Origin of the sequence: Enterococcus sp. AZ167, assembly GCF_051714025.1 — a bacterium.
Lineage (GTDB): Bacteria > Bacillota > Bacilli > Lactobacillales > Enterococcaceae > Enterococcus_D > Enterococcus_D casseliflavus.
Window position 1 is genome coordinate 1 of the sequence record NZ_JBIORB010000002.1, and the last position, 57,671, is coordinate 57,671.

A 57,671-nucleotide genomic window follows, 5' to 3' on the forward strand; every position below is an offset into this window, starting at 1 on the left:
TTTTTTTCGATGACCGAAGAATGGTTTCTCACTATCTTTCATATGTTTCTTTCCATTAAGCGAAAAATAGATTATACTTTTGAAAGCGTTTGTTTTATTTATCTTACGATTTTTCCACGAACACTGCAGCAAAAGGAGCATACGATGGCAATTGATTTATGGCGGCATTTTAAAAAAGGATTGACGGTATATGTTGGGATTGGAATTGCGGTCTCATTTTTGAGTGCCGCGAATGTTTTTTATTTTCAAAAACTACTCGATTCATTTGGCAAGACACTTGATTGGCCAGTCGTTTTTATCTATGGGTTAACGCTAGTACTGGTACCGATTTTGTCCTATCTTGAGCAGAAACCAAAAACAACATTGCACAACAGCATGTATTTCTATCTCAAAGAACAAGCTTTAGTAAAAATCAGCAAGATTGCCTATTCCGAGTACTTGCAGATCGGCTCTGGAGCACTCTTACAGAAAACTGAAGCGGGAGCAGCGGCTGGCAGAAATATCCATTTGAATTTTTATGGACGCTTGTTTAAAGAATTGCTTCCCGAAACACTGTTTAACTTAGCTTTTATTGCTATGATCGATAAAAGATTGATTCCAGCGATCCTTGTGGGCTATCTAGTGGTGTTTATTGTGACCAATCTGCTTTTGAAAGTTTTACGCTCTCTCAAAGAACGTGCGCTAGTTTCAGAAGAAGCCATGAACAGCACCTTTATTCGCGGATTAACGGAAATGGTCACGTTTCGGATCAATAAGCGGTTTGAAAAAGAGATCGCACAATATAAAAACATGTCTGCTGACACAACAGAACGTTTGACAAAAATGACGATGATCCATGAGTTTTTCTTTGGTTTTTTTGCAGTTTTAGTCGCATTGATCAAAGTCGCAATTGTGGTACTGGCATTTACAAATCAGATTACGGTCAGTTTGGGCGGTTTAGCAGCACTGATTATCTATGTGGATCGAATCTACACGCCTGTTGCAATATTTAACGTGATTTTTGTTCAATACAACTTAGATAAAGTTGCCTTTGCACGGTTAAACGAATTTTTCTATCTGCCAGAGGACAAAGCATTAACACAAGGCGATGCATTGTCTGAGACCATCAACTGCATCACAGTTAAGGATCTATCCGTCACACTTCAAGAAAAGCAAATCTTAACCAATAGCACACTGGAGCTGAAGCGGGGAGCGATTTATGGGTTAGTAGGAGAAAGCGGCGCAGGAAAATCAACGCTGGTCAAAACGATTTTAGGCTTGTATCAGCCGACGACCGGTGCGATCCTGATCAATCACAAAAATTTAGCTGCTTACAACTTAAATGATTTCTATGAGCATATCTTTTATCTATCGCAAGATGCCCCAATCTTCCAAGGAACGCTGAAAGAGAATATTATTTTTGATAAGGAAATCGCAGACGAGGAAATCATAGCGGTATTAGAAAAATGTCAATTAGGCGCATTCTATCAGGCACTCAAGGGAGGACTGTCTGCTGAAATTGGAGAAAAAGGAGCCAACCTTTCTGGTGGGGAAAAACAGCGGATCGCTTTTGCCCGATTGTTTTTCACAAACGCAGAAGTCATTGTCCTTGATGAAGCCACATCTGCTTTAGACGAAACAACAGAAGAAAAGCTTTTTGCAGCGATCAAAGACCAATTGAAAAATAAACTAGTCATTATGATCACCCATCGCCCGAAAAATTTGATTTATGCGGATGAGATCATTGAGTTGAAAAAAACACAGGTTGTAGCGGCTTCATCATAAAAGCAGTTGCACCCTGTATTTTTTGTCAGCGCATCAGTAAATGCGGCAGTGTACTAAGCCATGCGATGATACCGACGATCAAGGTAAAGACCACGACGATGACTGCTGTTGAAAGGAAATCTTTTTTGACGTCGCGCTTTTTTCTAATGGCATCGAGGTCTTGATTTTCCATGAAGGCAACGATCTCTTTATACGTTTTGATATTTTGGGTTTTCTTGATTTTTTCGATCTTTAATGCGGCATACATGGAGACGAGCCAAAAACATAGAGGCGGGACAATCCACCAGTATCCGGGTAAATAAAGAGCAGGCCCAACAGAGAGTGCGGTCAATAGTATAAAAAGCAGCATCATTTTTGTGTAACGATCCATTTCTGTTTTCTCAATCGTTTCTTTCATTTGTTCAACATCCCCTTTGACTAATTCATCTAAAGAAACATCAAATAGAACACTGAGCAATAATAAATTGTGAACATCAGGATAGCTTTTTTCATTCTCCCAATTGGAGATCGTTTGTCGGGAGACATAGAGTTTTTCTGCCAGCCCTTCCTGAGAGAGACTTAATCGTTCCCGATGTTTTTTTATTTGTTTGCTTAAGTTCATTTTATCCGCTCCTTCTACCATTAGTTTAGGCCAATGTCTGCATTCTAACGATCAAATGTCTTTGACAATGCCTTGAAATCAAGTGTCAAAATGTTTTTACAGTTGGGTTTGGGGTGTTTACATAGCAGTACAGCGTTGATTTTCTTCCGTTAACAAGCGACGGTCAACTTGGTTATTGTTTTTTTATAGACATACCTGCTGGTTTCTAAAAAAAGAAAAAAGATGGCGAGTCTTTGCTGATTTTAAGTGTTTGTCCTTGTCTATTATTCATTAATTTCGCAAAGATGGGAAGAGGAGAAAACAACTAAGCGTGTGAAAGATTCATTTTTCCATTAGTGGATCTTTAAAGGTACCTGTGTGTTGAAATGGAGCCATTCAGAAGACACCTCTATTTGTTGGTTCTGTTTTAGAAGAAAATCGACTGTTGGTAAGCATATCACCCCATAAAAACGTCTGCTTTGTGCTATACTGAGGCTTTGTAAAAATAAGTTTGTACAAGCAAGCAGCAACGGTTTTTTCATTGATTGCTTGCAAGAAGGAGCGTATACGCAGTGAAAAAACTAAAGGTTCAAGATTTAATTGCAGTAGGGATCTATACAGCGATCTATTTTCTTTTAATGAGCGTCTGTCTATTGATTTTGCGTTTTGTGATCCCAGGTTTTCATAATTTATTTATTCCAGCAGTCACCGCTTTGTTTTCTGGCATTATCTATCTGATTTTATTGAATAAAGTACCGAAATTTGGCGCAATCACCATTATGGGTACCGTGGTAGGGCTCTTTTTTTTGATTTCAGGACATTTTCCATTGGCCTTTTTGCCCAATATGATTTGTGCCTTAGCAGCTGATTTGATCCAATACAAAACAAAGCTCAAAGGAAACGTTCGCGTACTGGCGAGTTATATCGTCTTTAGTTTTGGCTTGATGGGTCCGATCTTACCCCTGTGGTTTATGAAAAATGCCTACATCGATTCATTAGTGGCTCGTGGAAAAGATGAAACCTACATTGCCGGCGTGTTTGCTCATACCTCCAATTTGATGTTAGGGCTTTGTGCATTGGCGGTTTTGATTGGTGCGGTGGCTGGTTTAGGTATCGGCAGTCGCTTGATGGAAAAACATTTTCAACCAACGATCCAATCGCATAAAGGGTGAGGAATGTGTCGAAAACAAGGTTTGATCCCCGCAGCAAATTAGCGGTGATTCTCTTTGCTAGTTTTACTATGATGGTGACCATCAGCTGGATCGATGAGTTTGCCTTTGTCACTTTCTTGCTGCTGCTATTTATAGTCAGCGGCTTTTGGAAAAAAGGCTTGCTGCTCTATGGCGTGTTTGTCTTGCTGACAATGGCAGATAGTTTTTTGTTTCGCCAAGGCAACCACGTACTAATCGTGTTGCTGGATTTCTTTTCCGTCGGTTATCGCCGCTTATTGCCAACGATCATGGCGGCGGCTTTTGCCATTAGCGGGACGAAAAACAGTGAGTGGATGGCTGCGCTGCAAAAAATGCACGTGCCCAACGTATTATTAGTCCCGTTGGCAGTCTTATTTCGTTTTTTCCCCACACTGGTACAAGATTTCAAAAGTATTCGCCAAGCGATGCGCTTTCGCGGCATCTCGCTGTCGGCAGGATCGATCTTGCTTCATCCGCTGCAAAGTGCGGAGTATTTTTTGATCCCATTACTGATGTCGGCTGAAAAGACCGCAACCGAACTGTCCGCTACGGCCCTGGTTCGCGGGTTAGCATCAGAAATTCCCCATACCACCGTCCACGAACTGAAGCTGCGCTGGTGGGATGGCTTAGTCTTTTTAGCATTAGGCGGCTTTATCGTGAAGAGGATGTGGCTTGGATGATCACATTAGAACAAGTGTCAGTGAAACGAGAAAATCGGACCGTATTATCTGAGCTCTCTTTGACGGTCGCAGCTGGGGAAGTCATCGTTTTGTGCGGCGCTAGCGGCAGCGGAAAATCGACCTTGCTCAATGTTTTGAATGGCTTGATCCCTGAGCTGTATCCCGCCGAAGTGCAAGGAAAGATCCGTGTCGGAGAAACAGACTTGCCAGTTGCCGATTTCTCCCATTATGCCCAGACGATTGGCGTCGTCTTTCAAAACCCCAAGACGCAATTTTTCACCACGGATGTCTATTCGGAGTTGGCTTTTTCTATGGAAAATGCGGGCGTCGCACCAGAAAACATTCGGCAGCGAATCACCGAAGTAGCACAGCAGTTTTCCCTGACCCCATTGCTTGATGCTAGTGTCTTTGACCTATCTGGTGGGGAGAAGCAGCTGGTTGCTCTCGCTGCAGCCACGATGTTGCCCCATGATGTGTTCTTATTGGATGAGCCTTCCAGTAATTTGGATCAAGAAGCGATCCAAAAGTTGACTCAAGGATTGGCTTCTTTAAAACAACAAGGGAAAACCATTGTGATCGCCGAACACCGCTTGGCGTATTTGGCGCCACTGGCAGATCGCTTCTGTCTATTAGAAGCAGGACGATTGCGGGCGTCTTATCCAGCAGCTCAGCTTTTGTCACTATCAGAGGAGGCAATTCACGAGTTGGGATTGCGAAAAGTAGGCGAGGCGGCATTGGAAACTCAGCACTGCCGAGAATCTTTGCCAGAAAAGTCTGGATTAAGGGCAACGCATCTGCAGATCAAGCAATCGAAACGCTCAGCAAACAGCAGGAATTGGGCGCTCAACTTGCCTGAACTACAATTGCCGACGAAGCAAGCTGTGGGGATCGTTGGACCAAATGGTGCTGGCAAAAGTACGTTGGTGCAAGTCCTGTCAGGATTGAAAAAATGCCCAGAAGCAGTATTTGCCATCAATGGACAAAAGCGGACCCAAAAGCAGCTGCTGCAGGAAAGCTTTCTTGTGATGCAGGATGTGAACTTGCAGCTGTTTTTTGAAACGGTGGAAAAAGAGCTGCTGATCAAAGCCCAAAAACCAGCGCGTTTTGAAGAAATTGTCTCATTGTTGCACTTAACACCACTCCTTGCCCGACATCCGCAAAGCTTATCGGGTGGGGAAAAACAACGAGTTGCCATCGGCAGTGCCCTGCTTTCTGGTAAACGCTTGTTGTTTTTCGATGAACCAACGAGTGGGTTAGATTTGCAGCAAATGGAAGAAGTCGCAAAACTGTTGCGAACAGTTGCCAAAGAAGTTGATTTATTAGCGGTGATCAGTCATGATCGTGAGTTTTTAGCTGAAGCATGTCCTTACGTGCTTCAACTCCAACAAGGGGAACTCGTTGGCGCGTATCAGCTAGCAAAAAATATGGAATAAATGAAAGACGGAGTGGACCTTGGTTCATGCCGTCTTTTTTGTTCGAACATGAAAAAATCTTCATGATTTTTTTCTTTCAATCAGTTAGGAAGTTTCGAAAAAATCCGTTATGATAGAAGCAAAACAGGAGGAGGAGCGCATATGGCCTTGAAGATCTTTCTAGTAGAAGACGAAGAAAGTTTAGCCAGTTTTATTCAGACCGAATTGACTTTTGAGGGATATGACACGGTCTGGGCCAAAGATGGGCAAGAGGCATTGACCTTATTCAATCAGCAAGCAAATGTCTTTGATCTGATTTTATTGGATTGGATGCTGCCAATCTATGACGGCATCACAGTGGCGCGGCGGATACGTAAAGAAAGCGACATCCCGATTTTGATGATGACCGCCAGAAATCAAACCGCCGATGTGGTGACGGGGCTTGATGTCGGATTAGATGATTATTTAACGAAACCTTTTGAAATCGAAGAACTGTTTGCCAGAATTCGGGTAATCGAGCGACGGTTGCAACGAGAAGCCAAACAACAAAAGAACCAGCAAAACCAATTAGTGGCGGGGGAACTGATGATGGACATCGCCAAGCACTTGGTTCAGGTTGCCGGTGAAACCATTGAGTTGACGCCCAAAGAGTTTGGGATTTTATATGAATTGATGAAAGAACCCGAGGTAGTCAAAACGAGAGATGACCTGTTGAATGAGATTTGGGGCTATGAATACGACGGCCAAACGAATGTTGTAGATGTCTATATCCGCACACTGCGGAACAAGCTGGATGTTTGCGGCAAAGGCAAAATGATCGCAACCGTTCGTGGATTAGGCTATGTCTTGAGGACCGATCATGAAGAATAAATCAGCCAACCAACGTAGAAAAACAGCCCAATTTCAATTGACGAGCCGCTTTTCCTTGATTCTCTTTGGTCTGCTGATTCTCTTCAATCTGTTGTTTATTTTATTATCCGTAGGTTATTTGTTTGAACATATCGAAAATCGTGCCAGCAACATCCTTGAAGCCATCGAAAAAGGTGAGGCATCAGGGGATGCCTGGGACTTTCTCGTCAATGCCTATGTCTCGGCAGATGAAGAAGACGCCCTGCAAGTGATCTTAGCCGATGGCAGTGTCGTTTCATCAGAAGATGCGGAAGAGATTTTTGCCGATATCAATCAAGGGCGAGTGATTCCTTTTCTCGAAGACATCGTTTTTACAGAGGAGGGCATCTATTACACGAAAACCCAAGAAGTCGATGGGGATCAGGTGACGATCGCTATCAATGGGGAGGATAGTGTGGAATTAGCCTATGGCCTCTTTATGATCAGCAGTTTCTTGAATCTGATCGCTGTTGTCGTGGGCAGTCTGCTGATTTATTGGAGTGTCGGGAAATGGAGTCAGAAGCTTACGGGTATGGCGCAAGAAATTGCTGCCATTGAACAAAGTCGAACAGGAGAACTGACGGTTTCTGAAGAGCCCATCGAGATTCGTTCGGTGGCATTGGCCTTTAATAAATTATTGAAAGAACAGCGAGAGACGATCGAGCGGGAAAAACGGTTCGTTGCCGATGCTTCCCATGAGCTGCGAACACCTTTAGCTGCGATTCGCGGACATGTCCAATTGATCCAGCGGCGTGGAACCAAACATCCCGAAGTCATTCCTTCCTCAATGGCGTTTATCGACAAAGAGTCGAAGCGTTTGGAAACATTGAGCAATCAATTGTTGGACCTAGAAAAAAATCAATCCCAAGATGAAATGACCTTTGTTGATGTTTCCCAGATCGTCCGAGAAGAGTGTGAAAAACAAGCGACGATCGTTCCGCAATCGATTGAATATTTTGTGGAGAACCAATGTATGAAATGTGGGCATAAACGTGACTTCCAGCAAATCATCCAAAACCTGTTAGAAAATGCCGCGAAGTATTCACCTGCCGATCAGCCGATTCATGTGACCTTGACGCAAGAGCAGAGACAGATGTCTTTGACCGTCGCCGATTTTGGCATTGGGATTCCCGATGATAAGAAAGCCTTGATTTTCGAACGGTTCTATCGAGTAGAAGATTCTCGTTCCAGCCAGATTGCTGGTTCAGGCATCGGGCTTTCACTGGTAAAACAGCTGGCAGACAAGTATCATGCCAAAATTACCGTGACAGACAATCAACCGCAAGGCAGTATCTTTAAACTTGCCTTTCCAAATGAAAGAGAAAGATGAAGATTTTTTTAGATTTTCTTCAAGCATTTTTGATTCTTTTTCATGAGGAACTTGTTATTCTAAATATATAGAAAAAAGGAATACACAAACAATTGGAGGAATGAAACATGAAAAAAACAACTATTTTATTCGGAATTGCCGCATTAGGATTATTGGCAGGATGTACACAAAACAACACTGGAAATTCAGAACCTGCGCAAAACAGCAGCTCAAGCACAGCAGTTGCCTCATCAAGTGAAACAACGTCGTCACAAGCAACAGACAGCTCTTCAAGCAGTGCAGCGATCGCCAATGGCGGCTTACCTACGGTGACCGTAGAAGAAGCGATCCAAATATTCCAAGACAAATACCCAGATGCAGCGATCACTTCGATTGATTTGGATACTTCTTTTGGCAATTACTTCTACCAAGTAGAAGGCGTGGATGACACGAATGAGTTTGAATTAAAGATCGATGCAGAAACCAAAGAAACTTCTGAAGAAAGAACGGAAAAATTGGATGCCGATGAACAAAACGGTGTCAAAAAAGATGCCGATCAATTGGACCTAACCAACTTGCTTTCATTGGAAGAAATTTCTGATATCGCCGTGAAAGAAGCTGGCGGTGGTCAAGCAACAGATTGGTCATTAGACAAAGAAATGAATGTAACTTATTGGGAAGTCAAAGTAGAAGATGGCAACAAACAAACAGATGTGAAAATCAATGCCCAAACAGGTGAAGTACTAGAAACCGAATTGGATGACTAATCCTGTTTCGCAGTAAAAAAGATAAGCCGCTATCGTCTATGCGCAAAAGACGATAACGGCTTATTTTTTTACGTATGCTGTTTGACTTCAGTTAACGGTTTGACGCGACCACCAATTTTATCTGCAAATGCTTCGGACTGCTTCCGATCTTCAAAGACCCATAACTTGTCTGGAATTTTTTCACGAGTGCGACGACCATCTTTGCCAATGTAACCATGCAAAACTTTAATCACGTACATCGCCATCATCCTTCCCTGAAATTACTTTTGATTATACGAAAGCCGTTTCAAAAAGCAAGAATTTTGACTTAAATGAGTGATCAGAATTGATTATTCCCCTGACAGGGCAGCATAATCAGCAAATCGTTGATGGATTTCAGGAAAACTACGCTTCAGCTGCACGATGCGATTGGTCTCTTTTGCTAAAAAACAATGCTTTGAAGTCCCCGTCGTTGCCAACTGACCATCACTAGTTTTGTAGATCTCATAGCGAAAATCCAAACGCGTGCCAGTATATTTGTCGACCAAAACATCGATTCGCACCTCATCTTCGTAACGAATCATCGTTTTGTATTGCGCACTGACTTCCAGCACGGGAACGATCAAGCCCGCTTCTTCGATGGTATGATACGGTAAATCCAAAAACGCGAGTAATTCCACGCGGGCTTCTTCAAACCAGCGGATATAATTGGCGTGATGGATGATCGCCATTTGATCGGTCTCATAGTAGTGTGGTTGACGGATATAGCCTGAATATAAAGACATAAAAACAGCTCCTTTCATAGAAACAAAACCTTCGTTATTCAGCATAACGCAAAAAGGAAGAAAAGCAAACAGAAGGAGAGCTTCTTTGCGTTGGCCACTAGAGAAAATGCTACTAGAGAGCAGCGGAGTGAAAAAGACAGTGAAACACCTTGACTTTTTCATAGCTTTCTTGTAGTTTATAGATAATATCAAAAATCAGTGAAGGATCGAGTACTTTATTCTATTCCTTAAAAGAGAAAACTGCCCCGGCTGAAAGCAGTTTAGGACGTGTAAAGGAAAGACAATCTGGAGATGAACAGAAGAAAAGCTGTTCCGTGACCGAGCGTTAATCGAGCGAAGGAGAAGAACATTTCTCGAATTTAGGTGGTACCGCGTGTAATCAAAACTCGCCCTTGTATAAAAAACAAGGGCGAGTTTTTTGCTGTGAATCACTGCGACTGGTCCGCAAAGCGGAACAGAGCAGATGATGAACAGTACTAGGCGACCACAGGGAGCGTAGTAACCGAACTAGAAATCACAATGATTGGCTTGCGGAGCAAGACAGAATAGATGATGAACAGTACTAGGCGACGGTAGGGAGCGTAGTAACCAAACTAGGAATCACGTTGATTGACGCAGGAAGTGAGAAATGAAAGCTGTACCTGGCATTTTTGCTTTGTTCAATTGCAGTCGAAGCCAACGAAACCATGACCAGCAACCAACGGCAAAGAGCGCAATAACCCAAAAGTCAAACACGAGAACAACCCACCCACATCAATGAGCAACAAGCAATAGGTGAATAAGCAAACAAGCAATGAAAGCAAAGAACATGGGCAACCATGAAACAAATAGGAGGATGCATACGATGAGTTACCAACGTCCAAAAGGAACCAACGATATTTTGCCAGGAGAATCCGAAAAATGGCAATTTGTGGAAGAAACAGCACGCTTAGTGTTTCGCGATTATCAATTCAACGAAATTCGGACACCGATTTTTGAGCACTTTGAAGTGATCGCCCGCAGTGTCGGGGACACAACGGATATCGTTTCAAAAGAAATGTATGATTTCTACGATAAAGGAGAGCGTCATGTGACGTTGCGTCCAGAAGGCACCGCACCGATCGCTCGTTCTTATGTCGAAAACAAACTATTCGGACCAGAACATACGAAGCCTTATAAAGTGTTTTACATGGGACCAATGTTCCGTTATGAACGTCCGCAAAAAGGCCGTTTGCGTCAATTCCACCAAATCGGTGTCGAAGTTTTCGGTTCAGCAAATCCAGCGACCGATGTTGAGACAATGGCGATGGCAATGGATTTTTATCGTCAATTAGGACTGAGTCAATTGCGCTTGGTCATCAATTCATTAGGCGATAAAGAAACACGCCAAAACTATCGGCAAGCGTTGATCGATTATCTAGCGCCCCATGAAGCGGAGCTTAGTGAGGATTCAAAACGCCGCTTGCATGAAAATCCTTTGCGGGTCCTTGACAGCAAGGACAAGCGAGACCAAAAATTCGTGGCGGATGCACCATCGATCCTAGACTACTTAACACCAGATGCCAAGGCACATTTTGAAACCGTAACGAGTATGCTGGATGCGTTGGAGATCCCTTATGAGATCGATTCAAATATGGTGCGCGGTCTGGATTATTATACCCACACGATTTTTGAGATCATGAGTGATGCACCAAAAATGGGGGCGCAAGCCACCATCTGTGCCGGCGGTCGTTACAATCATTTAGTGGAAGAGCTAGGCGGACCAGAAACACCTGGTTTTGGTTTTGCTTTAGGGATCGAACGTTTATTGATCACTATGGAAGCCGAAGAAGTTGTGATTCCTGCTTTGAATGAGTTAGATGCGTATGTGGTTGGTTTGGGACAAGAAACCAATTTAGAAGCGTTGAAAGTCGTGCAAGCGATTCGTAATTTCGGTTTTTCTGCCGATCGTGATTTCATGGATCGTAAAGCCAAAGCCCAGTTTAAATCTGCTGATAAACAAGGAGCACGGTTGGTTCTGACTCTAGGCGAAACAGAATTAGCAGAACAAGTGATCAATATCAAATCCATGGCAAGCCGTGAAGAAAAACAATTTTCGTTAGCGGATCTTTATGCCCGCTTCGATGAGATCTACGATGAAATGACAACCAAAATGTTTGAGTGAGGAGAAAAAGAATGACAAAACGTACAGTATATTGCGGGTTAGTAAATGAGACCCATTTAAACCAGACAGTAACTCTAAAAGGCTGGGTGCAAAAGCGCCGTGACTTAGGGGGCGTGATCTTTATTGACTTGCGCGACCGAGAAGGGATCGTGCAAATCGTCTTCAATCCTGAGGTTTCGAAAGAAGCCTGGGAAATCGCGGACAAATGCCGCAGTGAATATGTGTTAGAAGTAACAGGTCAAGTCATCAATCGTGCACCAGAAGCCATCAATCCGAAAATGGTGACAGGTGCCTATGAAGTGATGATCAGCGAAATCACGATTTTAAACACTGCAAAAACACCAGCCTTCTTGATTGAAGATGATCAAACCGTTGGCGATGAGATTCGCATGAAATACCGTTATTTAGACTTGCGTCGTCCAAAAATGACGAACAACATCGTGATGCGGGCGAAAACGACGCAAGCGATCCGAAATTTCTTAGATACGAACGACTTCTTGGATATCGAAACACCTTATCTAGGAAAATCAACACCAGAGGGTGCGCGGGATTATTTGGTTCCTTCACGGATCTATCCAGGTCATTTCTATGCGTTGCCGCAATCACCACAAATTTTTAAACAGTTATTGATGGGTGCTGGCTTCGATCGCTACTATCAAATCGTACGTTGCTTCCGTGACGAAGATTTGCGGGGCGACCGTCAACCAGAATTTACCCAAGTCGATATCGAAACCTCTTTCTTGACGGCAGAAGAAATCCAAACCTATACGGAAGAGCTGTTGGCAAAAGTGATGCGAGAAGTCAAAGGCATCGAAGTTACCTTGCCATTCCCACGGATGACCTATGATGAGGCAATGGGACGCTACGGCAGTGACAAACCAGATACACGGTTTGACATGGAGCTTATCGACTTATCAGAAGTTGTGAAAGACGTTGATTTTAAAGTCTTCCAAATGGCTCTTGAAAAAGGCGGCGTTGTGAAAGTCTTGAACGCCAAAGGGGCTGCAGACAAATACTCCAGAAAAGACATGGACAATCTAGGCCATTACGCTGGTCAATTTGGTGCCAAAGGATTGGCATGGGTCAAAGTTGAAGAAGATGGATTGAAAGGACCGATCGCTAAATTCTTGACAGAAGCGACCGACGCGATCATTGCAGCAGCCAATGCGGAAGTTGGCGATATTCTGATGTTTGGTGCCGATTCCTTTGAGATCGTTTCAGCAACATTGGGGGCGATCCGTAATAAATTAGGAAAAGAATTAGGCTTGATCGACGAGAGCAAATTCAACTTCCTATGGGTCACTGACTGGCCGCAATTTGAATACGATGAAGAAGCAGGCCGCTACGTTTCTGCTCACCATCCATTCACATTGCCAAAAGAAAGCGATCTGCCGTTGTTAACGACAGACCCTTCAAAAGTCTATGCGCAAGCCTACGATATCGTGCTAAACGGTTACGAGCTAGGTGGCGGATCATTGCGTATCCATACACGGGAAGTGCAAGAGCAAATGTTTGAAGCGCTAGGCTTCTCACGTCGCGAGATGCAAAATCAATTTGGCTTCTTATTGGATGCTTTGGATTATGGGTTCCCACCACATGGCGGCATCGCCCTTGGGTTAGACCGATTAGTGATGCTCTTGGCTGGCGAAGAAAACATTCGCGAAGTCATTGCTTTCCCTAAAAATGGGAAAGCAGCTGATCCAATGTCTCAAGCGCCAAGTACCGTTTCGCCAATGCAATTGTTTGACTTGAACATCGATGTAACAACGGTTGAAGAAAACGAATAAGCGTTAAACCATGATGAAATGAGTGATGAAATAGAAATTGGTGAATGAATGAAAAAAGTTCATGAGAATTCATCCATTTCTTTCATTGCTCGTTTCTTTTTTTATGAGCTGAAGTATAATAAAGGCAAATCAAAAAAGTGAGGCTATGAAATGCAATGACTCCTCTGTTTAAATGGCTCCCTCATCCAGAATACGCCAACAAACTTTCGTTTTCGATCGTCTATGCGCTGCTGGCATCGATTGCGGTCAATTTCTTCTATCAACCAGGTAATATTTATTCCAGCGGCATTACGGGTGTCGCTCAGATCATCACCACGATCTCAAGAGAAGGGCTCGGATTTTATATCCCCTTGTCCCTTGCGCTATTATTGTTGAATGTGCCATTATTTTTTCTAGGTTGGTTTAAGATCGGCCACAAGTTTACGATTTTTACTGGAATTACTGTTTTACTCACCTCCTTATTCGTGCAAATTTTGCCCGAAGAAACCGTTACGACGGACCCGATGATCTGTGCGATTTTCGGTGGTGCCATCAACGGGGTGGGGATCGGCTACGCCTTGAAGAATGGTCTTTCTTCAGGAGGGCTGGATTTTGTCAGCATTGCCATCCGCAAACGGACAGGGAAGACGATCGGCTCGATATCGATTTTCTTTAACATTGTTATTTTGTTCGCCGCAGGGATCTTGTTTGGCTGGCAATATGCGTTGTATAGTGCGATCGCGATTTTTGTCAGTGGAAAAGTGACGGATGCGGTCTTTACGAAGCAAAAGAAAATGCAGGTGACGATCATCACCCGCAACCCAGAAGAAGTCATTCAAACGATCCAAAAACATATGCGGCGAGGGATTACCATCATCAATGAAGCCGAAGGGGCGTACAAGCATGACAAACAAACGGTTTTGCTGACGGTAGTGACACGCTTTGAACTGCCGATGCTGCGCAGTGCCATGAAAGAAGCCGATCCAAAAGCCTTTGTCAGTATTGCAGAAAATGTCCAGATTTTGGGTCGCTTTTATGAAGAAGAACTGTGAAAAAGGAGTTGAAAAAAGTATTTCTTTATAGAAGTACTTTTTTTTCGCCAAAAATTAATTTTTTTGAAATATAGCAGATGTTGCTAGCTTTATATGGGGGATTTCTGGTAAATTATGAGAGTATGGAATCAATAGCGTTCATGCTGAAATTGTTTTTTTATGAAACAATTGGATCAATTAGAGAAAAGTGGTTGAAAAATGAATAAACGTTTAAGCACAAGCCGCTATATTACCGGGTTTGACGGCATTCGAACCTTGGCAGTCATCGGCGTTATTTTATATCATTTACTACCTACTCATATGCGAGGCGGGTATTTAGGAGTTCCAGTATTCTTTGTCGTATCAGGTTATTTAATCACTGACTTGCTGAGGCAAGAGTGGGATCAAAACGGCAAAATCAAAGTCAAAGATTTTTATGTTCGGCGGATGAAACGGCTCTATCCAGGAATGGTGGTGATGCTGCTTATCTCAGCAGCGTATATCACGTTGTTCCAGCGAAACCTGTTGAATAATTTGCGCGGGGTTTTTGTTAGCTCGTTGCTTTATTACAACAACTGGTGGCAGATCAATCATGGGTTATCCTATTTTGATCGGTTCGGTAATGAATCCCCCTTTACCCATCTGTGGTCGCTGGCTGTGGAGGGACAGAACTATCTGATTTGGCCTTTAGTATTTATTTTGCTGATGAAAATCGGCAAGCAGAGGCATCGCGCCTTTAAATTTACTGCCGCAGTCACGATTTTGTCGGCAATTCTGTTAGCAGTCCTTTACACACCAGGCGCTGATCCGACACGGGTCTATTATGGAACGGATACGCGGCTCTTTTCGATCTGGATGGGGAGTGCCTTAGCATTCATTTGGCCAAGTACCCATTTGAAGAAAGAGATACCGCAAAAAGCCAAACGGGTCTTGAATATCTCTGGCTTTGCTTCCTTGGCTGGTCTGATCGCAGCGTTCTTTTTCTTAGATGATCATTTGACTTTTGTCTATTATGGCGGCATGTTCTTGATCAGTATCCTATGTACGATTCTTGTGGCAGTCACCGCTCATCCCGGAGCCAGCTTGAATCGGGTATTGAGTAATCCGATTTTCAGTTATATCGGCAAGCGCAGTTATGGGATCTATTTGTATCAATTTCCAGTGATGATTTTTTACGAAGCAAAAGTGGGGAATATCGGGGAGAACGTGCTGATGCACACGTTAGTGGAACTATTCTTGATCTTGTTTATCAGTGAATTGTCCTATCGGTTTATCGAAAACCCAATGCGTAAATTCCAGTACAAAGACACATTCAGAACGGTCCGCGGTTGGTTCAGTAAACCGATTTTTAGTTGGAAAAAACCGTGGTTAGTGCCCAGCTTACTGATTACCCTCGTTGCTTTGTTTGGCGTCGTGACCGCACCGACGAATTATGTCGATGCCCAGCAGCAGCAGTTGAAAGACAACATTGCGGCCAATAAAAAAGCGGCAGAGCAATCGCAAAAAAATGCGAATGCTGAAGGCAATGAAGCAGACGATGAGGCGAACACAAGTGAAGATGAAAAAAATATCATGGAAAAATATGATTTAACAGCAGCCCAAGTGAAAAAAGCAGAATCTCTTGAAATCACGGCTTTTGGTGATTCCGTGATGCTGGATGCAACGGCTGACTTGAAAGAAGTCTTTACCCAAGCGGTAGTTGATGGGGATGTTGGGCGCCAGCTGTATGCGAGCCCTGAATTGATCAAAGACTTGAAAGAAAAAAATCTTTTGCGGGATACCGTCCTTGTGGGGCTAGGGACGAATGGTTCCTTTACAGAAGCCCAATTTGACAGCTTTATGAATGAGATCGGTGATCGCAAAGTCTACTGGATCAATGTGCGGGTACCGACACAGCGTTGGCAAAATGAAGTCAATCGGATGTTGGAGCGCATGGCGGAAAAATACGACAATATGACCTTGATCGATTGGTATGATTTGAGTAATGACCAAGAGTCATGGTTCTATGAAGATCGGGTCCATCCAAATCCAGATGGCATGGATCAATACGTGAAGCTAGTTGCCCAAACGATTTTACAAGAGGAATAAACAAGAAAAAGACAAACCTTACGCAATCATAAGGTTTGTCTTTTGTCTTAAACGGTGCTTTGTAAGAGCATCGTTTTTTAATTCTTTTCTATCACCGTTAATAGTGAGTCAAACAAAATCGCACTAGAAGCCGATCCGGGATCGATATGACCGATGGCACGTTCACCAACATAAGAGGCACGGCCTTTTTTAGCAACGAGTTCTTTGGTATGTTCTTTCGCTGCTTCGATCGTGTCTTTGGTCAATTCCCCTTTTTTCAAGGCTTCTGCGACAGGTTGCCAGACATCGACCATCGTTTTGTCTTCAAACTCAGCTTTTCCCCGCATTTTGATGCCCGTCAAACCTTCTTCAACGATCGTACCTAATTGTTCAAAGGAGTCGATCGTTTCTAGTTCCTTCGTTGCTTTGGTCATATTCATAAACGCCGAACCATAAAGGGGACCCGAAGCGCCGCCGACTTTTGAGATTATTGCCATCGAGAAGACTTTAAAGGTATCACTGATCGTCGTTGGCTGTTGTTTGGCATAAGCTTCTTGATAAGCAGCTACGCCGCGTGCCATATTGTTGCCATGGTCCCCGTCGCCGATCGGTGTATCTAAATCGCTCAAATAGGCTTTGTTTGCTTCGATTTCTTTTGTGAAGGTATCTAACCATGCTTGCACCATTTCTGTTGTCAATTGCATCTCTATTCGCTCCTTTACCAGGCTATTGTTGTGACGGCTTCATTTAACGCATCGGTGTGATCCGTTTCGCTGAAGTCGATCAAGGTCAGTGAAAGTCCCTGCATATCGATGGAAGTCATGAAATTGCCGACTTTATGGAAGGAGACAGGTATGTCTTTTTCTGCGAGTAATTTCGCGACATCATTGGCAAAAACGAACAGCTCCATTTGCGGCGTACCACCCATACCGTTGATCAAGACACCGACTTTTTCTGGGGTCTTTTCATAATCCGCTAAGATTTTTTCCACCAACTCTTGTGCTAGTTCACGTGAGGGTTTCAGTTTTTCACGACGGTAACCAGGTTCGCCGTGGATACCCACGCCATACTCGATCTCATCATCGGCTAAGTCAAAACCTGGTTTCCCAACTTCAGGAACTGTTGCCGCTTTTAATGCGACCCCAATGGTTTTGATCGATGCAACCAAGGCATCGCCCAGTGTTTTTAATTCGCTTAAGCTGGCACCATTACGAGCAGCTGCGCCTAAAATCTTGTGGACTAAGACCGTACCGGCAACTCCTCGTTTGCCAGCAGTATAGGTGCTATTTTCAACAGCGATATCATCATCCACGACCACGATCTCCGTCGTGATCTCTTCCATTTCTGCCATATCTTTGGCCATCTCAAAGTTCAAGATATCGCCAGTATAGTTTTTGACGATCAACAAGACGCCTTGTCCTTGATCAGAATCTTGGATAGCCGTCAAAATCTGGTCGGGGGTCGGGGAGGTGAAGACATCGCCTAAAACGGCGGCGCTAAGCATCCCATCACCGACAAAGCCAGCATGCGCCGGCTCATGTCCGCTCCCACCGCCAGAAACAAGACCGACTTGTTCTTTTTGATTATTCTTAGCGATCACCCGTGAGTCGGCGACTTGATGGACCAGTTCAGGATAACTGCCTACGATACCAGCCAACATTTCTTCTACGATCATTGAGGGATCATTAATGATTTTTTTCATGCTTCATGCCATCCTTTCTCGGCTGCTTTTTTTGCTTCTGCAACGATTTGTGCCAAATCATCACTGAAACCAGCGGTGATCGCTGCAGCAAAGGCACCTTCCACCAGCGGCGCGTCGATCAGGTGATAGCGTTCTTGTTGCTGAGGTTCCAGCATGTCGTATGCAAGTTCGGCATTCAAAACGGCACTGCCTAGATCGGCAAAGACTAAGATCAGTTCAGCGTCTGCGGATTCGTTGACGGCATCCACGATTTTCGTGGCGTCAGAACCCAGCTCTCCTTCTGCTGTCCCGCCTAAAGAATAGATCGTGACTGACTCGCCGTCAGCCATTTCTTCGATCATCTGTTTTAATCCTTCGGTGAGTTGCTGACTGTGAGAAACGAGTAAAATACTTTTTTTCATCCAATTTCACCAACACTTTCTGATTAAATTTGGCTGTTTGACAAGGGGGTTGCCTTTTCCAAAGAAACACCGTCCTTGTTGAAACCGCCTACAGGTTCAGTATACCAAATTTCTTTCTTCTTGTATGGTTGCACCTATGGAGAGGACAAAAAAACAGCATCGTCTTTCTGGACAAAGCAAGAAAGAGCGATGCGGTAAAATCAATTAGGATTGTTTAACGAGCACTTTGGCTGAAAAGCGCTTCGTTAGGAAAGAAAGCCCCACGTACAGGCAGATGTTCAATGCCATCATGCCAAGGAAGTAAGGCAATGTTACGGCGGTCAAGAAACCGACTTCCAGCAATCCGTGGAAAAGCATTGCTGCGACATAGATCCCCACGGTAGTGGTAATCGCTAAGAACAATCGCAATGGATTTAACGGCAAGCAAGCGCGAATCACAGCGATACAGCTGATCCCGATCAACAAATAGTACAACAAGGTCGTCGTATCAAATTGCGACCAACCGTAGTCGGTTTGTAAAAAGCGGATCGCAAAGTAATTGACTAACACCAACAAGGCATTTGGTAATGCATTGAGTAAGACCGTCGGCAAGTAGCGCCCCTTGATCGGTGCTTTGTTTTCTTCAAAGGAAAGGAAGAATGATGGATAGCCTTCAATTGCTAAGTCGATCAATGTGATTTGGATCGGCAAGAACGGAAAGGCGCTGGATGTCAGGATACAAACCAAAGAGAGCAAGAAGCTGTAAATCGTCTTGATAAAGAAGATCCCCGACGCTTTGGTGACGTTATTGACGACGCGGCGTCCTTCAAATAAAACATCTGGCAACGTAGTAAAGTCAGAATCCAATAAGACAAAGTTAGCGATTTGACGAGCCGCACTGTCGCCAGCAGCCATCGCAATACTAACGTCGGCTTCCCGCAGCGCCAACACGTCATTGACGCCATCGCCCGTCATAGCAACGGTCCGGTGATTGGCTTTTAATTCTTGGACAAGCAGTTTCTTTTGTTCAGGGGTCACACGACCAAAGACCGTATAGCGTGTCGCAGCTTCTCGGACTTCTGCTTCGGTCGTTAAGGTAGAAAGATCGATAGCTTGATCGGCATTCGCAAGACCTGCACGATGGGCGATCGCAGCGACAGCTATTGGATTATCGCCAGAGATTACCTTTAGATCGATGCCTTGATCGGCTAAGTAAGCCAAGGTTTCTTCAGCGTTTTGGCGGATGATATCAGATAAAATCAAGACTGCCACCGCTTGTGCATTGCTTGGGTCAAAGGATGCTGGCGCTTTTGGATCGGTCTCTACGGCTAAAATCAACACTCGCAGACCTGCTTCTTGCGCTTCTTTGACTTGCGGCAAGGCAGCAGAGCCAGCGACTTTTTCAGGTGCGCCAAGATAGACATTTCCTAGATGTTCAAAAGCTACAGCACCCCATTTGCGCTGTGAAGAAAAGGCAGCGACTTCGATCGGCTGATGATCCGTTAGCTCAGGGCAGCCTTGACGCAATGCTTGCATCGTCAAATTGTTATCTGTGCTGGCTGCCAAATAATTCCCTAAGAGCATGTTAGGGTCGCTGTCGGCTTGGAGAGGAACGATCGATTCGAGAACCATATGGCCTTCCGTCAACGTCCCCGTCTTATCCAGACAAAGGGTATCGACATGCGCTAAGGTTTCAACGGCATACATGTCTTGGACCAAAATCCGTTTTTTGGCCAATTTAATGACACCTGTCGTCAAGGCGATACTGATCAGCAGGACAAGTCCTTTTGGTAACATTCCTAATAAGGCAGCGGCAGAAACGACGACGGATTCCTTGATTCCAGCATCTCGCATCATAAAGGCTTGGAAGAACAAGATCACCCCTAAAGGAACGATCACATAGCTAGTGAATTTGGACACACTACGGATCGAAGCAAGCAGCTCAGAGCGGATCGGTTTGTGGACCTTCGCCTCATTGCTTAGTTTCGCTGCGTAGTTTTCAGCACCGACATGAATGACTTTTCCTGTCACTTCACCGCTGACGATGAAACTTCCTGAGAGTAAGGAAGCACCTGCTTCTTTGACAACCAGATCGGCTTCACCAGTCAGCATCGCTTCATTGACTTCGACTAGTCCAGAAAGCACCGTCATGTCAGCGGGGATTTGGTCCCCAGCACCAAGAATGACTGAGTCTTCTAAGACCAATTCTTTGGCTGAAATCTCATGGGTTTGACTATCTCGAATCACTCGTACCGTTTGCGGTGAAACAAGTGAGAGTTTTTTTACTAAATTACGTGCGTGCAATTCTTGGCTGATCCCAATGGTGATATTCACAAAAATAATCGCTAAGTAGAACATGTTGGAATAGGCGCCTACGGCAAATAAAAAAACGCCAATCAATAGGTTGAGAAAATTGAATAACGTCAGTAAATTGTCCTTGATGATCGCAGCAGTTGATTTACTGGTTTTGGTTTCATAATCATTGTGCAGCCCCTCTTGGGTTTTCTTGGCGACTTCTGCTGCAGTCAAGCCGGTGGGTAATTGAGTCATAAGCATCTCCATTTCATTTGTTCATTTCTTTCTGATTCCTTTATCTAGTCTAGCATTCGAAAAAGGCAATGCAATCGTTGCGAGGAAAATAGCGATAAAATTAATTAAAATCTTAAACAATCAACACGTGTTCTTTTAAAGAAAGAAAAAAATGGGGGAACAAACCGCACCATCGACTTTTTTCTGGTGCTTACGTATAATAGGGGAAGAGAAAAAGCCGAGAAGCAGATGCTTAGCGGACAAAAGAGGGTAGCGAGCATGTCTTTAAAAGAAAAAATTATTGCAGAAAGCAAGCGGCTTGGCATCGACAAGATCGGGTTTGCTTCAGCGGAGCCGTTTTTGGCATTGGAGCCTTCCTTGCGGGAACAAAAAGCCAAGGGCCATACCTCTGGTTTTGAGCATCCCGTGATCGAAGAGCGTATCTATCCTGAACGGACATTTGAAAATCCGCAAACGATCATTGCGATCGCTTTAGCTTATCCGACAAAAATCAAAGAGAAAGTCCCGCGGGATGAAAAACGTGGCATGTTTGCCCGTGCCTCGTGGGGCATCGATTACCATGATATTTTGCGAGAACGGTTGGATCGCTTGATCGCCTTTATCAAAGAACAAGCGCAAACGATGGAAGAACAAGTCGAATGGCGTTTCGCACCGCAAGTCGATACAGGGGAATTGGTGGATGTGGCGGCAGCGCAGCGGGCGGGTCTTGGCTTTATCGGTCGTAATGGCTTGCTGATCACAGAAGAGTTTGGTTCGTTTGTTTATCTCGGGGAGATCGTCACTAATATCTCTCTTGAACCAGATGAAGAAGTCCCGTTTGGTTGTGGGGATTGCATGCGTTGTGTGACGGCTTGCCCCACCAAAGCGTTATTGGGCGATGGTCGGATGAATGCCCAGCGCTGTTTGTCCTATCAAACCCAGACGAAGGGCATGATGCCAGAAGAGTACCGCAAAAAGATGCATAACGTGATTTACGGTTGCGATATTTGTCAGCTGGTCTGTCCTTATAATCGGGGGAAGGACTTCCATTTTCATCAAGAGATGGAGCCTGAAGTCGATACCGTTTATCCAAAACTGCAACCGATGCTGTCTTTATCAAACAAAGCCTTCAAAGAACAATTTGGCCATCTATCTGGCTCTTGGCGGGGGAAAAAACCGCTGCAGCGTAATGCCATCATCGCCTTAGCCAATGTGGGAGACCGCAGTGCCTTGCCAGCGATTTGGCGCTGTGCGACAGAAGACGTTCGCCCAGTGATTCGAGGAACGGCTTATTGGGCCATTGGTCAGTTGGGCGTCAAAGAACCAGAGATGTGGTTAGAGCGACTGCAACGATGCGCAGAGTTAGAACCCGAAGAAGAAGCACAGCAAGAATTGCAACCTGCCATCGAACGATTGCAAGCAGTCATTACCAAAAAGCAGGAAAAAGAGCTATAAAAAAAGCAAAACGTGCCCGTGGCCGTTTTGCTTTTTTGTTTAATCTAGTACGTCATCACTTTCAACGATTTCTTCTGAATCGAGTTCAAAATCTGGTGCTGGATGCACACGCTCAGGCAGCTCCATTTCTAACTCGCCTTCTTCGGTGTATTGGTTGTCGGTATCGGCAACGTCAACTAAAATTTCTTCAGGAAGCTCTTGTTCTAACCGATAGCCTTCTGCATGACGTGCATCGAGTAATTCCAAAAGATGTTGCCACTCGTCTTTCGAGATCACTACGACGTCAATGCCATCTTTGTTTTGTACCTCTACAACAGAGGAAAGATCGGTGCCGACCGTTTTAATGATCGATTCCAACGACCATTTACTCGTTTCTAAGTCAATTTTTTGTGCCATAAGAATTACTCCTTTTTTGAGAAAAATTTTGTCCTACCTTAATTGTAACGGGAAAGTTGCAGAAAACAAAATAGCTTGATTGGGAATCGTCCCTAATATGCGCAAGAACATTTGCACAGCGGCTTTAACCAAGGTAAGATAAGAGCAAGAAGGGAAGGAATAAAAATGACAGAAAAACAGACATTTCATGTGAATGGGTATTTAGCACTGGTTGTGCTGATCGGGTTATTAGTTGGCGGCGGTTATTTGTTTTATCATGGGTTCGTAAATGAGAGCGTTCTCGAAATCGTTCTCAGTATTCTTTTATGGATCGTTTCGTTTCTTTTCCTTAGTTCGTTAACGATCGTACAGCCCAACCAAGCCAAAGCGATCCTCTTTTTTGGGCAATATTTAGGGACCATTAAAGACAACGGCTTGTTCGTGACAACCCCCTTAACCCAAAAAATCAATGTTTCATTGAAAGTCCGTAACTTTAACAGTTCGCTGTTGAAGGTCAATGATTCAGACGGAAACCCGATCGAGATCTCGGCGGTGGTGGTTTTTAAAGTCGTAGATACGGCGAAAGCATTGTTTGATGTCGATTATTACCAAGATTTCATTGAGATCCAAAGTGAAACAGCGATTCGTCATATTGCGACGCAATACCCGTATGACACGTTCAATGACGATGATCTGACGTTGCGAGGCAATACCAATGAAGTTTCTGAAGAACTGGCAAAAGAATTGCAAGAACGATTGGCTGTTGCTGGGGTCGAAGTCATAGAGACCCGCTTAAATCACCTCGCGTATGCGACTGAGATCGCTAGTGCGATGTTGCAGCGCCAACAAGCTAAAGCAATTTTATCAGCACGGCAAATCATTGTTGAAGGGGCCGTCTCCATGACACAAATGGCGTTAGAACAAATCGAAGACGGACAGGACATCAATTTCACAGATGACCGCAAAGTCCAACTGATCAATAATTTATTGGTGTCGATCATTACCGATAAAGGCACGCAGCCGGTGATCAATACGGGCGATGTCAAAGAGAAAGGAGTGTAGCATTTGAAGAAACTTTACATCAAACAGAAGGTTTTCAGCATTGGCGAAAAATTTACCGTCACCGATGATTTACAAAACCCTCGCTATTATGTCGAAGGCAGTTTTTTTAAGATCCCGAAAAGTTTTACGATCTTCAATGAGCAGCAGCGACCGATCGCGGAGATCACCAAAAAAGTGTTCAGTTTATTACCGAAATTTTTTGTGGAAGTCCACGGCCAAGAAGCGATCGTTTTAGAAAAACATTTCACATTTTTTAAAGCCCGCTATTCCATCAGTGCAGAAGGCATCGATGTGGACGGCAATTGGTGGGATATGGATTTTGTGGTCAACCGCAACGGCAAACGGATCGCAGAGATCCACAAAAAATGGATCTCTTGGGGCGATACCTATGAAGTTGTGATCTATGAAGAAGATCTAGATGACCTGATCATTGCATTAGTGGTAGCCATCGATCGCGTCAAAGCAGATGATGCCGCAGCGTCAAGTTCAGCAAGTAGTTAGAAAAAAAGGAGCGATGTGCATGTTATACGGTTCGATTGAAGCAGGCGGCACAAAATTTGTGTGCGCCATTGGCGATGAAGAAATGACAATCAAGGAAAGAGTGAGCTTTCCGACAACGACACCTGAGGAAACAATGCCTTTAGTCATTGGTTTCTTCAAACAATACCAAGCAGATTTAGCAGGGATTGGGATTGGCTCATTTGGGCCCATCGATATCCATCGCGATTCTGCCACTTATGGGTACATTACCTCGACCCCGAAATTGGCATGGCAAAATTTTGATTTCATCGGTACCATGAAAAAAGAATTTCCGATCCCGATTTCTTGGACAACAGATGTCAATGCGGCCGCCTATGGTGAGTATGTCTTTGGCAGTGGCAAAGGATTGAGTAGTGTCGTTTATTACACGATCGGTACAGGTGTTGGCGGCGGTGCCTTACAAGAAGGGCGCTTTATCGAAGGCTTTAGTCATCCAGAAATGGGGCATATGCTGGTCGTCCCTCATCCAAAAGATGACTTTGCTGGCAGCTGTCCATTTCATGGCAACTGTTTAGAAGGGATGGCTGCTGGACCCGCCATCGAAAAACGCTTAGGGAAAAAAGGTCAAGAGGTTGCAGAAGATGATCCTTATTGGGAAATCGAAGCCTCCTATATTGCTCAATGTGCCTACAATACAACCTTGATGTTTTCTCCAGATGTGATCATTTTTGGTGGTGGTGTGATGAAACAACGCCATATGCTGCAAAACGTCCACGACGCATTTGCAAAATTGGTCAATGGGTATGTTGAAACACCTGAGTTAAGCAAATATATCGTGACCCCAGCATTAGAAGACAACGCTGGAACCCTCGGTTGTTTGGCATTGGCTCGAGAAGCGGTCTTACATTCATAAACGAAAAAGGGATCATACTCTTCGGGTATGATCTTTTTTACAGCGTATCAGTGGCGCTTTTGGCGACTTTTTGTATACTTAAGCTGAGGTGGAAAAGAATGAAATTAGCTGTTCGAAAAAGAAAAATCGGGAATATTCCGGTCTTAGAAGTCGTACCTGAAGAAATGATTTATGAGCCGCTGCCATTGATTATTTACTATCATGGCTGGCAGACGAGTAAAGAATTAGTGTTGACACAAGGCAGAAAGTTGGCTAGAGAAGGTTTTCGGGTGGTCTTGCCAGATGCAGCCAATCATGGGGAGCGCAAGACCCAGCTATCGGAGATTCCTTCTTTAACTTTTTGGCAAAGTATCCAAACCAATCTATTTGAGTTTTCTTACTTAGTCGATTTTTTTGAAAACCTTGGTTTGGTCAACGGTCAGATCGCAGTTGGTGGAGTCTCTATGGGAGGGATGACCACGTGCGGTTTATTGTGTCAGCATCCAGAAATCACAGCGGCAGCTTGTATCATGGGTTCTCCTTCCATGTTGAAATACCGTGACCGCATCCAAATGCACGCTGGCGCTGCTGGGTTCTTTGTACCCGAGGATTATGGTCAGCTTTTAAGCTGGATGGATGCTTACGACCTGTCTTCTCAACCAGAGAAATTGGGACAGCGTCCTCTTTTGTTTTGGCATGGTACCCAAGACGAGAAAATTCCTTATGGTGATGTGGAAGCCTTTGTGGCAGAAAATCCAGAAGCAAATTTGCAGTTTATCTCGCGAGAAGAACGCCATCTGGTACGTGGAGAAACGATGGATCAAGTCACAGCTTTTTTCGTGGCAGAGCTCAATCAAACCAATCCATGACACGGTTTGCGCAAGGAAAAAGATTGTGTGAAAAGGTACAAGCATAAAACTCGTTTTTTGTCACGTGATAACCTATACTGTAGGGTGCAAAAAAAGGAGGAATTGGTTTGACATACCGCGTTTTATTATTTTATAAATACACAACAATTGAAGATCCGGAAAGCTTCGCCAAGGAGCATTTAGCATTTGGAAAAGAAATTGGCATCAAGGGCCGTATTTTAGTAGCCAATGAAGGGATCAATGGCACACTTTCTGGAACGGTTGAAGCAACGGATCGCTATATGGAAAAAATGGAAGCTGATCCCCGTTTTAAAGGGATTTTTTATAAGATTGACGAAGTAGAAGAACATGCGTTTAAAAAGCTATTCGTTCGTCCGCGTAAAGAATTGGTTTCATTGAACCTTGAAGACGACATCGATCCATTAGAAATGACTGGAAAATATTTAGATCCTAAAGCGTTCAAAGAAGCGTTGTTAGATGAAGATACCGTGGTGATCGATGCCCGTAACGATTATGAATATGATTTAGGCCATTTCCGAGGAGCCGTTCGTCCCGATATCCGCAGCTTCCGTGAGTTGCCGCAATGGATCATCGATAATAAAGAAAAATTCATGGATAAAAAAGTCGTTACTTATTGTACTGGTGGTATCCGTTGTGAAAAATTCTCAGGCTGGCTGCTGCGAGAAGGCTTTGAAGATGTGGCCCAACTCCATGGCGGTATCTTTGCTTATGGGAATGACCCAGAAGTTCAAGGTGAGCTTTGGGATGGGAAAATGTACGTCTTTGATGAACGCATCAGTGTGGAAATCAATCATGTAGATAAAAAAGTCATCGGCCGCGACTGGTTTGATGGGACACCTTGCGAGCGCTATGTAAACTGTGCCAACCCAGAATGCAATCGCCAATTCTTAACTTCTGAGGAAAATCAGGCTGCCCATTTAGGTGCCTGCAGCTATGATTGTGCCATCCACGAACACAACCGTTACGTGGAGCAACATGGAATCACAGAAGCAGAAAAAGCTGAACGGTTAAAAAACTTTGCAACAAAAAATGAAACAGTCACTGCCTAAACCGACAACTGTTTCACAGGAAATGAAGGATTAAAAGAGTCGCACGTGAGTCCGAAAACTGGCTTAGCTCAGTCAGTTTTTCCACCTTCCGTGCGGCTTTTTTGAATGGACAGAATTGGAAACGATTGTTTTTTAATTATCTGAAAAATCTAACTATTCCAATTGTTCTTTTTTCTTTCCTATCGAGAAAAAACGCAAGGCTCTCGCATATTTAACGATTTTAGAGTAAACTATACCTAATTGTGGAAGAGGAAAGAGGAATTCAGATGAAAATTGTTATTGCTGGTGCAGGTGCTATGGGCAGCCGTTTTGCTATTATGCTAAAAAGAGGCGGAAATGACGTCACGTTAATCGACGGCTGGCCTGCGCATATCGAAGCGATCCGTGAACACGGATTACGAGCGAACTTAAACGGTGAAGAGATCGCAGTCCCTTTTTCGATCTATTCGCAAAATGAGATCCCAACGACTGTACAAGCAGACTTGATCCTGGTCTTTACTAAAGCGATGCAACTGGATCAAATGATGCAAACGATCAAACCGATGATCGGAGAGCAAACGAAAGTCTTATGCTTATTAAACGGGATCGGTCATGAGGACACGATTGAAAAATATGTCAGCACGGATAAAATCTTTTTAGGAAATACCATTTGGACGGCGGACTTGATTGGTCCTGGTAATGTTCGCTTGTTTGGGGATGGTTCTGTAGAACTGCAAAACATCGAACCGGGGAAAGAAGAAGATGCCCGTCAATTGGCGGCAGTCTTGGCTGATGCTGGGTTGAATGCGTCTTATTCTGAGAACATCCGTTACTCCATCTATCGCAAAGCCTGTGTCAACGGCACCCTAAATGGCTTGTGTTCGATTTTAAATGTGAATATTGCCCAATTCGGACAAACCTCAACGGCGCGTGCGATGGTCCAAACGATCGTGGAAGAATTTGCGGCAGTTGCTGCCCATGAATCTGTTGAACTGGATGTATCCGAAGTAGTCCACCATATTGAAGAAACCTATGATCCAGAAGGCATCGGAATGCACTATCCATCCATGTATCAAGATTTGATCAATAATCATCGCAAAACCGAGATCGATTATATCAATGGCGCAATCTCGCGAAAAGGCCGCAAGTACCAAGTGCCAACGCCTTATTGTGACTTTTTGACTCAAATGATCCATGCTAAGGAAGATATTTTAGCAGCAGAATAACCTAAGTAAATCTATTCTAAAAATGCAAAAACGGCGTATCCTTTTAGGGTTCGCCGTTTTTTTGTCCATTTATTGAAAATGTGTTGCTGTAGAGTGCATTCAAAGTTGACGCTATTGAGCAGGCAGATCCGCCATAAACCGTTCGCTACCTTGAAATACCGCTAATTGATTGACACCAAAGGAACGCAATAGATCGCTCATCGCTGCAAAATCTAACCGATAGTCACTGGCTTTATGGGCATCAGAGCCGAGGGTGAACAATTTACCACCGACACTTTGATACAGCGGGATAGCATATTGATAAAGGTGGGCATTTTGATAGGGGCCAAAGCTCTTCGCGTTGATTTCCATCGCTAAGTCACGGGCAACGATTTTTTTGAAGATCGTCGTTAACTCTGTTTCAAAATGGGCGGCCAATTCCTCAGCTGTAAATTGGAAACGACGCAAGCCATAATCAAAGTGGGTCACGATGTGCCCGTCAGAAAACGAGTCCAACACGTGGGCCATTTGGTCAAAGTATTGTTTGGCGACTGCAAATTTGTCCTTGTTCAACACGGCATCGTCCATATAATCAAAGGTACCGTTTTGATGGATACTGATCAATTTCAAGTCATAGGGATGGCTTTCAAGATAGCGCAAGATTTCTTGTTCTTGACCAGGCACGACACCAATCTCGATGCCTTTTAAGAGTTTCGTCGCTGTGGTCTCTTGCAGCTTCTGGTGGGTATTTACTAGTAATTCATAGTCAGGAATATCATCACGGAATCCCGAATAGGGGTTCTTCAAATCGAAATGATCTGTCGCAACGAAGTAGGCAGGCTGGTAAGCAAGATAATTCTCAAACTGTTCATCTGAATCAAAAGACAAAAATGTATGCAGATGTTGATCATAATAATTCATAAACAAGACTCCTTTTCTTGAATACGATACCACAAAAAAGCAGAAGAAACTATGATTGGCTGAGAAAAGGTTTTCTCTTGGACAATTTTTCGCTTATAATAAATAAGAATAGAGCGAAGGAGTCGGTCAGCCATGAGTATGTACCTTGAAATTCCTGAATTTGAAAGTGAATTTCGTTTTCGAACGTTTCTAAATGATGGGTTGACCATCGTTTACCCCCATGTCCATAAAGAAATCGAGATCATTTACGCTAAGCGCGGCACGGTCAATATTGGTGTTGACGATATGATCATTGAGTTGGAGGAAGGGGATCTGTATCTTTTTTCCAGCGGGCAACCCCACTATTTTCTAGCATCGCCTGAGAGTGAACGCTATGTCTATCAATTTGATATGAAGCTTTTTGAAGAGCCGTTGCTTCGAGAAAATGAAGTATCCTTGATGACACTCTTTGAAGAAGGGGAGCCCCACAGCAAAAATTGGCCAACGAGTTTTACGGAAAAAATAACAGGTCTCTTGATCGAGTTGTATCAGTTGGAAGAGGAAAATGTCGTTGGGAAGCGTTATTTGACTCTCGGGCTGCTTTACCAGTTGATTGGGGAGTGCTATCAAAGTTTGCCAAAGCGCAAACAAGCCGTCAATCCGCTAAAACGAACGGCCGCACAATACAAAGAAACCTTGCAGCGTCTGAATGATGTCTTTGAGTACATCGAATCTCATTACCAAGAAGTCTTGACGATGGAGGACACCGCAAGACATGTAGGGTTTAGTCCCCATTATTTCACGCGTTTCTTTAAAACCAATACTGGCAAGACCTTCATGCAGTTTTTGACGGAATACCGCATCAATCAAGCCAAATTTATCTTGGCAAATGAAAAGATCCCCATGGCAGAAGTCGCTGAAAAAGCAGGTTTTGCCAGTGTTAAAACATTTCACCATGTCTTTAAGGAAGCCGTTGGTCAATCACCGTTGCAGTACCAGAAACAACTGAATCAAAATTGAGAGAAACAGCCGATGAGCCTTTGCTTGTCGACTGTTTTTTTGTCAATTTGGCACTATTTTTTTCTCGATAGTGTTTTTTTAAGCGCTTTGCATAAATTGTGGAGTGGTTCTTTTTGTTAAAGTTTCATAAGATAATTTTCGGGAATTTTTTCAATGGAAACTGGGAAGAACTGCTTTCGATGTTTCGCTATAATGAGGGGGTAGAAAATAATAAGCGTTTTCAGGAGGAAAGATATGACAGTTAAAGTTGGAATCATTGGGTGCGGTGGGATCGCAAACGGCAAGCACATGCCTGCCTTGTCTCAAGTAGAAGAAGTAGAAATGGTTGCCTTTTGTGATCTGCTGGTTGAACGTGCAGTTGAAGCGAAATCAGCGTTTGGGACCGAAGATGCCCAAGTATTCAGCGATTATCAAGAAATGTTGGCACAAGCTGATCTAGATGTGATCCATGTGTGTACACCAAACGCCTCACATGCTGAGTTGACGATTGCCGCACTAGAAGCGGATTGTCATGTCATGTGTGAAAAACCAATGGCAAAAACAGCGGCAGAAGCCAAAGCAATGATCGAAGCAGCTAACCGAACAGGGAAAAAACTCACGATCGGCTACCAAAACCGTTTTAGAAAAGATTCTCGTTATCTTCATGAAGTGTGCGCCGAAGGACAGTTAGGAAACATTTATTTTGGGAAAGCTCATGCGATTCGTCGTCGGGCTGTGCCAACTTGGGGTGTTTTCCTTGATGAAGAAGCGCAAGGCGGCGGTCCGTTGATCGATATTGGTACCCACGCATTGGATCTGACCTTATGGATGATGAACAATTACAAACCAAAATTTGTTGTCGGAAAAGCGTATCATGAGTTGTCGCAAACCAAAAATGCCGCAAATGCTTGGGGCCCTTGGGATCCAGAGAAATTCTCAGTAGAAGATTCGGCCTTTGGTTTTGTGGTCATGGAAGATGGCGCAACGATTTTCTTAGAAGCTAGCTGGGCGCTCAACAGCTTGGATGTGAAAGAAGCCAAAACGACACTGATGGGCAGCAAAGCGGGTGCGGATATGAACAACGGTTTGACCATCAACGGAGAAGACCACAGCTTGCTGTATGAAAAAAATATCGAACTTGAAACAGGCGGCGTTGATTTTTATGAAGGAAACGGCGAGACGCCAGAAATTTTAGAAGCACAATCGTGGATCCATGCGATCATCAACGATACCGAACCAGTGGTCAAACCTGAAGAAGCAATGGTCGTGACGGAGATTTTAGAAGCGATCTACAAATCATCGCAAACCGGTGAGCCAGTCTACCTATAAGAACTGCTGGAAGAAAAGGAGCGAGCATAAATGACAAAACCGAAAATCGCTTTACAGCTTTGGAGTATTCAAGAGGACTGCAAGACAGACCTTTTTGAAGCGTTGAAAACAGTAAAACAAAACGGCTATGACGGTGTTGAATTTGCCGGTTATCATGGACACAGTGCTGCTCAGATCAAAGAAATGCTTGAGCAGTTGGATTTGGCGGTCGCGGCTTCCCATATCCCGTTTGAAGCATTGCGAGATCGTTTTGAAGAAACCGTCGCTTTTGAAAAAACGATTGGCAATCAACGGATCGTCATTCCGTATGCCAGTTTTGATTCTTTGAAAAAATGGCAAGCCTTTGCTGCGGAGCTGACCCAGATCACCCAAAAGTTGCAAGCAGAAGGGCTGACTTGCTACTACCACAACCATGCCCATGAATTTACTGAAGTTGCTGGAGAATCTATGATCGATGAACTGATCAAAGACAATCCGCAACTGCGTTTGGAAGCCGACCTTTACTGGTTAGCCTTTGCAAACGTGGCTGTTTTACCTTGGCTAAAGGAACGCGAAACGAAGGTCGGTTTGGTTCATATCAAAGATATGCAAGAGCAGCCGCAGGAAAGCACCGAGATCGGCAATGGGATTTTACCAATCAAGTCGTATGTAGAAGCAGCTAAAGCATTAGAACTACCATGGCTGATCGTCGAGCAGGAAGCGTTTCAAAAATTCGCTCCTTTAGAAGCCAGCGGGATTGATTATCTGCAATTAAAAAACATCGTAGAGGAGGTCTACCAATGATCCATGTTACGGTATGGAACGAGTTTCGTCATGAAAAAACGAATGAGACCGTCCAAAAAATGTATCCAGAAGGAATCCATGGTCAAATTGCCAAGTTTTTAGAAGAGGATGATTTCCAAGTGCGAACGGCGACCCTTGATGAACCAGAACACGGGTTGACGGAGCAAGTATTGGCTGATACGGATGTGTTGGTTTGGTGGGGCCATATGGCGCACGAAGAAGTCGATGATGCTATCGTTGCTCGTGTGCAGCAGCGTGTATGGGAAGGAATGGGACTGATCGTCTTGCATTCTGGTCATTTTTCGAAAATCTTTAAAAACTTGATGGGAACGTCGTGCGATTTGAAATGGCGGGTAGACGATCAGCATGCACGGATCTGGAATGTCAATCCAAGCCACCCAATTGTTGAAGGAGTCGGCGAATGGATCGAACTAGAGCAAGAGGAAATGTATGGCGAGCACTTTGATATTCCAGCGCCGGATGAATTGATCTTTGTCAGCTGGTTCCCTGGTGGTGAAGTTTTCCGTAGCGGCTGTACATTCCGCCGTGGGAATGGCAAGATCTTCTATTTCCAGCCTGGTCATGAGACATTCCCAAGCTATTACAATCCCAAAGTGCAAAAAGTGATCCAAAATGCGGCTCGCTGGTGTGCACCAACAGAAAATCGTTACCCAACATATGGGCATTTTCAAGCAATTGAGGAGGAAAGAAAATGAAATTAGGTGTTTTTACCCCGTTATTCAATCAACTTAGCTTCGAAGAAATGATCGATGAAGTAGCGAAAAAAGGGCTGCAAACCGTCGAGATCGGTACCGGTGGTTCTCCAGGCAATGCCCACTTAGACATTGACCGTTTACTAGCAAGTGAAGCAGAGCGAAAAGAATACTTAGCGAAATTAGCTGATAAAGGATTGGAAATCTCAGCTTTGAGCTGTCACAACAACCCAATCTCTCCATTAAAAGCAGAAGCGCAAGAAGCCGATGAACTTTTGCGCAAAACCATCAAATTAGCCAGCTTAATGAATGTACCTGTTGTGAACGGATTTTCAGGCGTTTCAGGCGGAAATGCAACAGATACACAAGTCAACTGGCCAGTATTGCCATGGCCAACGGAATACGATGACAATTATAATTATCAATGGGAACAAAAACTGATTCCTTATTGGAAAGGCATCAACACGGAAGCAGAAGCGGCTGGTGTTAAAATTGGGATCGAACTTCATGGCGGCTTTTTGGCACATACCCCTTATACGATGTTGAAACTGCGGGATGCTGCGGGGAAAGCCATCGGCTGTAACTTGGATCCAAGTCATTTATGGTGGCAAGGGATCGACCCAGTGGCAGCGGTCAAAATCTTAGGGGAAGCCGATGCGATCCATCACTTCCATGCCAAAGATACGTATTTGGATCAAGACAATATCAACATGCATGGCTTGACGGACATGCAGCCATATAGCAATGTCAAAACCCGAGCTTGGACCTTCCGTTCAGTCGGTTGCGGCCACAGCTTACAAGTCTGGTCAGATATTATTTCTGCGCTTAGAATTTATGGGTATGATTATGTCTTGAGTATTGAACATGAAGATCCAATCATGTCCATTGATGAAGGACTGACTCGTGCCATCAGTAACTTGAAGACGATTATGATCCGTGAAGAAGCTTCATCCATGTGGTGGGCATAAGAAGAAAACCGAGGAGTGTCAGACATGAGTGCAATCAATTTTGCAGTAATCGGATATGGCGGCATGGGTGCGTACCATGTCCACAATATCTTACCAAATGAAAACGAACGAATCCACATCGTAGGAACTTACGATATCAATGAAGAACGTCAAGCGATCTCCCAAGAAAAAGGCCATAAGATCTTTAAAAGCTATGATGAAGTCTTAGCCGATGAGACGATCGAAGCAGTATTGATCGCCACACCTAATGACTTGCACAAAGAGTTATCGATCGCTGCGTTGAAAGCAGGCAAACATGTTGTTTGCGAGAAGCCTGTTGCGCTGAATACTGCGGAACTAGATGAGATCGTGGCGGTTGCCCAAGAAACTGGCAATACCTTTATGGTTCACCAAAACCGCCGTTGGGATCCTGATTTTCTACTTGTACGCGAACTGTACCGTAATGGACAGATCGGTGATTTGTTCCAATTAGAGTCACGGGTCCAAGGGGCAAACGGCATCCCAGGAGACTGGCGCCATGTGAAAAAACAAGGTGGGGGAATGCTTTTAGACTGGGGCGTTCACTTGCTGGATCAAATGCTATGGCTGATCGACAGTCCAGTGAAAGATGTTAAAGCGGATCTTAGCTTTGTGTTGGGGGAAGAAGTCGATGATGGGTTCTTCGCTTTGATTACCTTTGAAAATGGGGTCAAAGCAATCGTGGAAGTTGGAACTTCCAATTACACGCAATTGCCTCGCTGGTACATCAAAGGCACAGAAGGAACAGCCACCATCACCGATTGGGATTTAAATGGGGAAATGGTGCAAGCAACAGGTCGCGAAGATGTGGCAGCACCAAAACCAGTCCAAGCAGGCGTCGGCTTGACGAAAACGATGGCACCCCCATCGGAATTGGCAGCCAAAGAAATTCCTTTCCCGAAAGCCGAAGCGGATTTTGAACCTTTCTACAAGAATTTTTACAACGTTGTACGCAACGGTGCCGAACCTATCGTTAAAAACGAAGAAGTCCGAGCAGTGATGCAGTTGATCGAACGCATTTTTGCTACAGCGTAAGAGATAGAGGAAGCAGCTCTTTATCCATGTAACCGAACGAGTGCGAGAAGCAAAAACTGGGAGAGAATGATGTTCATTCTGTCCCAGTTTTTTTATTTCTTGACATCATAAGTGACCCATAATCATGTGAAGGGGAAACAATTTTCAAAAGAAGCTTTGGTTAAGGTACTTGATGTTCAGTTAAAGAATACTGTTTTGAATGGTTTGGGTTAGTAGGATCACTCGAGGTACCTCGATCTATACGCTTATTGGTTAGATAAGCGAGGCGATAGCTAGGCAAGTTGTCGCTAACCCACACGCTTGGAAGTTGCAACAAGCGCACAATAGTCACTCTTACCGCAAATAGGGGTGGCTATTGTGCTACATATGTTTGAACTTCTCACGTTTTGCGTGGTTTTTTATCCTTGAAAATTCCCAACTCCTACCGCCATAGCCTAAAATTCCATGTATAATAAAGAAAACGACCGTTTTATTTGGCGAAGGGAAAAGAAAAAGCAAAAGAGGTGCGAACTATGAGGATGAATCAAGAAAAGCTGACTTCATCAAATGGGAAGGATCAGCTTTTTGTCAAAACGTGGCTGCCAGAAGAACAGCCGAAAGCAGTCGTGCAAATCGTTCACGGAATGATCGAACACATTGAACGTTACCACGAGTTTGCGGAATGTTTGACTGCGCAAGGCTATGCGGTGGTCGGTCATGATCACTTAGGGCATGGGCAATCCGTGAAAGAAACACAGGCCTATGGGCATTTTGGTGAAAAAGAGGGCGCCAACTATTTAGTGGCAGATGTGGGAGTGGTCCATCAGTACGCAGCTGCTTGCTACCCAGACCGACCATGCTTTATCTTAGGGCACAGTATGGGGTCTCTGGTGTTGCGGAATTATTTGTTTAGTCAGCCACATCCATTGTCAGGAGCGATCATCATGGGCACCACGATGGAAAAAGCCGTGCTGATGCAAGGAGGCAAACTTGTCACGAACTTGTTGCGCCCGTTTGCCGCTCAGCAATGGCCTTATCACGTAATGGAACAGCTGGTTTTTGGCCAGCACAACCGGCGTTTTCGTCCCAATCGGACCGCCAAGGATTGGTTGACCAGTGATCCGCAACAAGTGGATCGCTACTTGAAGGACCCTTACACGCAATTTCATTTTTCCTTAGCGGCTTACAAGGATCTCTTTACATTGACGCAAACTGCCAGTGATCCGGATCAACTGCGCAGGATTGATCCAGAATTGCCGCTGCTCTTGATTTCAGGTGCAGATGATCCTGTGGGGCACTATGGCAAAAGCGTCCGCCAATTGGCTCAGCAGCTGAAGCAAAATGCTGACGTGACGATGTATTTGCTTGAGCAGGGCCGGCATGAGATTTTGAATGAGCGCAATCGCGAGATCGTTTACAATGAAATTTCTCGCTGGCTGTTTGAAAAAATGCCGAAATGACGAACGTTAAGAAATTGGTAGTCTTTTCTGAAAATTCAAAATTATTTTCTCTTTTAAGGCTTTTTTCATTTTCGGCTATCTGTTATAATGATTTTCACATCTAACATAAAGGAGAGATTTTTTGTATGACAGTTTATAACTTTTCAGCTGGTCCTGCCGTATTGCCCCGTCCCGTATTGGAGAAAGCACAATCCGAACTTTTGAATTACCGCGGAAGTGGGATGTCCGTTATGGAGCTGAGTCATCGGTCCTCCTTGTTTGAAGCGATCATTAAAGATGCAGAAGCACTTTTACGAAAATTAATGGGAATTCCTGAAAACTATCAGGTACTGTTTTTACAAGGCGGCGCGAGTCTCCAATTCAGTATGATCCCTTTAAATCTTGCACAAAACAAAAAAGCCTTATACGTAAATACCGGTTCTTGGTCGAAAAAAGCTATTGAAGCAGCAAAAGCGCTTGGAAACGTGACGGTGGAAGTTGTTGCCTCTAGTGAGAATCAAAACTTTACCTATATTCCAGAAATTTCAGAAGATGCGATCGATCAAGAAGCGGCTTATTTGCATATCACCACGAACAACACCATTGAAGGGACGGCCTTTCAAACGATTCCGCAGGCTGGCGACGTGCCGATCGTAGCGGATATGTCCTCAAATATTTTAGCCAATGACTATCGCGTAGAAGACTTTGGTGTGATTTATGCTGGGGCCCAAAAGAATATTGGTCCTGCAGGGTTGACGGTAGTGATCATCCGAGAAGATTTACTCAATGATGATGCTGTCTTCGCTCCAATGCTGGATTATCGTCTACAGGCTAAAAATGACTCATTGTACAATACACCACCAACGTATGCTATCTATATTGCTAAATTGGTGTTTGAATGGTTGGAAGAATTAGGCGGCATTCCTGCCATTTTAGAACAAGACCGCCAAAAAGCGGCGCTTTTATACGAAACGATCGAAGCCTCTGCTCTTTACAGTAGTCCTGTGGCTGTTGATAGCCGTTCACTAACGAATATTCCTTTTGTGACAGGGGATAAAGCATTAGATCAGCGCTTCAATGAAGAAGCTGTCAAAGCTGGCTTTGAGAACTTGAAAGGGCATCGTTCCGTTGGAGGAATGCGAGCAAGCTTGTACAATGCCTTTCCATTAGCTGGCGTTCAAGCGTTAGTCGACTTTATGAAATCATTTGAAGCGGAGGTCAAATAAATGTTCCAAATCAAAACATTCAATGCGATCGCACCAGAAGGATTACAGCGTTTAGAAAAAGAAAAGTATGCCATCAACGAAAGCGACCAACCGCAAGGGATTTTGCTGCGCAGCCAGAAATTGCACGATTACGCTTTTCCTGAAAGTGTCTTAGGTATTGCCCGTGCAGGGGCTGGGACCAACAACATTCCCGTCAAAGCATGTACTGAAAAAGGGATCGTCGTCTTTAATACGCCAGGCGCCAATGCCAATGCGGTCAAAGAATTAGTGATCGCTAGTCTGCTCTTAAGTGTCCGTCCGATTTTACGAGGTGCCCAATGGGTCCAAACCTTGAGCGGTGATAATGTGGAAGAACAAGCAGAAGCGCAAAAAAGTCAATTTGCTGGAACAGAGTTAGAAGGCAAAAAGTTAGGAATCATCGGCCTTGGTTCTATTGGAGCGATGGTCGCCAACGATGCTTATCGTCTAGGGATGGAAGTAGTCGGTTATGATCCTTACGTGTCAGTGGATACTGCTTGGACGATCTCTCGTCGGGTCAAGCGTGCCAATGATATTGCGGAAGTCTTTTCAACCTGTGATTTTATTACGGTTCATGTGCCGCTAATGGAAAACACGCATCATCTCGTCGGGGAAGCCGAACTTGCGAAAATGAAACCAACAACGAAGCTATTCAACTTTTCTCGTAAAGAAATCGTCGATACAGATGCCGTTTTACGTGCGTTAAAAGCTGACCGTCTAGCGGGCTATACGACTGATTTTGCGGATGAACAATTGCTGCACAATGAAAAAGTCCTCGTCTTGCCGCATTTAGGTGCATCAACAGAAGAAGCCGAAGTCAACTGTGCCAAAATGGCAGCCCGAACATTGAAAAAATTCTTGGAATTTGGAACCATCAAGCGCTCAGTGAATTTTCCAACTGTTGAGATGGCTTTTCATTCGCCTTATCGTCTGACGATCATCAATCGCAATGTACCGAATATGTTAGGTCAGATTTCATCGATCATTGCGGAATCTGGAATCAATATCGACAATATGCTGAATCGTGGACGGGAAGACTTTGCTTACACCCTAGCCGATGTCGCTTCTGAAGATGAAGCCTTATTGAATCAATTAGCCGATAAACTGCGGGAGAACGAAAATATCGTTCGTGTACGGGTCATCAAGAATCAGGAGGTTGGGTATTAATGGTTCAAGTATTTCCGTTTAAAGCCATTCGTCCAGAAGCCTCATTGGCAGAAAAAGTGGCCGAGCTACCGTATGACGTGGTCAATTCACAAGAAGCCGCAGCGTTTGCGCAAGGCAATCCTTACAGCTATTTCCACATCGACCGTTCGGAGATCGACTTGCCAGGAATCGATCCTTATGATCCACAGGTGTATCAAAAAGCGGCGGAAAATCTTGCATCTTTTCAAGAAGAAGGCTGGTTGATTCAAGAAACGGCGCCCGCATATTATTTGTATGAATTGACGATGGCTGGTAGAAGCCAAACGGGGCTTGTCGCCTGTACCTCGATCGATGATTACGTCGCTGGGAAAATCAAGAAACACGAGTTTACCCGTCCAGAAAAAGAAATCGATCGGATCAATCATATTCTGGCATGTGATGCCAATACAAGTCCGATTTTCTTGAGCTATCGCCAACCAGCAGCAGTCAAAGAAGCGATCGATGCGTGGCAAGCAGAGCATGCGCCAATCTATGATTTTGTCAGCTATCATGAGGTGCAACATCGTGTTTGGCTGATCGATGATCCAGCGCTAGTCGCCTCTTTTGCCCAGCAGTTTCAAGCTGTAGATGCCCTTTATATTGCGGATGGGCATCACCGCACAGAGTCAGCAGTCAAAGTCGGCTTGCAAAAGCGAGCCGATGGCCAAAGCAGTCAAGAAAGCGACCGCTTTTTAGCGATTTTATTCCCAGAAAATGAATTAGCGATTTGGGAATACAATCGGGTTTTGCGGGTACCAGTGCCAGAAAACTTTTTTGAGCAGGCAGCCCAGCATTTTACGATTCGAGAAACTACAAGGAAGAAACCAGCGCAACGTGGTTCGATTCATCTGTACCTAAACCATGCGTGGTGGGAGTTGACCATCAAGCCGGAAGCTGTGCCGCAAGATGCGGTAGGACAGCTGGATGTGTCGCTTTTACAACAATACGTGCTGGCTGATATTTTCGCGATCCAAGATGTGCGGACAGACAAACGCATTGATTTTGTCGGCGGAATTCGTGGTCCAGAAGAATTGGAACGTTTGGTAGATAGCGGAGAATGGACATTGGCCTTTTCCATGTATCCAACGCAAATGGCCGATCTTTTGGCAGTCGCCGATGCGGGAGAAATTATGCCGCCAAAATCAACTTGGTTTGAACCAAAACTGTTGAGCGGTCTGTTTTTACATGATTTAGAAACGAATTAACCAAAAAAAGCTTACGAGGCTAGCTCGTAAGCTTTTTTTCTATTAGAAGTTGCCGAGTGTTTCGATGATCAAGCGGACATTCAAGACCGTCAGTGCAAGGGCACAGATCCAGCCTAAGGTAGAGACCCATAGCGGATTCTTGAAGCGTTCCCCCATGATTTTTTTTGAGCTGGTAAAAAGAACCAACGGAATCATCGAAACGGGTAAGGCGATGCTTAAAAAGACTTGCGAATAGATCAGCAGATCGTCCAAGGCTTGTTCGTTACCGCCAAAGTAAATCGTACAAAGCAAAACGGGGATCACCGATAAGCCACGGGTGATCAGACGTCGCGCCCAAGTAGGGATCTTCATATGGATAAATCCTTCCATCACGACTTGCCCCGTCAGTGTCCCAGTGATCGTTGAATTTTGACCAGATGCCAAGAGCGCCACGGCAAACAGAACGCTCAAGACTGGACTGGCGACAGCACCAGCAATGGAGGAATCTTGCAAAGCATCAAACAGCGCGGAGAAGGTGCCGACTTCTTCACTATGACCAAAGAACAAGGCACTTCCTAAGATCAAAAGCAGGCAATTGACCAAAAAGGCAGCGGATAATTGGATATTGGAATCCCAAGTAGCGAACCGCACGGCCGTTGCCACTTCTTGGGTATCGCTGCGATCGATTTTTCGTGACTGGGAGATCGAAGAATGCAGATAGAGATTATGCGGCATCACAGTCGCACCAACGATCCCCAACGCCATTGTCAGCTGCCCATGGTTCAAGACTTGCTTTTGGGGAATAAAGCCTTGCAAGACAGCAGGCAAATTTGGTTGAGCAATAATGACTTCGTAACAAAAGACCAGCATAATGACCAAAATCAGTGTCATGACGATCGCTTCGATTTTTCGGAAACCCAATTTCATTAAAAAGAGCAGAAGCAGTACATCGAAAATCGTTAAGATGACCCCAACTAATAAAGGTAAGCCGAATAGTAGATTGAGAGCGATCGCTCCTCCGATCACTTCCGCGATATCCGTTGCCATGATAGCCAATTCGGTGACGATCCACAAGACAAAGCCTAAGCCTTTGCTGGTGTGTTTACGAGTTGCTTGCGCAAGGTCCATCTGGGTCACGATCCCTAGCTTGGCTGCCATGTATTGCAGCAGCATAGCGATCAAACTGGAAATCAAGATCACAGAAAGTAAGAGATAGCCATATTCAGCACCGCCACCGATCGAGGTGATCCAGTTTCCTGGGTCCATATAGCCCACGGCTACCAATGCCCCAGGACCAGAAAACGCTAAAAGATTGCGCCAAAAGCTACCGTTTTTTGGAATGGCAACTGTATTATTTATTTCTTCCAAGCTAGGACCGTTGGCCGCTTGGATCAATTTTTTTTCTTCATTCATCGTTTCACGTCCTATCTTTTTAGGTATACCTAAAAACAAATCTATTGTATTCCTCATTTATGAATTTTTCAAGAGAAACCTTTTGGACGTCAGAAGGAAGGACAAAAAAACAGCAGCCAAAGGAATGGCTGCTGTCTGTTAGGTTTTTTATAAAATTAGTCGGCGCGTAAAGCGATCGCTGCATCTTTTTTCGCTGCCATTCGAGCTGGTATGTGGCCGCCGATCATCGTTAGGACGGTGCTGACGGCAATCAAGATCAGGCCGTGGACTGGATTTAATTGAGCAACATTTTCGAGATCAGTCATACTATATAAGATCGCGTTGATCGGGAATGTGGCTAACCAAGCAATCAGGACACCTAAAGCTCCTGAAGCGATCCCTAAAATACAGGTTTCGGCATCAAAGACGCGGGTGATGTCTTTTTTACGAGCACCTAATGCTTTTAAGACCCCAATTTCTTTCGTACGTTCTAGCACAGAGGTGTAGGTGATGATACCGATCATGATCATGCTAGTTACCAAGGAGATTCCTGCAAAAGCGATCAAGACGTAGGTGATGGCATCCATCAAGCCACCAGTCAATTGAGTCATCGTACCCGCTAAATCGGAATAAACGATTTGGTCTTCTTTGTCTTTGCCTTTGTTGAAGTCATCCAAGTAATCAAGGATTTTTTCTTTGGCACTGAAATCATTCGGATAGATCATAATGCTGTTTGGTAAATCACTGCCGCCAAGATAAGCGATCAATGAATCTTTGGCACTTTCGTCAACGGGTTCATTCGTCATCACGTTGGTGTCGCTGTCTTTTTGGGCTTGGACGATCGCTGAGTCTTGGTTTTCTTTGATGACTTCTTGCGCGAGGGCATCACTGTAGGCAATGCCAGTTGACAGCAAGTTCATCGTAGAGTTTTGCTTGATACGTAAGATTCCGCTGATCGTTAGTTCTTTGTTGCCGCTGTTATCGAAAACTTCATTTAAATCTTGATTTGGAATGAAGTTTCCAGTTGGTAATTCGGTGTAAAAGGCATCATTAGACGCCAATGTGATTTTTGTTCCCACGATATCGTCGAAGGACACCTTGTCGCCATCTTCAATGTCAAAACCGAGATTGATCAATGCATTGACATTCGTTACGTTGTTTTCATCGACGATCAAAACGACATCTGTGCTAGCACTTGGGTAGCTGCCTTCTAAAAGGTCGTAGTTGTCTTTTAAGAAATTGCCGTTATCCTCTGATAACTGCTCGGGGAAAGTCGAAACCCCAATCCCGGTGGAGGCACTCATGGCAGACATCATGGCATTGGTCTGTTCATTGTCAGGTGATGCATTGGAGAAGCTGACTTGTTCCACAGTATCATCGATCTTACGGAAAAGGTTCAAGGAAGTGGAACGAGTGTAGCCGATATTGTTGCTTAATTCAGGATCAATGTCGTTGATGTAATCGAGAAACTCTTGATCGATTTTATTGATATGGGTTGCACGATCCGCATCACTTAATTTGGCAGTGACCTCTTTATCTGAAGGGAAATCTTCAGATTTCTCCCGCGTTCCCATGGCTGATGGATCTTGTTCAGTGGCTACTTGCGAGATCGTGATCGGAAAACGAGCTAATGTTTCTGACTGGGTATTGTCGATTTGTTTTTGGAATCCCGTTGACAGTGACAAAACAATGGCGATTCCGATGATCCCGATACTAGAAGCAAAGGCTGTCAAGAAGGTGCGCCCTTTTTTGGTGCGGATATTGTTAAACGACAAACGTAAGGCAGTCATGAAACTCATTTTTGTGTGTTTTAATTCGAATTGGTCTTTCTTTTGTCCTTCGACATGAGGGTTCGAATCTTTAATGATTCGTCCGTCTTTGAACTCAATGATCCGTCCAGCGTATTTGTGCGCCAATTCAGGATTATGAGTAACCATGATGACCAATTTTTCTTTTGATAGTTCTTGGATCAGTTCCATGATTTGGACACTGGTCTCTGAATCCAAGGCACCTGTTGGTTCATCACAAAGAAGGATATCAGGATCATTTGCTAAGGCACGAGCGATCGCTACCCGCTGCATTTGACCACCAGAAAGCTGATTTGGTTTTTTGTGCATATGCTCAGCTAAGCCCACACGCGTCAAAGCATCGGTTGCTTTGGCGCGTTTTTCTTCTTTTGACACACCGCTCAAGGTCATCCCAAGCTCGACGTTGTCGATGATGCCTAAATGACTGATCAAATTGTAGCTTTGGAAGACAAAGCCGATCGAATTGTTCCGATACGCATCCCAGTCACGATCTTTAAAGGATTTCGTTGATTTGCCGTTGATGATCATATCACCAGAATCGTAATTATCTAAGCCGCCGATCACGTTCAACATGGTTGTTTTCCCAGAGCCGCTTGGCCCTAAAATGGCAACAAACTCTTGTTTACGAAAGGCGACGGAGACACCATCGAGGGCTTTTGTAGTACTGGCGCCAACCGTATAATACTTCTTGATATCTTTTAATTCTAACATGCTGTCACTCTTTTCTTGCCGTTTTCACGATTATTTTCATTATGTAACCACGCTATCATAATGGTTAACAAAAATCAACGATTATCATTGTTTAAACAAATAATTTATACTAAACTAAAGACAGAAAAGAGGGAGAGTATGGAAAAAGCGTTAGGAACATTCAATATGGCGGTATTTGCGGAAATCTTTTCGCTGATGGGAAACATATTGTTTGAAGAAATCGGTCTGGAAGATTTAAAATTGACCAAAATGGAAATCTTGGAACTCGTGGTGATCTCTAGTAATGAAGGAATCACGATGTCCGAGTTGGCCCAGCAAATCGGTACGTCAAAAGTCCAAATCAGTCGTTCGATCTCGGGGTTAGAAAAGGCTGGCTTTGTGGTCCGCAAAACCAACGGCGTCAATCGCCGCAACGTCAATGTTTATTTGGAAGAAGCTGGGAAGCAGTTGTTTGTCCAAAAGAAAAAACAAGTGGAAGACCGCTTGAATGCCAAAACCGCTCAAATGGCTGCAGAAGATATCCAGCAGTTGAGTCAGTCGTTGACGGAGGCAGTGGGGATCTTGCGGAAATATGACATTTTACGGACTGGCAATCAATGTGAGAAAAATACGCCGTTTGATTAAAAAAGGGCGAAGCAATCGTTTGCTTTTCAATTGCTGAATTAATTTCATATTAACTTATATTATCGATTTTTTAGATAAAGCAACCGATTGCGTTTTTCTCTTGTTTTGACTTCTGATTTGTGCGACAATGAGTATATCAAACAAGTCAAAGGAGTCTGCTATGAATACTACTGCCATTTATCATCGTCCCGAAAGTGAATTTGCGTATTTGTACGAGAAGGATAAAATGCATATCCGTTTGCGTACCGCCCGTCAAGACGTCCGCCATGTCCAGCTGCTTTGCGGTGATCCTTACACACTGTATAAAGAAGCTTGGTACCAGCAAAGAATTGAAATGAAAAAAATTCTTTCCACGGACTTGCATGATTATTGGCAAGTATCGGTCGGAGCAGAATTCCGCCGTTTGTCTTACGGCTTTTCCATCGAAAGTTACGATGGGTTGCATGTCTTTTATGGAGACCACGGGGTCTATCCTTTTGAGCAGCAATATTTAGAAATGAACAACAATTATTTTCGGATGCCTTACTTCCAAGAAGCCGATCGTTTCAAAATTCCCGAGTGGGCAAAAGAAACCGTTTGGTATCAAATCTTCCCTGAACGCTTTGCAAATGGGGACCCATCAAATGATCCAGAAGGTGTATTGCCCTGGGGCTCAAAAAATCCCGATCGCCAAGACTTTTTCGGCGGGGATCTGCAAGGGGTCATCGATCATTTGGATTACCTCGTCGATCTAGGCATCAATGGAATCTACTTCTGTCCGATTTTTGAGGCCTATTCGAATCACAAGTATGATACCATCGATTATTTAGCCATTGATCCAGCGTTTGGAGATAACGATACCTTTAAACGCTTAGTGGAGGAATGCCACAAACGCGGCATTAAAGTCATGCTAGATGCTGTGTTCAATCATATGGGGGATACTTCGCATCAATGGCTAGATGTCATCAAAAACGGCAAAGATTCGCCCTTTGCTGATTGGTTCCACATCAATGAGTTTCCTGTCAACTACAAAGAAGGGGAAAACTTTGAAGATGCTTATGACATCACCTATGATGTGTTTGCCTTTACGCCGCATATGCCAAAACTCAATACAGAAAATCCCGACGTGCAAGATTATTTGTTGAAGATCGCTCGTTATTGGATCGAAGAGTTTGATATCGATGCTTGGCGCTTGGACGTTGCCAATGAAGTCAGTCACCACTTCTGGAAAAAATTCCGCCAAGTGTGTGATGATGCCAAAGATGATTTTTATATCCTTGGGGAAATTTGGCACTCTTCTCAACGGTGGTTACAAGGCGACGAGTTTCATGCAGTCATGAATTACGCCTTTACGGATGCAATCATTGAATATTTTGTCAAAGACGAGATCTCCATGACGAAAATGGTCTCGGAATTAAATAACCAGCTGATGTTGTATCGGGAGCAAACCAACCAGGTACAGTTCAATATCTTGGATTCTCATGATACCCCACGCTTGTTAACTTTGGCTCGAGGAGACAAAGACTTGATGCGCCAAGTGATGGCCTTTACGTATCTGCAACAAGGCGTTCCTTGCCTGTATTACGGTGATGAGATCGGTTTGACCGGCGATATGGACCCGGATTGCCGCAAATGTATGATTTGGGAAGAAGAAAAGCAAGATCGTGATCTCCTGCATTTCACTCGCTCATTGATCAGCATTCGCAAAGACAACCAGAAAGCCTTATCAGAAGGTTCCTTGAGTTGGAACTGGGTTTCGGAAGAGGATGGACTGATCATTTTCGAACGAGAGTTAGGGGCACAGCGGATCATCGGTATTTTCAATACGGGCGATGACCAAATCACCCTTTCTCGTCCTGATTCGATCCTGATGGAACAGTTTGTCCAACTGGAAGATGAAACGATGATTATTGATAACAAAGGCTTTGCTATCGTGAAAGTAAACAACGAAGAATCGAATGAAGCATAAAAATGAGGCAAGAATTGCATATGCAATTCTTGCCTCATTCAATGTTTTGGGTATTTTTAATTTCCCCATGCACGTTGGAAAGAATCTTCCCCAAAATTCCTTCTGTCGGTATTATATCCTATAACACCTGAATGTGACAAATGATAACCCTTAAATATAGGTAGATTTTTTCTGCAAAGGGTAAAAAGATTAAAAATTTAGACAGTATAGCCTTCTTTTTGCGCTTCTTTCCACGAAAGGTCTTTTCTTTTTTACAAGATATGATAAACTAGTAAAAATGTATTTTTATTCGAGGAGTGATTTGATGAGTACAGGGTATCACGTAGCAGTTGTCGGGGCTACCGGCGCAGTAGGAACAAAAATGATTGAGATGTTGGAGAAGACCACGTTGCCGATCAAAAAAATAACGTTGTTGGCATCCAAACGTTCTGCTGGGAAGACCCTTGTGTTCAAAAATGAACCGCTCGTTATTCAAGAGCTGACCACAGATTCCTTTGCAGGCGTCGATATTGCATTGTTCAGTGCCGGTGGCGGCATTTCAAAACAATTTGCTCCAGAAGCAGTCAAACACGGTGCAGTCGTGATCGACAATACCAGTCATTTTCGGATGGACCCGAATGTTCCTCTAGTCGTTCCTGAGGTGAATCCTCATGCATTAGCGCAACATAAAGGAATCATTGCCAATCCGAATTGTTCAACGATTCAAATGATGGTGGCGTTAGAACCAATTCGTCAAAAAGTCGGTTTATCGAGGGTCTTGGTTTCAACGTATCAAGCAGTTTCAGGTGCTGGCGCCCAAGCCTTGGCTGAATTGACTCGTGAATCTCAAGAATTATTAGCTGGCAAAGCCGCTGATGAACTAAACCCTGAGATTTTACCAGCAGGCAGCGACAAGAAGCACTACCCGATCGCGTTTAACGCCTTGCCGCAAATCGATGTTTTCGCCGAAGAGGATTATACTTACGAAGAGTGGAAAATGATCAATGAAACGAAGAAGATCATGGAAGATACGCAGATCAAAGTAGCAGCTACGTGTGTTCGGATCCCTGTGTTTAGCGGTCATTCAGAGTCGATTTATATCGAGACCAAAGACCATGCTAGTGTTGAGGAAGTCAGACAGTGGATCAGCGAAGCGCCAGGAGCCGTCTTGCAAGATGATCCAAGTCAACAAGTGTACCCGCAAGCTTTGACCAGTGTGGACAAAACAGAAACCTTTGTTGGTCGGATTCGCAAAGATTTGGATGTCGAAAACGGCTTGCATTTATGGGTCGTTTCTGATAATTTGCTGAAAGGTGCGGCATGGAACTCCGTTCAAATCGCCGAAAGCCTGCATCAGCAAGGATTAGTTCATGTGTAAACCATAAGTTTTTCAGAAAAGTGTGGTGAATGCCACGCTTTTCTTTTTTTTGTTGTATAATAATAGGGACGGCTTATGCTTGGGAAATAATACAGTAGAAAAAAATTAAGAGGTGAATAAAAGTGGAAACGATAAAAATCATTCCTCTTGGCGGTGTACGCGAAAACGGAAAGAACATGTACATTGCTGAAGTTGGCGAGGATATATTTGTGCTGGATTGCGGTGTCCGTTATCCAGAAAATGAATTATTAGGGATCGATACAGTGATTCCAGACTTCACATATTTAGAAGAAAATGCCGACCGTGTGGCGGGTGTCTTCTTGACCCATGGGCATGCAGATGCGATTGGTGCATTGCCTTATTTCTTGGAGAATATCCAAGTACCAGTCTTTGGGACCGAGTTAACGATCGAACTAGCAAAATTGACCGTGAATAAAAATGAAGCTACCAAGCGCTTCAAAGATTTTCATGTGATCGATGAACATTCGGAGATCGACTTTGGTCATGCGACCATCAGCTTTTTCCGTACGACCCATTCTATCCCTGATTCTGTTGGGATCAGCGTCAAAACAGAAGCTGGCAATATCGTTTATACAGGAGATTTCAAGTTTGACCAAACAGCGATCCCTATGTATCAAACCGATTTTGGCCGCTTAGCGGAAATTGGAAAAGAAGGCGTCTTAGCATTGCTAAGCACGTCTTCAAATGCCGAAAATCCAACGCCGATCGCTTCTGAATTGACGATCCAAGATGAAGTTTACGACAATATCCGTTATTGGGAAGGTCGAATCATCGTTGCTAGTGTTGCCAGCAATTTGCAACGGGTGCAACAAGTATTAGATGCGGCGTTTCGTTCTGATCGCAAAGTCGTTTTGACCGGGCAAGATTTTGGTCGGATCATCAAAACGGCCATGAAGTTAGGGAAATTAAAATTACCTGCCGAAGACTTGCTGATCACCCAAAAAGAAATGAAAAAATACTCAGACGAACAGTTGCTGATTTTAGAAACAGGTCGTATGGGTGAACCAATCAAAGCGTTGCAAAAAATGGCCAACGGCTCTCACCGGACGCTGCGCATCAAAGAAGGAGATCTTGTTTACATCACAACGACGCCGACAACGGCAATGGAAACTGTGGTTGCGAAAACGGAAGATATCATCTATCGCGCTGGCGGTACCGTAAAACAGATCTCGGATAATTTCCGTGTTTCTGGTCATGCCAACCCGAATGATCTGCAGCTGATGTTGAATATGATGAAACCGAAGTACTTTATCCCTATTCAAGGCGAGTACCGCCAATTAGCCGCCCATGTGGACTTGGCGCAAGAAGTCGGGATTCCGATGAAAAATATCTTCATTACTGCTCGTGGAGATGTGTTAGAGTACAAAAAAGGCGAAATGCTTGCCGCAGGTGCGGTTCCAGCTGAAAACGTCATGATCGATGGGATCGGTGTCGGTGACATTGGGAATATTGTCTTGCGAGACCGCAAAGTCTTATCTGAAGACGGAATCTTCGTTGCGGTAGTGACGATCAATCGTCGTGAAAAGAAAATTATTTCTGCACCACAAATCACTTCTCGTGGATTCGTCTACGTGAAAGCCAGTCGCGATCTGATTCGTGAAAGTGGCGAGATCGTGGAAGAAATCGTAGAAAAACACCTTCATGATGAAGAGTTTGAATGGAGCAAATTGAAACAAGATATCCGTGATCGTTTGAGTCGTTTCTTGTTTGAACAAACCAAACGCCGTCCAGTCATCTTGCCGGTCATCATGGAATCAAGCCAAAGAAATCGCAACCGTAAATAATTCGTTTTGACCTACTGACAAAAGCAGGTGAAAGAATAGCCGTTTGACGGCCGATTTCTTCTCACCGAAGCTTTTGTCTTTTTTTATGTAAGAAAACAGGTGGCGTTTTTTTTACAAAATGACCCTTATTTTGGTCGTGATGAGCAGATAAGGATTGACGGCGAATGGATTTCGATCAATAATACAAAGTTGTCCCCCTAAGACTAGAGGAACAAAACAAGCAAAGAGAGGATGGTCGATTTGTGAATAGTTATCAAGAAAATCCCATAGTACAACAGAGAAAGTGGTGGATTCTCATTGCTGTTTCGATGTTTACCTTTATGTCAACACTGGATGGGAGTATCGTAAATATCGCTTTGCCGACGATCTCGGCAGATATGGGTGTCCCTATGAATCAAGCGGAGTGGGTCGTATCCGTCTACTTGATGATCGTTTGTGCCTGCCTTTTGTTATTCGGTAAGGTAGGGGATAGTTGGGGCAAGATCAAAGTATTCCGCTTGGGGATGCTAATTTTTATTATCGGTTCTCTGTTATGCGGGTTTAATCATTCCTTAGCATTTCTGCTATTTGCCCGAGTCGTGCAAGCGATCGGTGCCAGCATGACGATGGCGACAAATACCGGAATCATTACTGAAGTTTTTCCTATGAGTGAACGAGGACGTGCCTTAGGGATGATTGGTGCCTTTGTTTCGTTAGGCTCCATCGCCGGTCCTGGATTAGGCGGAGTGATTTTGGCGCATTTTTCTTGGCCGTTTATTTTTTGGATCAATGTTCCAGTCGGTATTCTGACGATGATTGCTGGAGAAAAGGTGTTGCCAAAAGATATCACCATGAGTCATGATTCCATCGATAAAACCGGGTTTGTGCTGTTTTCAATTGCAATTATCAGCTTCTTCGGCGGCATTTTTCTTGGACAAGAGCGTGGCTTTCTAACGTGGCTGCCGCTGCTGTTGGTGGGGATCGCCTTAGTGGCATTCATCGTCTTTTTGCGAGTAGAAGCGCGTGTGAGCAAACCGCTGATTACCTTTGGGATCTTTCGTAATAAAATTTTCACCATGAGCCTGATCACGGCGTTGCTGATCTTTTCTGCAAACTTTTTTGTCAATGTCGTGATTCCCTTTTACTTGCAAAGTGCCCGAGGCTTAACGCCGAGCGTGGCAGGAATGCTGATGATGGTCTTTCCTTTGATGATGGTCATCGGTTCACCACTTAGCGGCTATTTGACCGACCGTATAGGACCGGAGATCTTGGTCTTAGCTGGCTTAGCGTTGCTGTCCATCACTCAGCTGATGTATATGTTTATGAATCAGCATACGCCGATTTGGTACTATGTCGTCGCTACTGCCATCATGGGGTTAGGCAATTCGTTGTTCCAATCCCCCAACAATACGATGGTGATGAGCAGCGTCACCAAAGAAAATCTTGGGGTGGCAGGTAGTCTAAATTCCTTTGCCCGTAACTTGGGCATGGTCTTAGGGATATCCTTAGCAACGACGATTCTTTATGCCGCAATGAGTCAAGCCTATGGGAAGCATGTGACGACCTATATCGCAGGTCGGGCAGATATTTTTGCCTATGGCATGAAAATCACCTTCTTTGGGGCGTTCCTTCTTTGTATCACGGCGTTATTCTTAACAGTCTGGCGCATCTATAAACAAGGCGGACGTAAGAAAACGCTATGATCGCTTGAAGTCATCAGGTCGAACTGTTCTATTCCTTATTCAGAAAGGGTAGAACAGTTTTTTTATTTTTCTTGACAAGAACCAGAAAAAGGACGGATGTAATAAAGCTGCCAGAATTTGTGCTTTTGGATTTCTGGCGTTATCTGTTATAATGAAAAATATTAGACTGTATTACTTAGATGGAAAGGGGAATGTTGTATGAAACTTACGTATCACGGACACTCGGTGCTTGCTATCCAATTAGCGGATGGCCAAAAATTGTTGTTTGACCCTTTTATTACTGGAAATGCTCTGACTGATTTGGATGCAGACACAGTGGAAACCGATTGGCTTTTGATCACGCATGGTCATAGCGATCATATTGGGGACATGGTGCCGATCGCCAAAAGAAATGAAGCACCAGTGATCAGTGTCGTTGAAATTTGCCGCTATGCAGCCCGCAAAGGCGTTACTGAGACGCATGGCATGAATATGGGAGGCTCTTTTGAGTTCCCGTTTGGCAAAATCTCAATGGTGGAAGCGAAACACAGCTCTGGTCTTGAAGAAGACGGAACGATGATCTATATGGGCAATCCAGTGGGGATCATTCTAGAAGCAGAAGGCAAAACCATCTACCACGCTGGCGATACTGCCCTCTTTAGCGATATGGCGATGATCGGTGAACGTTTCGACATCGATGTGGCGTTTTTACCGATCGGGGATAATTTTACGATGGGCGTTCAAGATGCTGCAACAGCAGCGGCGCTTTTAAACGCGAGCAAAGTAGTACCAATCCATTACAATACGTTTCCAATGATCAAGCAAGATCCGCAAACCTTCGTGAATTTATTGCCGGCAGGTGTGGGCCAGATCCTTGCAGTCGGTGAGACATTAGAAGTTTAAGCAACAGGAAGATTCGTAGTAGGAATAGGGGATAATTATGGCGACAAAACACGACTTGATTTTAGCGCATATCGAGAATCTGCCTGTAGGCGATCGCATCTCGGTGCGGGGAATCGCAAAAGACTTGAATGTCAGTGAAGGAACAGCCTATCGGGCGATCAAAGATGCGGAAAATATCGGCTTGGTTTCAACGATCCAACGTGTGGGAACCATTCGGATTGAACGGAAACTAAAGAAACACATTGAAAAACTAACTTTCGGCGAAGTCGTCCAAATCATTGAAGGCGATGTTTTGGGCGGCGCAGCCGGTTTAGACAAAGACTTGAACAAATTTGTTATCGGCGCCATGAAGGAATCGGCAATGGAACGCTACATCACGCCTGGTTCCTTAGTGATCGTCGGAAACCGTAACGAAGTCCACAAGTTGGCACTGGAAGATGGCGCAGCCGTCTTGATCACGGGGGGCTTTGAAACCTCAGAGGAAATCTGTCGCTTAGCAGACGAATTGGAGCTGCCGATTTTACAAACGACCTATGACACCTTTACCGTGGCAACGATGATCAACCGTGCCTTGAGCGACCAGCTGATCAAAAAGGACATCATGCTGGTGAGTGACATTTATATGCCATTGGAAAAAACCAAGTATCTACACACCTTTGATACGGTCAAGGATTACAAACTGCTTTCGGAGTCTACCAACCACTCCCGCTATCCAGTCGTCAACAAGAATATGCGGGTCGTTGGGATCATCACAGCCAAAGATGTCCTAGAAAAGCCTGACACGCAGATCATCGAACGAATCATGACCCGGGAACCACGGGTCGTAAAAAAAGAGATGAGTGTGGCCTCTGCCAGCCATCAGATGATTTGGGATGGCTTAGAAGTGATGCCCGTCGTAGCAGATGACCTTTCTTTGATTGGGATCGTTACACGCCAAGACATCATGAAAGCGATGCAGATGGTCCAACGACAAACACAAATTTCAGATACGATTTCAGACCAAATCTCGGGACAGATGCAAGTCATCGAACAAGATTTTGAAGGGAATAAATTGCCGCAGCCACATTTCAGCTTTGCGGTGACGCCTCAAATGGTCAATGAAGTCGGAACGATCTCTTTTGGTGTCTTGAGTGAAGTGATCGCGAATACGGCAAAACGTACCATGCAGTTGAATCAACGGCGCAATAGTTGGATCGAGCAAGTCAATCTGCATTACTTCCGTTTGATCCAATTAGAAAGCGAGATCATCATTCAACCGAAGATTCTAGAACTGGGGCGACGTTCGGCGAAAATCGATATCGAAGTATCGATCGAAAATTCCTTAGTGGCAAAAGCGATCGTGGTATGCCAAGTAATGGAACGCCCATAAATCATCGAAAACGGCACTTATGGAAAAATTTTAGAGAGAAAGTTGAGACCATTCATGAAGGTACAAGAAGAAATACTTGCAACAATCAAAGCATTCGACCGAATCATTATCCATCGGCACCAACGCCCTGATCCAGATGCATTAGGATCACAAGTGGGCTTGGCAGAAATTTTACGAGCTAGTTTTCCCGAAAAAGAAATCTATCAAGTCGGCGGACCCGTTGAAGGATTGGATTACTTGGCGCTGATGCAGACGATCCCTGATGATTTGTATAAAGGAGCGTTGGTGATCGTTACAGATACGGCCAATGCACCACGGGTCAGTGACCAACGCTATGATCAAGGGGCGAAATTGATCAAAATCGATCATCACCCTAATGATGAGCCTTACGGAGAGCTGGTCTGGGTCAATACGAAAGCCAGCAGCTGTAGTGAGATGATCGTTTCGTTTTGGCAAATGTTTCAAAACGAACTGACGATGACACAAGAAGCGGCTCGTCTGCTATATGCAGGCATTGTTGGTGATACTGGACGGTTTTTATATCCGGCAACGACAGCGACAACGCTGCGCTTAGCGGCTGAACTATTGGATTACGGTTTTGATGCACCGAAGATCAATCGGCAATTGGATCAAGTCTCTCGCAGTGTTGCTCGCCTTTCAGGGTATGTCTACGAAAACATCGAGATCGATGAGATTGGTGCTGGCAAAGTGATCCTATCACAAGAATTGCAGCAGCGTTTTGGCGTAGTGGATTCTGAAACCTCAGCAGTCGTTTCCTTACCAGGGAAAATCGACGAAGTGATGGCTTGGGCGATCTTTGTCGAACAACCAGAAGGCTATTATCGGGTGCGGATGCGTTCGAAAGGTCCAGTGATCAATGAGATCGCCAAACGCCATCATGGCGGCGGACATCCCCTTGCCAGTGGAGCAAACGCAAAAGACCTTGAAGAAGTTGCCGTGATCTATCAAGAGATCCAAGCAGCGATTAAAAAATTTCAAGCAGAATAAACACTTTTACAAGAACATTTGCCAATAGAAAAAGGGCGTGCCAAAAGCTTTCGGCACGCCCTTTTTTAGACAAAACGCAGCGCAGGCTCATCACTGAACCCGCACTGCGTTTTTTTGTTTATTTTTGAGAAAAGCGCGGTTTAGCCCCGTAGATCGTCTAAAAATTCGGTTTTGCTTTTCGTTTTCTCGTCTTTCATTTTGATGACTTTGGCTGGTGAGCCAGCAACGACTGCTCCAGCAGGGACATCTTCAGTTACCACAGAACCGGCAGCGACGACTGCACCTTCGCCGACACGGACGCCTTCAAGGATGACAGCATTTGCACCGATCAAAACATTGTCTTCAATGATGACTGGGCTTGCTGAAGGTGGCTCAAGAACGCCAGCCAAGACAGCACCAGCGCCAATATGGGCTTTTTTCCCAACGGTTGCTCGGGCGCCTAAAATCGCACCCATGTCGATCATGGTTTCTTCACCAACGACGGCACCAATGTTGATCACGGCCCCCATCATGATAACGGCATTTTTTTCAATGATGGCTTGGTCACGGATAAAGGCACCTGGTTCGATACGGGCATCGACTTTCGTCAAGTCCAATAAAGGGATCGCTGAGTTGCGGCGATCATTTTCCAGATAGTGATCGGTGATTTTGTCTTGGTGCGCGGTTAAAAACTCAGCCACTTTTTGACTGTCACCAACCACGAAATAGAAGGTGCCGTTACCAAACAATTGGATGCCATCTGCTTGGACGTTACTAAGATCTCCATTGATATAGACTTTTACAGGTGTTTGTTTATTTGCTTCTTTGATGTATTTTGCTAATTGATAAGGATCGGAAAATTGTAATTCTGTCATGAGAGACCACCTTTACTTGTCGATTAGATTTTGCATGGAATAAAAACCAGCTGGTTGGTCGGCTAAAAATTCCGCTGCTTTTAGCGCACCATTGGCGAAGATTTCGCGGGAGAGCGCTGTGTGTTTTAATTCAATGATTTCATCCTGCCCAGCGTAGATGACAATGTGTTCTCCAGGAATCGTTCCGCCGCGAACGGCATGGATGCCCATCTGCTTGCGATCATTTACTAGATCACTGCCTTCACGCCCGTAGAGATACTCTTTTTTCGTTTCGCAGCTGTCATTGATACTATCTGCCAACAGCAAAGCTGTACCACTTGGTGCATCGAGTTTTTGATTATGATGCTTTTCGATGATCTCAATGTCAAAGTCAGCTTCTAATGCGGGGGTGATACTTTGTAGTGCTTTGATCAGTACATTGATCCCCAACGACATATTGGCAGAATAGAAAACTGGGATCACTTTAGCAGCTAACGGCAGCATCATCTGCGTGTCTTCCGTCAAACCAGTTGTAGCAACCACGATAGGCAGCTGCTGTTCGACACAATAGTTCAATAAGGCAGGGACATTGCTATAATGAGAAAAATCAATCACCAAATCGATCGGCTGCGTGATTTTTTCTGGACGATCATAGATCGGAAAGGGACCATCTAATTGCTCGGTACGATCCAAGCCGGCGGCCACTTCTAACTGAGGGTGCTTTGCGATCAGGCTTTGCAATACTTTGCCCATACGACCGTTTGCACCGCTTAATAAAATCTGTTTCACCAAAAACTCCTCCTTACAGCAATCCGTAATTGGTCATTTCTTCTTCTAAATGAACGAGGGTCGCATCTTCTGGGACACCCAAAGGCAAACGATAATGCAATTCGCATTTGCCTAGCAAGGAGACCGCTGCTTTGATCGGCACAGGATTTACTTCACTGAAAATCGCATCGATCAACGGTTTTTGTCGCAATTGCTCTTTGATGGCGGCTTTTACATCACCATTTAAGAAATCAGCAACGAGTTGTGCCGTTTGTTTCGGAGCGATATTGCCGATCGTTGAAATCACGCCAGAGCCACCTAAAGCTAGAATTGGGGTTACTTGATCGTCATTTCCTGAGTAGATCGCAAAGTCATCATCCGCAAGACGAGCGATTTCTGCGATTTGCGAAATGTCGCCGCTAGCTTCTTTGATGCCTTTGATATTAGGGATTTTTTTCAGTTCTGCCACAGCTTCAGGTGTTAAATTTAGGCCGGTTCTTGAGCTGACGGAGTATAAGATCACTGGCAGCTCAACGCTTTGACAGATTGCTTCATAGTGAGCGACTAAACTTTTCTTGGTCGCTTTGTTGTAGTAGGGTGTTACAACCAATAATGCGTCAGCACCAACGCGCTGTGCTTCTTTTGAAAGATGGATCCCATGTTGGGTGTTGTTGGAGCCTGTTCCGCCGATGACTGGGATTCGACCAGCAACTTGTTTTACCACCGCTTCGATCACCGCGATATGTTCTTCATCGTCTAACGTGGATGCTTCACCGGTCGTACCGCATGCAATGATTGCATTCGTTCCTTGCTGCACATGCCACTCCGCTAACTCCTTCAGCTTATCGAAATCCACCGAACCATCTTGAAGCATAGGGGTGATCAACGCAACGCCAGAACCTTTGAATATTGTCAAACTACGACACATCCTTTCAACCAATTTATTTTTCGTAACTCTACGTATAAGTGTACCAAAACGAGGGGTAAATTTTTCAATAAAAATCGAAACATTTCGACAATTTATACTATAGATTATTCGAATTATATACTATAATATTAAACAATATCAATGAAAAACTGAATATTCGTTGGTTTTTATGGATATTTTTAAAAGAAATGAATAGAAAGGTGTTTTAACATGCAAGTATCGCAAGCAGTCAAAGAATTAACCGAAGACGTGGTTCGTTTTCGTCGTGAATTACATACAATCCCTGAATTAGGGTTAACTGAGTTCAAAACAAAGGAATACTTGCTGCGTCAGTTGCAATCCTTTGGAATCAAAGAAATCTATCCAGTGATTGAAACCGGCTTGATTGCTGTCTTTCGCAGCGATCGTCCAGGAAAGACGC

General features: G+C 44.3%; 51 protein-coding genes and 1 other annotated feature (1 of these 52 running past the window's edge). Of the genes, 37 read left to right on the plus strand and 14 right to left on the minus strand.

Going from position 1 to position 57,671, the window contains the following annotated elements; genetic code table 11:
* The first annotated feature begins 144 nt into the window (after positions 1–144).
* Positions 145–1,764 (plus strand): ABC transporter ATP-binding protein, encoded by a 1,620-nt coding sequence (locus IGJ05_RS11590; protein WP_010750014.1) that lies wholly within the window; start codon positions 145–147, stop codon positions 1,762–1,764.
* A gap of 25 nt (positions 1,765–1,789) precedes the next feature.
* Here IGJ05_RS11590 and IGJ05_RS11595 read toward each other — a convergent pair whose 3' ends face one another.
* Entirely contained in the window at positions 1,790–2,365 is a 576-nt protein-coding gene (locus IGJ05_RS11595; RefSeq protein ID WP_010750013.1) for a helix-turn-helix transcriptional regulator, read from the minus strand.
* Positions 2,366–2,916: 551 nt separating this feature from the next.
* On the opposite strand from IGJ05_RS11595, the gene IGJ05_RS11600 reads away from it, so the two are divergent.
* From IGJ05_RS11600 to IGJ05_RS11625, 6 genes are all read left to right on the plus strand, one after another.
* Entirely contained in the window at positions 2,917–3,516 is a 600-nt protein-coding gene (locus IGJ05_RS11600; protein WP_010750012.1) for an MptD family putative ECF transporter S component, read from the plus strand.
* Positions 3,513–4,214 carry an energy-coupling factor transporter transmembrane component T gene (locus IGJ05_RS11605; protein WP_010750011.1) on the plus strand — a complete coding sequence of 234 codons (702 nt, stop codon included), beginning with the start codon at positions 3,513–3,515 and terminating at the stop codon, positions 4,212–4,214. The genes IGJ05_RS11600 and IGJ05_RS11605 overlap by 4 nt, the downstream gene beginning before the upstream one ends.
* Positions 4,211–5,647, plus strand: coding sequence for an ABC transporter ATP-binding protein (locus IGJ05_RS11610; protein ID WP_081116030.1), 1,437 nt, complete (start codon positions 4,211–4,213; stop codon positions 5,645–5,647). The genes IGJ05_RS11605 and IGJ05_RS11610 overlap by 4 nt, the downstream gene beginning before the upstream one ends.
* A gap of 141 nt (positions 5,648–5,788) precedes the next feature.
* The gene (locus IGJ05_RS11615; protein WP_266167167.1) at positions 5,789–6,496 is read left to right on the plus strand and encodes a response regulator transcription factor; all 708 of its coding nucleotides are present in this window, start codon (positions 5,789–5,791) and stop codon (positions 6,494–6,496) included.
* On the plus strand, positions 6,486–7,844 hold the full coding sequence (locus tag IGJ05_RS11620) for a sensor histidine kinase (RefSeq protein ID WP_208773131.1): 1,359 nt from the start codon (positions 6,486–6,488) through the stop codon (positions 7,842–7,844). Before IGJ05_RS11615 ends, IGJ05_RS11620 begins: the two co-directional genes overlap by 11 nt.
* Before the next feature lie 107 nt (positions 7,845–7,951).
* The gene (locus tag IGJ05_RS11625) at positions 7,952–8,590 is read left to right on the plus strand and encodes a PepSY domain-containing protein (RefSeq protein WP_010750007.1); all 639 of its coding nucleotides are present in this window, start codon (positions 7,952–7,954) and stop codon (positions 8,588–8,590) included.
* A 68-nt stretch (positions 8,591–8,658) separates the two neighbouring features.
* Here the strand turns inward: IGJ05_RS11625 and IGJ05_RS11630 are convergent, their stop codons facing one another.
* Together IGJ05_RS11630 and IGJ05_RS11635 are read right to left on the minus strand one after the other, a co-directional pair.
* Positions 8,659–8,829, minus strand: coding sequence for a hypothetical protein (locus IGJ05_RS11630; protein WP_008379536.1), 171 nt, complete (start codon positions 8,827–8,829; stop codon positions 8,659–8,661).
* 90 nt (positions 8,830–8,919) lie between these two features.
* Positions 8,920–9,354 (minus strand): acyl-CoA thioesterase, encoded by a 435-nt coding sequence (locus IGJ05_RS11635; RefSeq protein WP_008379539.1) that lies wholly within the window; start codon positions 9,352–9,354, stop codon positions 8,920–8,922.
* A gap of 189 nt (positions 9,355–9,543) precedes the next feature.
* Positions 9,544–9,751: a binding site (T-box leader), on the plus strand.
* Positions 9,752–10,198: 447 nt separating this feature from the next.
* Between IGJ05_RS11635 and hisS the strand changes: the two genes are divergently transcribed.
* The 4 genes from hisS to IGJ05_RS11655 all read left to right on the plus strand — a co-directional run bounded on the left by hisS (position 10,199) and on the right by IGJ05_RS11655 (position 16,382).
* Entirely contained in the window at positions 10,199–11,497 is a 1,299-nt protein-coding gene (hisS, locus tag IGJ05_RS11640; protein WP_010750006.1) for a histidine--tRNA ligase, read from the plus strand.
* Positions 11,498–11,508: 11 nt separating this feature from the next.
* Positions 11,509–13,284, plus strand: coding sequence for an aspartate--tRNA ligase (gene aspS / locus IGJ05_RS11645; RefSeq protein ID WP_010750005.1), 1,776 nt, complete (start codon positions 11,509–11,511; stop codon positions 13,282–13,284).
* Between the two features lie 155 nt (positions 13,285–13,439).
* Complete coding sequence (locus IGJ05_RS11650; RefSeq protein ID WP_010750004.1) at positions 13,440–14,315, plus strand: YitT family protein; 876 nt, start codon at positions 13,440–13,442, stop codon at positions 14,313–14,315.
* A 198-nt stretch (positions 14,316–14,513) separates the two neighbouring features.
* On the plus strand, positions 14,514–16,382 hold the full coding sequence (locus IGJ05_RS11655) for an acyltransferase family protein (RefSeq protein WP_008379546.1): 1,869 nt from the start codon (positions 14,514–14,516) through the stop codon (positions 16,380–16,382).
* Between the two features lie 77 nt (positions 16,383–16,459).
* Here IGJ05_RS11655 and dhaL read toward each other — a convergent pair whose 3' ends face one another.
* From dhaL to IGJ05_RS11675, 4 genes are all read right to left on the minus strand, one after another.
* Positions 16,460–17,065: a dihydroxyacetone kinase subunit DhaL gene (dhaL, locus tag IGJ05_RS11660; protein WP_010750003.1), complete on the minus strand. Its 606-nt coding sequence runs from the start codon at positions 17,063–17,065 to the stop codon at positions 16,460–16,462.
* A gap of 14 nt (positions 17,066–17,079) precedes the next feature.
* A complete protein-coding gene (gene dhaK / locus IGJ05_RS11665) occupies positions 17,080–18,063 on the minus strand; it encodes a dihydroxyacetone kinase subunit DhaK (protein WP_010750002.1) in 984 nt (327 codons plus the stop codon).
* Positions 18,060–18,464: a dihydroxyacetone kinase phosphoryl donor subunit DhaM gene (gene dhaM, locus IGJ05_RS11670; protein ID WP_005228160.1), complete on the minus strand. Its 405-nt coding sequence runs from the start codon at positions 18,462–18,464 to the stop codon at positions 18,060–18,062. The genes dhaK and dhaM overlap by 4 nt, the downstream gene beginning before the upstream one ends.
* A 204-nt stretch (positions 18,465–18,668) precedes the next feature.
* Entirely contained in the window at positions 18,669–20,993 is a 2,325-nt protein-coding gene (locus IGJ05_RS11675; protein ID WP_010750001.1) for an HAD-IC family P-type ATPase, read from the minus strand.
* A 258-nt stretch (positions 20,994–21,251) separates the two neighbouring features.
* Here IGJ05_RS11675 and queG point away from each other — a divergent pair, with 258 nt between their 5' ends.
* Entirely contained in the window at positions 21,252–22,427 is a 1,176-nt protein-coding gene (gene queG / locus IGJ05_RS11680) for a tRNA epoxyqueuosine(34) reductase QueG (protein ID WP_005228165.1), read from the plus strand.
* Between the two features lie 39 nt (positions 22,428–22,466).
* Here queG and IGJ05_RS11685 read toward each other — a convergent pair whose 3' ends face one another.
* Positions 22,467–22,823 (minus strand): hypothetical protein, encoded by a 357-nt coding sequence (locus tag IGJ05_RS11685; RefSeq protein WP_005228172.1) that lies wholly within the window; start codon positions 22,821–22,823, stop codon positions 22,467–22,469.
* Positions 22,824–22,988: 165 nt separating this feature from the next.
* Here IGJ05_RS11685 and IGJ05_RS11690 point away from each other — a divergent pair, with 165 nt between their 5' ends.
* From IGJ05_RS11690 to IGJ05_RS11715, 6 genes are all read left to right on the plus strand, one after another.
* On the plus strand, positions 22,989–23,864 hold the full coding sequence (locus IGJ05_RS11690; RefSeq protein WP_010750000.1) for an SPFH domain-containing protein: 876 nt from the start codon (positions 22,989–22,991) through the stop codon (positions 23,862–23,864).
* A gap of 3 nt (positions 23,865–23,867) precedes the next feature.
* Positions 23,868–24,365: an LURP-one-related/scramblase family protein gene (locus tag IGJ05_RS11695; protein ID WP_005233908.1), complete on the plus strand. Its 498-nt coding sequence runs from the start codon at positions 23,868–23,870 to the stop codon at positions 24,363–24,365.
* Between the two features lie 19 nt (positions 24,366–24,384).
* On the plus strand, positions 24,385–25,257 hold the full coding sequence (scrK, locus tag IGJ05_RS11700) for a fructokinase ScrK (protein ID WP_010749999.1): 873 nt from the start codon (positions 24,385–24,387) through the stop codon (positions 25,255–25,257).
* Between the two features lie 98 nt (positions 25,258–25,355).
* Positions 25,356–26,105, plus strand: coding sequence for an alpha/beta fold hydrolase (locus tag IGJ05_RS11705; RefSeq protein ID WP_010749998.1), 750 nt, complete (start codon positions 25,356–25,358; stop codon positions 26,103–26,105).
* Positions 26,106–26,212: 107 nt separating this feature from the next.
* Positions 26,213–27,175, plus strand: a complete 963-nt coding sequence (gene trhO / locus IGJ05_RS11710; protein ID WP_010749997.1) for an oxygen-dependent tRNA uridine(34) hydroxylase TrhO — start codon at positions 26,213–26,215, stop codon at positions 27,173–27,175.
* A 266-nt stretch (positions 27,176–27,441) separates the two neighbouring features.
* Positions 27,442–28,380 (plus strand): 2-dehydropantoate 2-reductase, encoded by a 939-nt coding sequence (locus tag IGJ05_RS11715; RefSeq protein WP_005228196.1) that lies wholly within the window; start codon positions 27,442–27,444, stop codon positions 28,378–28,380.
* 111 nt (positions 28,381–28,491) lie between these two features.
* Here the strand turns inward: IGJ05_RS11715 and IGJ05_RS11720 are convergent, their stop codons facing one another.
* Positions 28,492–29,280, minus strand: a complete 789-nt coding sequence (locus tag IGJ05_RS11720) for a PHP domain-containing protein (protein ID WP_060791485.1) — start codon at positions 29,278–29,280, stop codon at positions 28,492–28,494.
* A 132-nt stretch (positions 29,281–29,412) separates the two neighbouring features.
* On the opposite strand from IGJ05_RS11720, the gene IGJ05_RS11725 reads away from it, so the two are divergent.
* The 10 genes from IGJ05_RS11725 to IGJ05_RS11770 all read left to right on the plus strand — a co-directional run bounded on the left by IGJ05_RS11725 (position 29,413) and on the right by IGJ05_RS11770 (position 40,156).
* On the plus strand, positions 29,413–30,279 hold the full coding sequence (locus IGJ05_RS11725; RefSeq protein WP_010749994.1) for an AraC family transcriptional regulator: 867 nt from the start codon (positions 29,413–29,415) through the stop codon (positions 30,277–30,279).
* Between the two features lie 234 nt (positions 30,280–30,513).
* On the plus strand, positions 30,514–31,587 hold the full coding sequence (locus tag IGJ05_RS11730) for a Gfo/Idh/MocA family protein (RefSeq protein WP_005228203.1): 1,074 nt from the start codon (positions 30,514–30,516) through the stop codon (positions 31,585–31,587).
* Between the two features lie 30 nt (positions 31,588–31,617).
* Complete coding sequence (locus IGJ05_RS11735) at positions 31,618–32,370, plus strand: sugar phosphate isomerase/epimerase family protein (protein ID WP_010749993.1); 753 nt, start codon at positions 31,618–31,620, stop codon at positions 32,368–32,370.
* The gene (locus tag IGJ05_RS11740) at positions 32,367–33,086 is read left to right on the plus strand and encodes a ThuA domain-containing protein (protein ID WP_010749992.1); all 720 of its coding nucleotides are present in this window, start codon (positions 32,367–32,369) and stop codon (positions 33,084–33,086) included. The genes IGJ05_RS11735 and IGJ05_RS11740 overlap by 4 nt, the downstream gene beginning before the upstream one ends.
* On the plus strand, positions 33,083–34,051 hold the full coding sequence (locus IGJ05_RS11745) for a sugar phosphate isomerase/epimerase family protein (protein WP_005228209.1): 969 nt from the start codon (positions 33,083–33,085) through the stop codon (positions 34,049–34,051). The genes IGJ05_RS11740 and IGJ05_RS11745 overlap by 4 nt, the downstream gene beginning before the upstream one ends.
* A gap of 24 nt (positions 34,052–34,075) precedes the next feature.
* Complete coding sequence (locus IGJ05_RS11750; protein ID WP_010749991.1) at positions 34,076–35,104, plus strand: Gfo/Idh/MocA family protein; 1,029 nt, start codon at positions 34,076–34,078, stop codon at positions 35,102–35,104.
* A gap of 512 nt (positions 35,105–35,616) precedes the next feature.
* The gene (locus IGJ05_RS11755; RefSeq protein ID WP_010749990.1) at positions 35,617–36,543 is read left to right on the plus strand and encodes an alpha/beta fold hydrolase; all 927 of its coding nucleotides are present in this window, start codon (positions 35,617–35,619) and stop codon (positions 36,541–36,543) included.
* A 125-nt stretch (positions 36,544–36,668) separates the two neighbouring features.
* A complete protein-coding gene (gene serC, locus IGJ05_RS11760) occupies positions 36,669–37,748 on the plus strand; it encodes a 3-phosphoserine/phosphohydroxythreonine transaminase (RefSeq protein WP_438725237.1) in 1,080 nt (359 codons plus the stop codon).
* A complete protein-coding gene (locus IGJ05_RS11765) occupies positions 37,749–38,933 on the plus strand; it encodes a phosphoglycerate dehydrogenase (RefSeq protein ID WP_016609459.1) in 1,185 nt (394 codons plus the stop codon).
* Positions 38,933–40,156 (plus strand): DUF1015 domain-containing protein, encoded by a 1,224-nt coding sequence (locus IGJ05_RS11770; protein WP_010749987.1) that lies wholly within the window; start codon positions 38,933–38,935, stop codon positions 40,154–40,156. The genes IGJ05_RS11765 and IGJ05_RS11770 overlap by 1 nt, the downstream gene beginning before the upstream one ends.
* A 42-nt stretch (positions 40,157–40,198) precedes the next feature.
* Here the strand turns inward: IGJ05_RS11770 and IGJ05_RS11775 are convergent, their stop codons facing one another.
* Together IGJ05_RS11775 and IGJ05_RS11780 are read right to left on the minus strand one after the other, a co-directional pair.
* Positions 40,199–41,548, minus strand: coding sequence for an Nramp family divalent metal transporter (locus IGJ05_RS11775; protein ID WP_010749986.1), 1,350 nt, complete (start codon positions 41,546–41,548; stop codon positions 40,199–40,201).
* A 155-nt stretch (positions 41,549–41,703) separates the two neighbouring features.
* A complete protein-coding gene (locus IGJ05_RS11780; RefSeq protein ID WP_010749985.1) occupies positions 41,704–44,046 on the minus strand; it encodes an ABC transporter ATP-binding protein/permease in 2,343 nt (780 codons plus the stop codon).
* Positions 44,047–44,184: 138 nt separating this feature from the next.
* On the opposite strand from IGJ05_RS11780, the gene IGJ05_RS11785 reads away from it, so the two are divergent.
* The 8 genes from IGJ05_RS11785 to IGJ05_RS11820 all read left to right on the plus strand — a co-directional run bounded on the left by IGJ05_RS11785 (position 44,185) and on the right by IGJ05_RS11820 (position 54,721).
* Positions 44,185–44,670, plus strand: a complete 486-nt coding sequence (locus tag IGJ05_RS11785) for a MarR family winged helix-turn-helix transcriptional regulator (protein WP_010749984.1) — start codon at positions 44,185–44,187, stop codon at positions 44,668–44,670.
* Between the two features lie 160 nt (positions 44,671–44,830).
* A complete protein-coding gene (locus tag IGJ05_RS11790; RefSeq protein ID WP_438725239.1) occupies positions 44,831–46,618 on the plus strand; it encodes a glycoside hydrolase family 13 protein in 1,788 nt (595 codons plus the stop codon).
* 304 nt (positions 46,619–46,922) lie between these two features.
* Positions 46,923–47,975, plus strand: a complete 1,053-nt coding sequence (locus IGJ05_RS11795; protein ID WP_010749982.1) for an aspartate-semialdehyde dehydrogenase — start codon at positions 46,923–46,925, stop codon at positions 47,973–47,975.
* Between the two features lie 122 nt (positions 47,976–48,097).
* Positions 48,098–49,780 (plus strand): ribonuclease J, encoded by a 1,683-nt coding sequence (locus tag IGJ05_RS11800; protein ID WP_010749981.1) that lies wholly within the window; start codon positions 48,098–48,100, stop codon positions 49,778–49,780.
* 242 nt (positions 49,781–50,022) lie between these two features.
* Positions 50,023–51,462 carry an MFS transporter gene (locus tag IGJ05_RS11805; RefSeq protein ID WP_081116036.1) on the plus strand — a complete coding sequence of 480 codons (1,440 nt, stop codon included), beginning with the start codon at positions 50,023–50,025 and terminating at the stop codon, positions 51,460–51,462.
* Between the two features lie 198 nt (positions 51,463–51,660).
* Positions 51,661–52,344 carry a metal-dependent hydrolase gene (locus IGJ05_RS11810; protein WP_016609392.1) on the plus strand — a complete coding sequence of 228 codons (684 nt, stop codon included), beginning with the start codon at positions 51,661–51,663 and terminating at the stop codon, positions 52,342–52,344.
* Positions 52,345–52,381: 37 nt separating this feature from the next.
* Complete coding sequence (locus tag IGJ05_RS11815) at positions 52,382–53,713, plus strand: DRTGG domain-containing protein (protein WP_005228249.1); 1,332 nt, start codon at positions 52,382–52,384, stop codon at positions 53,711–53,713.
* 54 nt (positions 53,714–53,767) lie between these two features.
* Entirely contained in the window at positions 53,768–54,721 is a 954-nt protein-coding gene (locus IGJ05_RS11820; protein WP_081116037.1) for a DHH family phosphoesterase, read from the plus strand.
* A 140-nt stretch (positions 54,722–54,861) separates the two neighbouring features.
* Here IGJ05_RS11820 and dapD read toward each other — a convergent pair whose 3' ends face one another.
* From dapD to dapA, 3 genes are read right to left on the minus strand one after another with little or no spacing between them, the layout of a single operon-like run.
* On the minus strand, positions 54,862–55,575 hold the full coding sequence (gene dapD, locus IGJ05_RS11825; RefSeq protein ID WP_081116038.1) for a 2,3,4,5-tetrahydropyridine-2,6-dicarboxylate N-acetyltransferase: 714 nt from the start codon (positions 55,573–55,575) through the stop codon (positions 54,862–54,864).
* A 12-nt stretch (positions 55,576–55,587) separates the two neighbouring features.
* The gene (gene dapB, locus IGJ05_RS11830) at positions 55,588–56,343 is read right to left on the minus strand and encodes a 4-hydroxy-tetrahydrodipicolinate reductase (RefSeq protein WP_005233953.1); all 756 of its coding nucleotides are present in this window, start codon (positions 56,341–56,343) and stop codon (positions 55,588–55,590) included.
* A gap of 13 nt (positions 56,344–56,356) precedes the next feature.
* Positions 56,357–57,238 carry a 4-hydroxy-tetrahydrodipicolinate synthase gene (dapA, locus tag IGJ05_RS11835; RefSeq protein ID WP_008380503.1) on the minus strand — a complete coding sequence of 294 codons (882 nt, stop codon included), beginning with the start codon at positions 57,236–57,238 and terminating at the stop codon, positions 56,357–56,359.
* Between the two features lie 222 nt (positions 57,239–57,460).
* Between dapA and IGJ05_RS11840 the strand changes: the two genes are divergently transcribed.
* Positions 57,461–57,671 carry the 5' end (the start) of a M20 metallopeptidase family protein gene (locus tag IGJ05_RS11840; protein ID WP_081116039.1) on the plus strand. Its footprint extends 959 nt past the window's final position, so the window shows 211 of its 1,170 coding nt (coding positions 1–211); the start codon lies at positions 57,461–57,463; its stop codon lies off the right edge, out of view.

What these genes read in the sequence shown, in the direction of transcription:
- aspS (WP_010750005.1), top strand. Translation starts at nt 11,509, where the DNA reads ATGACAAAACGTACAGTATATTGCGGGTTAGTAAATGAGACCCATTTA.
- IGJ05_RS11740 (WP_010749992.1), top strand. Translation starts at nt 32,367, where the DNA reads ATGATCCATGTTACGGTATGGAACGAGTTTCGTCATGAAAAAACGAAT.
- dapD (WP_081116038.1), bottom strand. Translation starts at nt 55,575, where the DNA reads ATGACAGAATTACAATTTTCCGATCCTTATCAATTAGCAAAATACATC.
- IGJ05_RS11610 (WP_081116030.1), top strand. Translation starts at nt 4,211, where the DNA reads ATGATCACATTAGAACAAGTGTCAGTGAAACGAGAAAATCGGACCGTA.
- IGJ05_RS11785 (WP_010749984.1), top strand. Translation starts at nt 44,185, where the DNA reads ATGGAAAAAGCGTTAGGAACATTCAATATGGCGGTATTTGCGGAAATC.
- IGJ05_RS11615 (WP_266167167.1), top strand. Translation starts at nt 5,789, where the DNA reads ATGGCCTTGAAGATCTTTCTAGTAGAAGACGAAGAAAGTTTAGCCAGT.
- serC (WP_438725237.1), top strand. Translation starts at nt 36,669, where the DNA reads ATGACAGTTTATAACTTTTCAGCTGGTCCTGCCGTATTGCCCCGTCCC.
- IGJ05_RS11820 (WP_081116037.1), top strand. Translation starts at nt 53,768, where the DNA reads ATGAAGGTACAAGAAGAAATACTTGCAACAATCAAAGCATTCGACCGA.
- IGJ05_RS11655 (WP_008379546.1), top strand. Translation starts at nt 14,514, where the DNA reads ATGAATAAACGTTTAAGCACAAGCCGCTATATTACCGGGTTTGACGGC.
- IGJ05_RS11690 (WP_010750000.1), top strand. Translation starts at nt 22,989, where the DNA reads ATGACAGAAAAACAGACATTTCATGTGAATGGGTATTTAGCACTGGTT.
- IGJ05_RS11765 (WP_016609459.1), top strand. Translation starts at nt 37,749, where the DNA reads ATGTTCCAAATCAAAACATTCAATGCGATCGCACCAGAAGGATTACAG.
- IGJ05_RS11755 (WP_010749990.1), top strand. Translation starts at nt 35,617, where the DNA reads ATGAGGATGAATCAAGAAAAGCTGACTTCATCAAATGGGAAGGATCAG.
- IGJ05_RS11715 (WP_005228196.1), top strand. Translation starts at nt 27,442, where the DNA reads ATGAAAATTGTTATTGCTGGTGCAGGTGCTATGGGCAGCCGTTTTGCT.
- scrK (WP_010749999.1), top strand. Translation starts at nt 24,385, where the DNA reads ATGTTATACGGTTCGATTGAAGCAGGCGGCACAAAATTTGTGTGCGCC.
- dhaL (WP_010750003.1), bottom strand. Translation starts at nt 17,065, where the DNA reads ATGCAATTGACAACAGAAATGGTGCAAGCATGGTTAGATACCTTCACA.
- IGJ05_RS11595 (WP_010750013.1), bottom strand. Translation starts at nt 2,365, where the DNA reads ATGAACTTAAGCAAACAAATAAAAAAACATCGGGAACGATTAAGTCTC.
- IGJ05_RS11790 (WP_438725239.1), top strand. Translation starts at nt 44,831, where the DNA reads ATGAATACTACTGCCATTTATCATCGTCCCGAAAGTGAATTTGCGTAT.
- IGJ05_RS11625 (WP_010750007.1), top strand. Translation starts at nt 7,952, where the DNA reads ATGAAAAAAACAACTATTTTATTCGGAATTGCCGCATTAGGATTATTG.
- IGJ05_RS11590 (WP_010750014.1), top strand. Translation starts at nt 145, where the DNA reads ATGGCAATTGATTTATGGCGGCATTTTAAAAAAGGATTGACGGTATAT.
- IGJ05_RS11810 (WP_016609392.1), top strand. Translation starts at nt 51,661, where the DNA reads ATGAAACTTACGTATCACGGACACTCGGTGCTTGCTATCCAATTAGCG.
- IGJ05_RS11720 (WP_060791485.1), bottom strand. Translation starts at nt 29,280, where the DNA reads ATGAATTATTATGATCAACATCTGCATACATTTTTGTCTTTTGATTCA.
- IGJ05_RS11730 (WP_005228203.1), top strand. Translation starts at nt 30,514, where the DNA reads ATGACAGTTAAAGTTGGAATCATTGGGTGCGGTGGGATCGCAAACGGC.
- hisS (WP_010750006.1), top strand. Translation starts at nt 10,199, where the DNA reads ATGAGTTACCAACGTCCAAAAGGAACCAACGATATTTTGCCAGGAGAA.
- IGJ05_RS11775 (WP_010749986.1), bottom strand. Translation starts at nt 41,548, where the DNA reads ATGAATGAAGAAAAAAAATTGATCCAAGCGGCCAACGGTCCTAGCTTG.
- queG (WP_005228165.1), top strand. Translation starts at nt 21,252, where the DNA reads ATGTCTTTAAAAGAAAAAATTATTGCAGAAAGCAAGCGGCTTGGCATC.
- dhaM (WP_005228160.1), bottom strand. Translation starts at nt 18,464, where the DNA reads ATGAAAAAAAGTATTTTACTCGTTTCTCACAGTCAGCAACTCACCGAA.
- IGJ05_RS11795 (WP_010749982.1), top strand. Translation starts at nt 46,923, where the DNA reads ATGAGTACAGGGTATCACGTAGCAGTTGTCGGGGCTACCGGCGCAGTA.
- IGJ05_RS11675 (WP_010750001.1), bottom strand. Translation starts at nt 20,993, where the DNA reads ATGACTCAATTACCCACCGGCTTGACTGCAGCAGAAGTCGCCAAGAAA.
- IGJ05_RS11735 (WP_010749993.1), top strand. Translation starts at nt 31,618, where the DNA reads ATGACAAAACCGAAAATCGCTTTACAGCTTTGGAGTATTCAAGAGGAC.
- IGJ05_RS11635 (WP_008379539.1), bottom strand. Translation starts at nt 9,354, where the DNA reads ATGTCTTTATATTCAGGCTATATCCGTCAACCACACTACTATGAGACC.
- IGJ05_RS11770 (WP_010749987.1), top strand. Translation starts at nt 38,933, where the DNA reads ATGGTTCAAGTATTTCCGTTTAAAGCCATTCGTCCAGAAGCCTCATTG.
- IGJ05_RS11725 (WP_010749994.1), top strand. Translation starts at nt 29,413, where the DNA reads ATGAGTATGTACCTTGAAATTCCTGAATTTGAAAGTGAATTTCGTTTT.
- IGJ05_RS11685 (WP_005228172.1), bottom strand. Translation starts at nt 22,823, where the DNA reads ATGGCACAAAAAATTGACTTAGAAACGAGTAAATGGTCGTTGGAATCG.
- IGJ05_RS11630 (WP_008379536.1), bottom strand. Translation starts at nt 8,829, where the DNA reads ATGTACGTGATTAAAGTTTTGCATGGTTACATTGGCAAAGATGGTCGT.
- IGJ05_RS11620 (WP_208773131.1), top strand. Translation starts at nt 6,486, where the DNA reads ATGAAGAATAAATCAGCCAACCAACGTAGAAAAACAGCCCAATTTCAA.
- IGJ05_RS11705 (WP_010749998.1), top strand. Translation starts at nt 25,356, where the DNA reads ATGAAATTAGCTGTTCGAAAAAGAAAAATCGGGAATATTCCGGTCTTA.
- dhaK (WP_010750002.1), bottom strand. Translation starts at nt 18,063, where the DNA reads ATGAAAAAAATCATTAATGATCCCTCAATGATCGTAGAAGAAATGTTG.
- IGJ05_RS11650 (WP_010750004.1), top strand. Translation starts at nt 13,440, where the DNA reads ATGACTCCTCTGTTTAAATGGCTCCCTCATCCAGAATACGCCAACAAA.
- IGJ05_RS11780 (WP_010749985.1), bottom strand. Translation starts at nt 44,046, where the DNA reads ATGTTAGAATTAAAAGATATCAAGAAGTATTATACGGTTGGCGCCAGT.
- IGJ05_RS11750 (WP_010749991.1), top strand. Translation starts at nt 34,076, where the DNA reads ATGAGTGCAATCAATTTTGCAGTAATCGGATATGGCGGCATGGGTGCG.
- IGJ05_RS11815 (WP_005228249.1), top strand. Translation starts at nt 52,382, where the DNA reads ATGGCGACAAAACACGACTTGATTTTAGCGCATATCGAGAATCTGCCT.
- IGJ05_RS11745 (WP_005228209.1), top strand. Translation starts at nt 33,083, where the DNA reads ATGAAATTAGGTGTTTTTACCCCGTTATTCAATCAACTTAGCTTCGAA.